The following is a 47,489-nucleotide window of genomic DNA, read 5'->3' on the forward strand; positions in this document are numbered from 1 at the left end:
ACTGTAATTAACTCATAATTTTGCCGGAAATATCATTATACTATGTATTTCTGTAATTAATTCTGTCTGACTACTTATCAACCTACAAGCATTATTGGTATGGTTAGGTAATTATGGCCACATATCCTATGAAAAACAACAAGAATTGCTGCGAGAAATAGGTGGCATTGAAATTGGCATAGGTACTTTACAAGCAACCAACGCGCGGGTAGCTGATGCTGTCAAGCCCGCAGTTGAAGACTTATGGCAATGGGCACCGTTACAACCTAACATCCATGTCGATGAAACCCCGTGGTGTGTCAAGGGCATCAAAGAATGGTTGTGGACAGCCACAGGTCAAGATTTTTGCCTGTTTCATGCTGCCGACACTCGCAGTCGCTCAGAATTAGAAACCATGCTGGGGCATGAATTTGCAGGAGTGTTGAGTTCTGATGATTTTAGCGTATATAACGGTGTTGAGGTGGGAGCGCAACAGAAATGTTTAGCCCATCTACGACGACATTTTAAGAAAGTTCTGCTTCTGGGTCACGGTAACAACACAGTTGTCGCCAAGGAATTCTTGGATTTAATTGATGAGGCATTTCGACAACATCGAAAATGGCGCTCTCACCCCGAAGAAATCGATTATTATGCTTGGGCGAGGGACTTTAAGACCAGACTGGCAGCATTGTTAAATACTTGGCAAGGTCAGGTGGGTCATGCTGCTGGACTGTTACTGCGTTCGTTGCGTGAGAAAGCTCACCAATGGTGGTATTTTTTAGACCACCCATCCATTCCCCCTGACAATAATTTAGCTGAACGCTCTCTACGATTAGCCGTGACTAAACGTAAAGTATCTGGCGGTTCCCGATCGATGTCTCGGTTTGAACAAACTGCTGATTTGTTATCAGTGATTCAGACTTGTCGGTTTCAAGGTAAAAGTGCAATGGCTTTTTTCCGGGATGCTCTATCTGCCCATTCTTGTAACTTTTTGATGCCTTCTCTTGTTCCCCACTTTTAGACCTGAATCCTTACAACTTAACTATACAGAGGCTTTGATTGTTTTCGGAGATGTCTTCTGCCTATTACAATGGGGGCAAGGAGCTTCATCATGTAAGAATCTCAGCTTTAGAATAATTTTATTTTCTTCTTCCGTAAAACTTTCGATGGTTGTATTTGGTAAATTTAGCAACCTATCAAGATGCAAGTCCATGCCTATCACCACGTATTCATTGTATCTCATTATACATTAATCCCCTCAAACCCAGAAGAGCCCATCCCCCGATAAATCATTTCTAAAGAAATACGTTCCAGCGGGACTCCTAATTCATCCGCAATAGCATCTCCTAAATCTATTAAAACCGCATAAAAGAGCCAACTACCCCAGATTTGTAGCTTAATGCCATTTGACGAGCCTGTCCATAAGTAGCTGAAATTTAGTAATCTTTTAACTGTACAAAACGCCTCTTCAATTCGCCAGCGTCTTTGATATAAATCTGCTACTACATAGGGTGGTAATATTTCGGGTTCTCGAACACTTGTTAGATAATAACGCCAGGAATTTTGGGAACGTATTTGTACTAATCTTATCGTCAGAGCTGGTGTTTTTTTTGTGCCTGCACCTATCTTAATTATCTGGTCTTTGAGGTCGTAAGTATTAGTTAATACCTGTTCCACTTGATAAGATGCACCTTTCTTTATCCGAGTAATAAATCCAATCTCTTGCTCGATTAGTTGTGACCAAAAAGCGAAGTGATAGAAGCCTCTATCCAATAACAGCAAGGTTTTGGGCTTAACTGTTTTCAGTAAATCTTCCTCGAACATGAGTATCTGCTTGTTTCGGATTTGTCCAAAACCAAACTTCTTCGGGAAGATGAGTTACTAGGTCTATGATTACTCCAATTTTTCCCGCTAATTGACCAATTGGCACATCTGATAAACTTTCTAGTTTCCGAAATAATGCTTCTAATGTTGAAGCATCAGCTATCCAGATATTTTCAAAGTTTTTTCAAGCAAATTGTGTAAGGATTCAGGTCTGCAAAAGGGGAATAAGCTCAGGCCGAGCCAAGTCACAAGAATGGGCAGAAATAGCATCACGGAAAAAAGCCATTACTGAACGAGCTTGAAAACGACAGGTTTGAATCACACTCAGCAGATTAGCCGTTTCCTCAAATCGTTTTATGGAACGAGAGCCGCCAGAAACTTTCCGTTTCGTGACAGCTAGCTGTAGGGAACGTTCGGCTTTATTATTATCAGGAGGCACCGAGGGGTTATCCAGAAAATACCACCACTGTTTTGCCTTATCCCGTAAGGATTTGAGTAACAAACCTGTGGCATAACCAACTTGGTTCAACCAAGTGGCAAGGGCTTTATTCAATCGTATTTTGAAATCAGTTGCCCAGGAGTCGTAGGTAAGTTGCTCCTTCGTCTTTCGCCAGGACTCATGGGCGATAAAAGCTTCATCAATTAATGACAGAAATATTTGAGCGACTGCTGCATTATTGTTGCCGGGAAGTCCCAGCACTTTCTTGAAATGCCGTCGTAAATGAGCCAGACACTTCTGTTGGGCTGCGATGTTCCCGCCATTATAAACGCTGAAATCATCTGAGCTTAAGACTCCCGCAAATTCTTTGCCCAGCATGGTTTCTAATTCCACCCGCCCCCTGGTATCTGCAGCATGAAATAAACAGAATCCTTCTCCACTAGCCGTCCATAGCCATTCTTTAACCCCCATGACACACTCTTAGGGTTTCATCTACATGAACATTTGATTGCACCCCGGCCCATTCCCACAGCGCATTAATCGCTGGCTTTACTGCTGCTGCTGCTACTCGTTGATTGGTTTTTTGGAGTGTTCCGACTCCCACTTCTATCCTGCCGAGTTCCCACAACAACTCAGTCAGCTTTGCGTAAGAAAGATGCCCATAATTCCCCAGCCAAACTAATAGTGCTTGCAGATTAACGCTCAAGTCTTGCCCTGGAACTATTCCCAAGGGTTGTTCTCCTCTAACTACAGCGCCACATTCGAGGCATTTACACGATTGTGTCTGATATTCGACGACTTCAATTGGTTTTGCTACTAGACTTGCTACTTGCTGTCTGTGGATGTTAATTACTTCACTTAATTCTTGACTACCACAATTAAGACAGATACTGGGTGAGCTAATTTCTGTTCTGTCTACTCGTCCAAACCCTTTTCGGGTTTTTCCCTGATGACCTGGTTGTCCACCGGGCTTCTTTTTCTGGTCTGCTTCTGGTTTGACTGTTGGTTTCTCTGGTTTTTGGAGCAGATCCGTTGATGGAGGTTTTGATGAAGTTTGACTGGTTGTTCGACTTTTTCCCGTAGCAATGGCTAGTTTCTCTTGCAATTCTTCAATAATTTTTTGCAGCCCCAACACCATTTCCACCAGTTCAGCTTGGCTCAACTGCTCGATTTGGGTTTTTTCTTTGTGTCTGGTGGCTGCGGGCTTTTTCATTTGTTTATTTTACCAGATGCCGCCACTGAAGTTTTTTTGACCTGAATCCTTACCAAATTGTACGCTATCTGGTAAAGGTCTCGATTTTCTCAGCATCCATTCTTGGCGAAAATGAGGCAGCAACTCTTTAAATACTTTTTCAAATAAAATTGCTGGAAAACTTAAAAATCTCAGTGATAATGCTTGTTGACTAATCTCTTGTGGCTGACACCATAAAAATCCTTCTCTATTTAATAATCTGGTTAATTCTGTTACTCCTGCTACGTCTCACCATAAGAGACTCAATATTGCTGCTATCATTAATGGTAGTGTTAGAATCCTATCTCTTAAATTTAGTTGGCGATAAAAAGTTTTTTGGGCAGCCATTGCCGGAATTAATAAATCTTCCAGGTGATTCGCGATCGCTTCATTTTCTACTTGGGGACGATTTTTTTTCTTCGCATGGTCTCGGTTGATTCTTTTTGTGCGAATCATAACTGGTTCAATTATGGCTCAACTGCCTGCCAGGTCAATGTTTCATCCTATTTTATCTTTTTTTGTGTACCCCCTTGACAATTTGCACTTTTTCTTAACTTGTCACAAATGACCCGAACCTGATATAACCTCAATATCATCCTTTAATTGTGCAACGCCTCAGCAAGCCCTATCTATGTTCTCACGGGTGTTACCGTCAGAACCCACACCAACAAATTTCGGGCAGAACATCCAGCCCGCCCCACATTCTCCAAAAGCCCCAAAACCATTCACTTCAACCAGGCAGGGTGAGCCATCAAAGCCGCAAAAGGCTGTACTCCCCGCAACTGATTCGACAGCGGCAAATGCCCTCTCGGCGCGCTCAAATCCCAAATAAACTCTTGCGGATACCGCGTCCAATTATTCCCCTTCTTCCAGCCAATTAGCGGCCACAATTTATCCCAATTCTTGCCAGAACTTAGCCAAATTTCCCGCTGCACTGAAAATCCAAATTTGCCTTCGGAATGAACTTTCCACAGGGTATTAATTGTTTGCAAATCCGCCACGGGCAAACTCTCAACTTGCGTAAAATACAGCCACTTTCTCACGGAAGCTGTATCACCCGCCAATTCACAAAGCTTGTCTAAAGTCAAGCGATCGGCTTCTTGAAATTCCTGTAACGCCAATAATTGTTGCAGCGGAGTGTAATCAACGTTAGAGTCCGAGATCAGCGGCACAACCCCAGTCGGAAAATTCGCTTGCAAAAACTCCGCCGCTCTCGGAGAATTAGCACTGTAAAGAATTTGGTAAGCCTTACCCATTACCGCAGTCGGTTCCTCTGACTTGCGCTCTAATAAAAATTCCATCAATACATCCCAACCGGAATCTGCTATTTGTTGTTGTAGCAGTTGCAGTTGAGTTTTTTCCGAACCCGACCTCAACTGAGAGCGGAGTTCGGCTGTATCGGCCGCCGAGTCTAGAGGAGAAGTAGAAATCGAGTCAGTCATGAGAAACTATCAGCTATCAGCTATCAGCTATCAGCGATTAGCTGAAGCCCTGGTTTTCCCCCATTGTACAATGGTACTGACTCCGATTCACTTCTCTGTACTCACATGCCTGCGCGCAACGCCGCCTAGTTTTGCCTCACGCCCCCACCCTCTTCACCAATGGCAGCAATAGCAAATCCGTCTACCATCTGAATTTTACGATTGATGCCATTGGTGAAGAGTTTTTCTTGAACCTAGTCGTCCACGATCGAAACCCATGCAGAGAACGAAGGCGGAAAAAAGTTTATGTCATATTCAGAGTCTTCCCACTCTTTGACCCACAGCGGCACGGCGCCGGGGCGAGGAGTTGCAGAAAAGGTGCGTTCTTTGACTTCGATCGAATGAAATAGCTGTTTTAAAGTATCTCCCCGATCCAAAGCTTCGCTAAGGATGTCGTCCAACTCAGGATCGACCCGTTTGACACGGTTTTTGTCCTCCTCCAGCCACAGAAGTTTCAAAGACTTCAGATCTCTCGGACTGAGGATGCTCTTGTAGTACACGCGCTTGAGGGTCGCTACGGGCTCCAATGAGCGTTCGATCCGGCGAATTTGCTGAACTCGCAGGTAGTGCCATTCTGCTAAACGCTTGCTTTCCGAAGGCGGAAGAGTACCCTTGCCCGCTGCGTGTTTGTAGTCGTATTTAATCAAACTGCAAGCCATATTGGCTAGCAGATGAATTAACTGTTTTTCTTTGGGTGTTGCCTGACGCCGTTCCTGGGTTCTTGTCAATACGCGCTGTCTGCGGGTAGTTTCGAGAGTATTTTCCATTGGGTTTTTACGAGATGAAATACGATTGTGCCAGATCCAAATCCCGAACATCAGAAGGTAAGGAAGTTGATAGGCGGGGAAACTCCACCGACAGACTCGCCTTACCTATTTATTTTCCCATCCACCGTTCTCTGAAACCGATCCCCACCCCTGGGATTAGGTAGACCGATCTTGGGATCGAGTTTTAACTACCTCGATCAGAGGCGGTTGGGACAACAAGCACCACAACTACAACCACAACCGCATCAGAGCGAACGACACAATAGCGCCTATTTCCTGCCTTTACGCGTTTTTACCTCTTCTTGCTCCCCATCCTCATTCGTTCCAGTGTAGTTAAAGTCGGGACGACTCTCCCAAGCCGTCAAACTGCTGGCTGATGAATGTTGTGGGGCGATCGCTAAAGCGCTGGTGCTGCCTGCCTGGAAAAAGCCGAAGCCAGCCGAGGCAATTACCCCTAATACTAAGATGCTGTTTTTCATGTTCGATGACCCTGATTTGCGTAGATTGACACTTTTTGGCTAACCCGATCTGTCAGAAATGGGTTGATGCAATAGCCCACTTGTCTTCTGATAAATCTGCCTGCCATAATCAATTCAGACAGGCACACCCGCTTGCGATCGGAAACGCCGGAAGTGACGTGTTACTAATGTCCACGATCATCCATCAACCCGAATTTTTTGGGTAGTGGAGCGAAAGCCATCAGGGCGTCGATCCATCAGGGAGTTATGCCATCAGGGTGCTAATCCATCGGGTAGTTAAGCCATCAGGGCGCATCTTCTACAATTAGCCACCGACTTAACTTTTATAGTTGAGTAAGTGGTTAGCCTGGTACTGACAAAGCCTTTAAGAATTAAACTTTTTGTGGATGCATCCTGAAAAGTTTGTTCTTAGGAATCCCCGAACGCGAAAGCCCGGGGAATGTCAGCAGCATGGAATTCCATGCAATCTAAGTCAACTAAAAAAACGCAGATTAACGATATCTCCCACTCAAGCAGTCCTCAGCAAAACGCTGGGGTTTTTTATTGGCAGCCATTGCGAGCGCGTTTTTCTCCGGCATCCGGCAAGCGGATTTGAAGGCAGAAGGTTGACGGAGCTCGGGTTAGGAGTTTCCCTGCCCACATCATACCACCGGGTGAAATTTAAAGTATTATTGTAAAAAAATGTGAAAAAAAGGGCGTTTGAGCGTTTTCAATCCGAGGAGAGTGAAAATTCATCTAATTATGTGAACGAGTGTAAAAAATCAAGGGTCGAGGTAGGATTCAGCCGATCGTAGGATTTGGGACGAACGCTTGCAAAGATACGGTAAAGATTGACAAGGAAAAAGCTGAGCTAGTAGACAATAGAGAAAGAGGAACAAAAATTTTCCACCGTAGTAAGGCCGATTCAAAAAAAACAATGCAAATGCAACAGGCCAACTCCCAACTCTAGGCAAACTCCAAACTCTTATTGAATAAGTCATTCCCCAATCTAAAATCTAAAATCTAAAATGCTATAAGCGGGCAATACTTCCAATTTGTAACCTTTCGATCGCACAGCATAGGGGTGTAAAATCTTGATGAATTCCCAGATGACAGCAGAACTCAACTCAACGTACCACTATCAAGTCGGAGGATATTTGCCTGCCGCTGCGCCCACCTATGTCAGGCGATCGGCCGACAGCGAACTCTACGAAGGACTCAAAGCCGGAGATTTCTGCTACGTGTTGAGTGCGCCGCAAATGGGAAAGTCCAGCCTGCTAGTGCAAACGGCCAAAAGATTGCAAGCCGAAGGTACAGTTTTTGCCGCCGTCAACTTGAGAAGCATCAGCAGCCCTGATATCTCCCCCCAAAAGTGGTATGGCGCAATCATGTACCGCATGGCAAGCAGTTTACACATCACAAACAGGTTTGATGCCATCAAGTGGTGGAACGATCGCGAACTGCTATCGCCGGTGCAGCGATTGGAGATATTTCTCGAAAAAGTTTTGCTCAAGTCACTTCAGCAAAATCTGGTAATTTTCATAGATGACATTGACAGCATCAGCAGCCTAAATTTCAATACCAGCGATTTTTTTGCCTTGATCCGAGCTTGTTACTCCAAGCGGGCAGAGCAACCGGAATACGATCGCCTGACTTTTGCTGTTATGGGAGTAGCAGCCCCCTCAGAATTGATCCGAGATCCAAGATGCAACCCTTTTAATATTGGACGGCAGATTCATTTAAGTCGATTCCAACTGCACGAAAGTTTGCCGCTAGCAAAAGGATTGGCTCTCAAAGCTTTTCGCCCCCAAAAAGTGCTCCAAGAAATATTAGCTTGGACGGGTGGCCAACCGTTTTTAACTCAAAAAATTTGCCACTTGGTACTTGAATACGGACTTTTTATTGGCAGAAATGCCGAAGCTCATCAGGTTGAAAAACTGGTCAAACACAGAATTATTAAAAATTGGGAAGAAGAAGACGAACCCCAACATTTAATACCAATTCGCGATCGCATTTTCCATAGCCACTGCGACCTCACGCGGCTGTTAACGCTGTACCAGGAAGCTTTGCAACCGATCAAGGCAACTAAACCGGGGGAATCGCAGGGAGTACCAGCAGATTACTCTCCCGAAAAAATTGAATTGCAACTGTCAGGACTGGTGGTTAAGTCTCACGGTAAATTAATAGTTTCTAACCTAATTTATCAGTCAGTTTTTAATAGATTCTGGGTGGAAAAAGAGCTGGGGAAATTGGCTCCCTACCACTCCGCGCTATCAGCATGGCTGGCTTCAGACCGCGAAGATGAATCGCTGTTATTGACAGGAGAAAGTTTGCAGTCAGCTTTGGATTGGGCTGCGAACAAACAATTAAGCCAAGAACACTATTGGTTCTTGAATCCCGATCGAACTTTTGAGGAAAAACCGACAGTGGTTGTCGCACCAGTTGCAGACAGCAGCATAGACACAGATGCAGACAGCAGCATCCTGACCCCGCCCTCAGATAGTGTTCCAACTGGCAGCAACGAACAGAGATTGTACGATCACATCGTTTCCTGCGTGGAAACAGAATCCCCCGCACAGGTGATCGAGCGGTTCCGAAAGCTATTTATCGACGGCATGGGCTATCCCGATCGAGAGATTGAAGCAACTTTGTACAGTATAGTCTCCGTCAAGCGATTGGATCAGCACTTTAAATATATCCTCCACCGCTGCTGCTACATCCCGATCAACCGCTGGCAATTGCAATCACACAACCAGTTCGCGATCGCCAAGTTGGTAGCTTTATTCAAGCAGGCTTCTCCCCGATTTGGGACGGAATTTTACATAGTCAAGCGCTTGCAAGAACAAATAGCTTTCTTTACTAAAAGTGAAGAATTTCAGACCATAGAGCGCTTAGTAAAAGCCTTAGATAGAGAGGCGGAACCGCAGACACAAGATACAGATTCTCCTTTGGGCGAATTGATATGTCGGTATCCTTATTTGTACGGCTATTCTCTACTGAGCAAGGGCAGCATTGAGGAAGACCAACAAACCATTCAAAAACTGGCATTTCAAAGACAGCGACAATTTGAAACACATTTGTCTCAATATTTAAATTATTTGGTTGAGCCGAGAAATACAGAAATAGGAATTGTGGAGCGGGCAGCTAATCCCACACTTTTGAACGATGCAGAACTGCACTTAGCGGTCAGGGAATTTGCGGGAAAAGTAGCAGGCGATCGCAGCTACAAAGAAGCGGCTCAATTTTTCCTGAGAGATTCCAGACAAACTCCATCTTACGGCTCATTTAAAGTAAATTTATATGAATATTTAATATCGTCGATCGAGCCAGAATACGGCGGGCGTCAATTTAATGACCGTTTGTACAAACAAATCAAAAATACATTGCGAGAAAATGATTCGGTGAAATTCAATAATTTATTGTTAGTTCGGACTTGCCACCAGTTGTTCAACTTCTTAGTAGTGGAAAATTCTCAACATCCCAGCCACTACGTTTTTTACGACTTGGTTTACAATCTTGGCGCCAGCAGGACAATGGGTTTACTGCTGAAAATTGTACTGCTTTCGGGAAAAGTCAAACCAGAGTTGGAAAAGCGATTTTCTATTTTGTTTAATCACTATGAAGGTAAAACTTCTAATGAAATTATGTGGTTTGTCAAATCGTTGGAAAATTTCAATGTGGCTTTGGTTGTGAATTTTGGTAAGACGGATTTGTCTTTGGTTAAACAGCAGCTTATTTTGACTTGAGAATAACAAAATCGCTCGAACTCGAACAGGGTTATATAATAGTATTAATTTAAAAAAATTCAGGAGAAACAAATGAAAGCCTTTGAAGTCACAGGAACGATCGACGAAAAAGGTCAATTAATTCTCGATCGACCTTTAACCGCAGAAACTCCCGGCCGCGTGCGAATCATCGTCCTTTTTCAGGAACCTACAGATGAAGATGAAGACGACCCCGACGATACTCCAGTTGAAGAAGTAAAAGCCAGTCTCAGAAGAGCGTTGCAGCAAGCCAAAGCCGGACAAACCCGACCAATCTCTGAACTGTGGGAGAGAATCGATGCCGAATGAAGCCGAAGCAATCACGATCGGATTTGCGGATGACTTTGAAGCAAATTTGTATGCCCTCGCGAAAAGATATCGCAGTATCCGCAATGATGTCCAGCCCGTAATTGAACAAATACAGGCTGGCAATTTTATTGGCGATCGCATTCCCGGAATGGGCGAAGATTATATCATCTTAAAAGTCCGATTGAAAAACAGCAACATCCAAAAAGGGAAAAGTGCAGGGTATCGCATGATTTATCAGATTGAATCGCCCGTCAGCGTACTTTTGTTAACCATTTACTCAAAATCAGATCGAACAGATATCAGCCTCAACGAAATCCGCAACATCATCGCCGAGTTTGACGAAAACCAATAGCGGTGTATTATTAACTCTATGATTAGCTATCTCAAAGGCACAGTAGCCGATATCGCCAAAGGCAGCAACCGCGTCATCCTGACTCTCGAAGTCAATCAAATCGGCTATGAAATCCAAATTTTGCCCCGCGTGACCGGTCAATTGCCAGCCTCCGGCGAAGTCGCCCAAATTTTTACCCACCAGCAAGTTAAAGAAGACCAAATCGTATTGTACGGTTTTGGCAGCGCGGCCGAACGCGATTTGTTTCGGCAGTTGACGAGTGTCAGCGGTGTCGGTGCTCAACTAGCGATCGCACTTCTCGATACTTTAGGATTACAAGATTTAGTCCAGGCGATCGTCGGCGGTAACACCCGCATCCTCGCCAAAACACCGGGTGTGGGTACAAAAACCGCAGAACGTCTCGCCCTGGAGCTCAAAAGCAAACTCTCCGAATGGCGACAACAAGCAGGTTTGACAACTTCAGTCGCCGCCGGAGTCCCCCCAGCTATTCAAGAAGAAGTTGAGATGATCCTGCTGGCGATGGGATACACTGCGGCTGAAGTCTTGCAAGCGCTGCAAACCCTCAGTCAAGACAGCACTTTGTCCGCCAAAGGTAATGCCGATGATTGGATACGTGAGGCGATCGCCTATTTGAGCCGATAATCCCCTACAACATCCAAAAACCGGGAATAAAAACCAAAATTCGGTCGGGTCAACAAACCCATCCGTGGCAAAAATTTTATCGTTATTATGCTTCGCCTGTGATAACATTGGAGATTGTGACAATCGTACAAAAAAAACTAAAATCAATTCATGGCTCTTACACAACAGCGCAAACAAGAAATCATGGGCGACTTCCAAACCCATGAAACCGATACCGGTTCAGCAGATGTCCAAGTCGCCATGCTGACCGATCGCATCACCAAACTCAGCGCCCACCTGAAAATCAACCAAAAAGACTTCGCCTCCCGGCGCGGTTTGATGATGATGATCAGCCGCCGCAAGCGCCTGCTGGCATACATCCAAAAGCAAAATGCCGATCGCTACAAAGCATTGATTGCCCGCCTAGGCATTCGCGGCTAAACACCAAAGCCAAAATTTGCGACAATATTCTTTAATCTTGGACAAACACCAAGACTTATTGAAAAATGTTCGAGATTTCAGGTTAGAGATAAAATATGTCCTCCGAACCACCCCGCAAGCGCTTGCCCTTTGAACCGGCAACAAATCGTAAAAAAACGCCTAAAAAGCCCCCAGAACCCCAAGCAAGCGTAGCCTTAGAGTCGGATTCTGCCGAAAAGCAGCCGAAAGCTAACAAAACCGGAAAACAGGCGCAATCCATCCCAGAAGCAGTCAGCCAACGCATGATATCTCGGATAGGGGTATTCTGCGGCATACCTACTCTATTGGGAATTTCCACATTTTTTGTCAGCTATTTGGTAGTCAGCAACGGCTTGTTCGATCTGCCCAACACAGCAGTATTGCTGGTAAGCATGGGCTGTTTTGGTCTAGGCGTTCTGGGATTAAGCTACGGAGTCCTCTCAGCTTCCTGGGATGAAGAAGTTTCAGGAAGCACTCTGGGGTGGGAAGAATTTAATACCAATTTTGGACGGATGCGAGAAGCGTGGCGCGCCGCGAAGCCAAAAAGTTAGTCATTAGTCATTAGTTATTAGTTATTAGTCATTAGCTAAAAACTAAGCTGTTAACCATCTAGAGTTTGTATTTGGGGAGGGAATAAGAACCCGCCCCACAAAAATGCTAATAATACTGATATAAATAGATTCTCGATCGCCATTGCATCTATTTTTCTCAGTGCATCAGAGTCATCATCCGTAGTTTAGCCCAACAGAAAAGGCAAAAAAAATATGATTATTGTAATGAAAGCCGGCACTCCAGAAGCCGAGATCGATCGACTAGACGAAGACCTCCGCAGTACCTGGGGTTTGATACCAGAAAAAATAGTCGGCCGTTACAAAGTTGTTATGGGTTTGGTAGGCGACACCGCCGAGCTCGAACCGATGCAACTGCGCGAAATGAGCACCTGGATTGAAGAAGTGCTGCGGGTGGAAAAACCCTACAAACGCGCTTCTCTCGAATATCGCCAAGGAGAACCCAGCGAAGTAGCGGTTGCTACTCCTTTAGGAACTGTAACGATCGGCCTGCATCACCCGATCGCGATCGTAGCAGGCCCTTGCTCGGTCGAAAACGAAGAAATGATTGTCGAAACGGCAATGCGCGTCAAAGCTGCTGGAGCTCATTTTCTCCGTGGTGGCGCCTACAAACCGAGAACTTCTCCCTATGCTTTCCAAGGCCACGGCGAGAGTGCTTTGGGATTGCTAGCTGCAGCCCGGGAAGCTAGCGGTTTGGGAATTATCACAGAAGTTATGGATGCGGCGGACTTAAGTGCGATCGTGGAAGTAGCCGACGTGATCCAAGTCGGGGCGAGAAATATGCAGAATTTCTCACTTTTGAAGAAAGTTGGAGCTCAAGACAAACCTGTTTTGCTGAAGCGCGGCATCTCCGCCACCATTGAAGAATGGTTGATGGCTGCTGAGTATATCATGGCTTCTGGCAATCCGAACGTGATTTTGTGCGAGCGCGGAATTCGCGGGTATGACAGGCAATATACACGCAATACGCTTGATTTGTCGGCGGTGCCAGTATTGCGGACTCTGACTCACTTACCGGTGATGGTTGACCCGAGTCACGGCACCGGTTGGGCGCAGTTTGTACCGTCAATGGCGTTTGCTTCGATCGCCTCTGGTACAGATTCGCTGATGATTGAAGTGCACCCGAATCCGAAAAAAGCTTTGTCTGACGGGCCGCAATCTTTAACACCGGATCAGTTCGACAAGTTGATGGAAGAATTGGCGGTGATTGGTAAAGTCATGGGACGTTGGCCGCAGCCCGTGCCTGTTTTGGCATAAAAACAGGCGAAACGCCTAACCTAAAATGCGATCGCACTTAAATCCCCGATTTCTTAAAGAAGTCGGGGATTTTGTTATTCTGTTTTTGGAATAGAGGCCCAGGGGCGATCGTACTTTTAGGAAAGTTGAGAAATTTTGTATAATTGATATTTGAATTAATTAGCGAGAGGGCTGGGAGTCATGGTAGGCATCGGAACCAAACTCACTTTAGCAGAATTTCTAGCTTTGCCCGACGGAGATGTATATTGTGAGTTTGTAGATGGTGAAGCAGTTCCTAAAGTGTCTCCAAAATTTTTTTCATTCCAGTTTACAGGGAGCTTTCTTTGTGTGACCTGATTCGTGTATGGTGTAAAGGACGCGGGCGAGTGCTTCCAGAATGGGCAATTTTGTTAAAACGTCAGGATAAAGATTGGGCACCTGTTCCCGATTTAACGTACATTTCTTATGAACGTCTGCCGAAAAGTTGGCGGCGAAATGAAGCTTGTCCGGCAATTCCTGAACTGGTGATTGAGATTATCTCGCCGGATCAAAGTATGAAGGAATTTGAAGAGAAGGCGAAAGATTATTTGGCGGCGGGAGTTCCGCGAGTTTGGGTAATCGATCCAGAAGCTATTTTAATTAGAAGTTTTTTGACCGATGGTTTGAGTCAAGTTTATACGGATAATACACCGATTGTGGATGAGTTGCTGCCTGGTTTGGAGTTGACGACTAGACAGATTTTTGAAGAAGCGGAATTGATTGATTGATTGAGGGCGATCGTACTCTGTGCAAGATATCAGTGGTATGGTGCGTGACAACGGGAAAACTTCAAGTCGCGGCGGTGGGACTATTGACTGTCACGCACAGCGACACAACCATAGTATTTACAAGGTACTATGGTTTTTTGGCGCTTACCCGTTACTCATTGAATTAGCGAGCACTTTGATTTAAGATTGTTTCAATTTGATTCTGTACTTGTTCAAGTTCCCGACGTTTGTCAGCCAGCCAAACCTTTTCGGCTTCGCATTCTGCTTGATTTTGGCGATCGCGCTTTTCCTGCTGTTCTAATAAATTATCCCACAGCGAGATCGCTTTTGACATCGCATCGCTATTGGCGTTAGTGCGATCGTTAAACACTGTAATAATTCTTTCTTGTACCTTCTCAAAAATAGACTGGGCAGATTCGTCAAATTTCTCAACGCCTAACTCGCAAACTTTTTGCTTAATCTGATCTTTAACAGCATCGCCATCTAAAAAACTAAAGCCAAAACCGCCACCAGCGCCAGCAGCTAAGCCACCCAAAATAACTCCTATAAAACCAAGTCCTGTAAAAAATAGCAACCCAGCACCTACTAATGCACCGAGACCCAAACCAACGCCTAAGCTTTCATCACTACCGATATTTGGGTTAATTGAGGAAGCAATTCCCCTTCCACTTGCGCCAAATCCGCCTAAGCTACCTGCTGTTGCTAAGTTATTGAATTGAGCGACAAGGCTAGTGCTCAGTTGCTGGTCAAACTGTTGAAATTCTTGCCGTATTGCATCAATATCTTCACCGATTTGGCTGTCTAGCACTCCCATATTTTGTTGTAAAATTGACTGTACTTTTTGATTGCCCCAGTCATCAATTTCTTTGGTGATGTCTCGTACAAATTGATCGGCATAATCTTTAGTCAACTTGTCTTGACTCATGATGTGTCCGTGTTCGGAATTCCAGTAATGACTTTTCGATAGCAAACGTTCTCCCAATCCTTCCACCCATTCATTCCAAGATTCAAGAGCTTCTTCTAAAGATTGCTCCATCAATTCATTAGCTAAAAATCTAATTTTAACCTCGCGACCGCTTACTTCCGCCATTTGTTCAAAAATCTTCGCCTTATCTCCTTGGGAAACTGTCAATTTTCCTTCTAACATTTCCCGCATTTGAATCAATTCATCGCAGCCCGTATTAATAATTTGCTTAATTCCGGCGGCGGACTGCCGAAGTGCGAGCGCTCCCCGTTCAACTGTCAGAAACTTCTCAATCGAATCAGTAAAACCCTGAAAAGATTTTAGATAATCATCATTTTCATTGCCTGCTAAAATCGCTTCCAATGCAGATTGAGCAGAAATAAAATGAATCCGGTTTTCACTAGCCATCAAATTTTGACTCTTAACAATCGTTTCCACCCTTTTTCTTACCTGCTGGCGGCTCTCTTCGCGCCGCAGCAAATCGAAAAAATTAACTACCATAAAAATATTCCCCGCGCCTTCGTTATTGCCATAATTTATTTCTTTATTCAAGTACAAAAGCAGTTCCCGCTCTTTCTCCGTTAAAGCATTTTGAGCATGAGTTAAGAAAATCACTGCATCAGTTGTTTTGAGAACCTGTTGGGTGACTAATGTGCGTTCGGCTTGTTCGTTCAACCCAGGAGAATCAATAATTTCTACCCCATTGCGGCACAACTCTAATTCGGGATGTTCAAAAACGATTTCGGCAATTTCCGACTTGGCAATTTCATCGGCATAAGAACCATAAGCCGCTTCTTCCGAAATCGAAGCTTTTTCTTGATATTGTGCAGGTGAAATTTCTTCCTCCCGTCCATCTTTGTAGCGACAAATAACCCGGCGCTGCGAACCATATTTCAAAATAGTCACATTACCGCTACAGGGAATATCGCGCACTGGTTGGATTTCCTCACCGAGTAAAGCATTTAGTAAGGTTGATTTGCCTTTACTAAATTCGCCGACAACAGCAACGCGAAAACATGGAGATTGCAATCTCTGAGATACTTTGGTTATTTCTTCTGCTAAAGTAGGAGATAGCACGTTGCGATCGATTCCATTTTGCAGAGTTAAACCTAGTTTTTCACAAAGAGCATTCAGTTGTTGCCGATAATCCTGAAATTTTTTCAACTCCTGATATGACGAAACTGATTGCTTTTGATTTTTTTTGTGTTTCGGTTTGGCTGGTAAATGTCCGATAATGTGACTGGCAGCACGGACAAACATAGAATCGAGAGATTGAAATTGCGCTGGATATAGTAACGAGTGGAGTTCTGTTAAAGCTGCTGTATCGCTTATTGCTTGACTGCTAAAACTGGCTTCCAAAACAGTCAAAAATCGCCCAGGGATTCCGAGTTTGTTGGCGACAATCGTCAAATACTCTTTTTCGCGTTTATCTATTGTCCCATCTGCCGCCGACATTTGATACCCAAAACTAATCAGCAGCAGTTTTTCCTCCTCAGAAAAACACGCTGTCAGCGCCAGCAACGCGGTCAATTTCTTGTAAACTTGCTGTTCCCGCACGCTCTTAACCATCGGCATTACCAATGGGCGCAAATTGTTGTTAGCGGGAATAAGCTCCGTAAAAGTTGTCCGCAATCGCTGAGTTTCCTCAGCACTTACCGTACCGTCGGCATGAATGACTCCCAGCAATACCGTCACCAATCCCGCAAGAAAAAGCACGGGCGGAGTAATATCCTCTTTTCGTAGGTTTTGCCCTGTCAGTCGGGAAATAAGCTCAACCGTTTGCGGACTAATTACCGAAGTGTCCATTTGCCGCGCCTTTAGATAATTTTTTTTATTGAAACTATCATAATATATTAGTTATTCTGTGGATTGGTAACACGGTAAAAATTGATGATGAACTTTGTATTTCCCGCAGCGGTACAGGCTGCGATCGAGGCTGGTAAGTACGCACAAGTGTTTACATCTGCTGGAGTGCCGATCGGCATGGCGAGAGATGCAGCGACGGGAGAGTTCGTAGCCCATGCCGTTGGCGCCGCCCTCAACAACAACCCACTATCGCCCTTAGTGTCTCCCATGCAGTTCGTTATGGGCGGCTTGCAAATGCAGCAAATGCACATGGGCTTTCAAGGCGTCCAAGCCACTTTGGGGGTGCTGCAAGCGACAACAGCCGTCATTGGTGTGGGAACTTTCGCCGGGGTAGCCTTGTCAGCGGTGAATTTGCACCAGACATTGAAACTAAAAAAAGCGGTTGAAAAGCTGGAAGTTAAAGTAGAAAATGGTTTCATCAATTTAGAACAACTTTTGAAAGGTCAAGGCGCAGAAATTAAGCAATTAATTTCGGAAGTGGTTGCAGATATAAAATTTGAGAACCATCGCCTAGTCTTAGTGCGGGCTTACGGGTTATTTAATCAAGCAATTCAACGAATGCGATCGGCTTTGCAAATTCAAGACATTAACCGTCGCAATGCTGAAATTGACGCAGCGCGGGGGATGTTGTTTGAAGCTTTAGCAGACTACAGAAATCCGCATTTATTAGAAGAAACTTGTGCGGCGGGACAGTTGCGGCGGTTAGAGTGCAGTTGGGCGATCGAGCAAAGTATTATCGGCACGTATCAGGTGCAAAATGAATTTGGTGCTGCGGGCGATCGGCTTTCTCAACTTCAACAACAAATCCGTCAAGATGGCCTCGATATCATACAATGCTGTGACTCTGACGAAGAGCTTGATTTTCTATTTCCTGAAATCACCCGAATTCACAATCACGATTTAGCCGCCTTAGACATTTGGCTTAATCAGATTGAATGGACTAAAGCTTTGCCCGAAACTGAGCTAAAACAGTTACAGAGTAAAGATTTTACTCATGCAAATTTTTCATCAAGCGGTGATCAAAAATCAGCAACAACAGCTTCAGCAATACCGGATGAACAGTTATTTTATGAAAATTTGCGGCCTAAGTCTCATTTTTATTCTCTTCGGACTCAACTGGAATTAATGCTCGATCCGCAGCAGCGTCAAGAGTATGAAGATTATATCCTTGAGCAAGGGCAAATAGCTGGTCATAAAAGTTTAGTATCGTCGAACTTGGAAAAAGCGTCTGATTTGGCTGTTGCTAATCTGTTTTACTATTTCCGAGTCCGGGATAAATCGGAATACGAATCAGAATTAGATCCTGATGAAACTACAACTGATACCACTACTCCTAACGTTTTTGCTGAATCTTCCCCAAGTGGTAAGGTTAAGCAGCAAATCTATGAAAAAGTCAAAGCCGTTGTTGCCAAGCAACTAGAAGTTGATGCAAGTCAAGTCACCATCAACGCTAATTTTGCCAATGATTTAGGAGCAGATTCTCTCGATGCAGTAGAGCTAATTATGGCAATCGAGGAGGAATTCGACATTGAAATTCCCGATGAAGTTGCCGAGCAAATTAGTACCGTTCAACAGGCTGTTGATTACATTTACAAAAAAGTTGATGTTTAAAAAGCCAAGACAGTAACCAAGTTCAAATTCCTGAAACAACAGAAGCTCAGATTCAAGATGATTCCCAAACTATGAAATAATTTGGGTGGACTTCAGAGTCAGGAATATTTAATTGCGATGATGAATTGGCAGAATTTCAGTTAAGTCTCAATCCTCATAATCAATGACGAAAAGCGATCGCTCACAAACCTAAAATCACACGTAGGGCTACTGCCAGATCATCCATATAATTTTGATCTAAATGACCGATTACCCTAATAACCCTAGATTTGTCTATCACTCGAATCTGTTCGCAAAGTATTACTGAATCTTGATTTAAACCCCCAACTCCAGATGGAACAAATACATGAGAAGGTAAAAGAGCGCGACGAATCTTTGTAGTAAACGGTGCCATAATAGTATGAGGACTTACTGCATTAGCACGATCGATCTGTAAAATGACAACAGGCCTTATACCAGCTTGCTCTGTACCAACTACCGGATTCAAATCGCATAACACGACATCTCCTCTTGTATATGTGGGATTTACTGATGAATATCCTACCATTGAATCTCTCCACGGGCTAACTTTTCTTCGTAGGCTTCTAAATTCTTTAAATAGTCAGAAAAGTCGGATTCACTAAGCTGTGGCAATTCACTGTTGTATTTGAGGAGCAAAAAGTCTATGAAATCATTCACCTCTTGAACAAGTGACTCTGGCAGTTGGCTAATTTTAGCAATAGTTAGATCGTAAACTGTCATGTTTTTACCCTATGTATCTTATTCACTTAACTATAACGCTCTCTATCCAATTACCGTTTAGCCGCGAAACTCAAACAAGCCCAAATATCCTGTTGGGTGAGATAGGGAAAATCATCTAGAATTTCTTGATAAGTCATCCCAGAATCGCACACCCTACTCAAAGACATTCATTAAGCTGTTTCAGATCCCCTTGCGGCTGCACTTGCTTGTGCAAACTAATTTTGTCGCCCACTTCATACCCCGAATTAAAACCCGCCGCGCTGCTGACTTGAGAATCTGTTCTCGTTCTAATTTTAACCCCTCGGCCCTCTAGATAATCCGCGATCGCCCGTTGATTTTTCTCAAACATCGATCGCACTACAATCCCTGGAGTCGCCGCCACATCCCCCGAACCCGGAATCCCCGACTTTTCCATCTCCTGTTTTTGTTCCAACAATCTTTGTCTCAACCTCGTCGCGCATCCAACCCGAAAAGCATTCAGATACGCCAACCCTCTCCCGTTTCCTTTGCGGTATTTAGCCCTTTTTTCAATCGCCGAACTCAAATACTCGTACAGGTGTTTGCAAACAATCAGGTTTGTAGAAGTTCCCACCAAAAACATACTGCCATTATAAGTGTTTCGCATGGCAGTGCAACCGTTAGCGTCGGCAATTCCCGAAAGCAGCATCATTTTCCAAGTCACAAATTTGGATGTTGTTTCAACTGAGTTTTCGTCAATCTCTTCTTGGTGATTTGGCCCTAAATCCGCGAGGCTGAGATTGTACTGTGCCAGTAAAACAGAAGCTTTTTCGGCCGCAGCAGTCGATTCGTTTTCATTGGATGAGGTGGCGAGGGCTAAAAGCTTTTTGATTCTTTCGACAATACTTGTGTCTGGCATTTTTCAATCGGTTTTAGGGTGAGAGTATGCGGTAGCAAGGATTTGGGTGAATTCCTATTTTAGTATAGCTGGGAATGTGCGATGTTTTTTGAGGAGGATTTTTTTGAACCGCAGAGGGCGCAGAGGGCGCAGAGAGAGAAAGAAAGAAGTTTGCAACTGATGCGCGGATTGGTTACTATTCGAGGACTTCCAGGACTGATTTGGGCAACAATTTATCTTTAAACCAGACTACTTTTGCTGGCACATCATTTACATTCACCCCGGCTTTTTCTAAATTCAGCCGTTCGGAAATAGCTAAAATCAAGTTATCGCATTCAGACTTCTGTACTTGTGCAAATTTCTTTTGCAAATACTCCGGCCGCCAATAGCCAACTATTTCTAATAAAAACACTCGCCCGTCGGGATGCACCAACCGAAAGTCGGGAATCATCACACTACCTGGAATCGGAATTAAATCAACTTCTCGCTCTAGTTGCCACTCGGTTTTTGTGGAATTCCATCTTTCAGCAAATGCTGCTTCTAACATACTATCATACGGCTTGCCAGGGGGATAGTGGCTGACTAAACCGCAGTCGGAATTGAGGGTAAATTTACCTATTTTCAAAACGCCGCTAAAAGGATCTTTTGTGTGCAGTGTCGAGTGCATACTCCATTTGGTGACGTGCAGCAGTGCGGGCAGCATTTTCGCCAGGGCTAAGCCGTAGCGGGTACTGGGTTTGAATAAGCTTGTAGGACCGTCTATTGTCAGTGTAAAACCGTGGTCTGCATCGCCTTCGATGTAAGTCATTAATTGAAATAGTTTCAAATAGCGAAATAAGAGTTTGTATTCTCCCGGATCGTTGCGGTGGGCGGTTAATTGGACTTGACTTGCTCGGTAAAATATGCCTTGAACTTGAGAAAGATTGTATTTGTGAAGCAAGTTTTCGGGAGTTGGTGCATTAAACTCAGTGAGGATTTTGTTTTCGTTTAAATCGGCGTATAAACCTGTAGTGATTTCGTGTGGCAAAACTTCTCTGTTTAACTCTTGGCTGAGTTCACTTGCTACTTTTTCCAGGGTTAATTGGGTGGATTGAGGGCTGGGAGTCGATCGCGCGGACAATGCAAAAACCCGCTGTCTCAACTCTGAGGGTTCTAGGGGACTGATGACTTCCAATGTGCAGAAACCGCCTTTCAGCAGGTGCGCTAATCCCCGTTTCAGCCGATAATCCGGGCTGTCGCCTTCTAATTCTAGCAACCGTCCGTCGAGTTCGCCTTGGGTTTTGCCGATCGACTCTTGGAAGCAGTTGATCATTTCTGTAGCTGCTTCTAAGTTTTTAGCATCTATCTTGAGGCGTAGCGGGACGATTGATTCCCCGTTTTGGCGGTGACTTAGTAGATCAGTTGGTAGCATAAGCAGTGAAAACTTTTACTCAATTCTTCGTTCAACAATCACCATAACTCCCCTGAGTTTTCCCTCTTCTGTCAAGCTTTGGGTAGTCCGAATTCGCCGATCGCAACTGACAAGATTTATGGTTTCTACAGCCCTGAGAATGCCAGTTGCTTTGTCCCATACTTGAAAAACGATTAAATTATCTCCAACTTCTGTGGCTAGTGTCTTGTAGTTAGAAAAGATAGAGTCATTACTTTCAATTTCTACTTGCCCTTCACCGACAACATGACCCACAAAGTTTTGTGTTTCACTCTTGCCATTGGCATAAGTTTGAACGTTTGTTTGCCTCCACTGGTTATCAACAATTTTCTGGGTTAACACTGCTGTAAAACGCTGGGTGTCTTGGAAATCAGCATTGAGAATTGTCCAAGTTCCCTCCCAAACTCCTGTATGTTTGGGGAAGACTTTAAAGTTACTTATTTGTGTGATATCGATCATTTTCCGGTACTATGAATTAGTCAATATTGAGATTATACACTAATTAGGCAACCTTCAAGGTTTCTTTAAATCATCATTTTTTACCCACTTTGCTGTGATTCTGCGGCTTTTTAGTCGCCTCTCGGTTGACTCCGTAAATCGATTGTAGATGGTAGTTTTTAAATAGACCTAGGAGTGATTTAATTATATAGCCATCTTTTCGCTAAGACTACTCATCCCGCAACTAATTTATTTAGGCTTGCTACCAGGGAATTTCATCATTGTCTTCTCCCCATTTGGCGGGTGATTCTGCTGCTTTTTTGGTTGTCTCTCGGTTGACTCCGTAAATGGGTGTCGGTTTGACAGTTTCTAATTTATGATATTCGGGCTGCGGCTGTTCAATTGGTGTTTTTGCTTGCGGTTTGTGAGGCTGCATTCCTCCCCGGCGGCGCTGAGAAGTTCTTTCTTCGCTGGTGTCTTCGGTGACGACTTCGTAGAGAATTGCTAACTTATTTACATCGCTGCTTTTGCGGAGAACTCGACCCAATCGCTGAATGTATTCGCGTTCGCTGCCTGTTCCTGACAATATGATAGCAATTCTGGCGTCGGGAACGTCCACTCCTTCGTTGAGGACGTGGGAAGCGACGAGGGTTTTGTATTCGCCGCTGCGAAAGCGATCGAGGATTTCGTGGCGTTCTTTGACTGGGGTTTGATGGGTAATTGTGGGGATGAGAAATTCTTGGGAAATTCGGTAAACTGTGGCGTTGTCGCCGGTGAAAATTAGCGTGCGCTGGGGAGAGTGTTCTGCTAGTATGTTGGCTAAGATTCGCAGTTTTCCTTCGGTACAAAGGGCGATTTCTTTGGCTTGGCGGTGGGCTAGCATGGCGCGCCGTCCCAAGGGCGATCGCGCGCTTGCCATGATAAACTGTTTCCAACCTTCGAGGCTGGATATTCTGATGTTAGACTGTTTTAAGAAGTCGTTGCGAATGTTGATTAATTCGGCGTAGCGATCGCCCTCTTCTTTTGACAGTTTTACCATGATTTGAACTATTTTATGGTCGGCTAAAGCATCGCCTGCCAAATCTTCGGGTCTTTTGCTAAATACTGTCGGGCCGATCAGGAAATGCAAATCGCTGTGGCGGCCGTCGGTGCGATCGGGTGTGGCTGTCAGTCCGAGTCTAAAAGGCGCGATCGCATATTCGGAAATTACTCGATAAAAATCCGTTGGCAAATGGTGGCATTCGTCAAAAACCAGCAAGCCGTATTTATTGCCCAAGGTTTCTGCATGAATACTTGCACTGTCGTAGGTTGCCACTAAAATTGGCGTTTTGTCCCGCGAACCTCCGCCCAACAATCCGATTTCGATGTCGGGAAAAGCTGCTTTTAAATTAGCATACCACTGGTGCATTAAATCAAGAGTTGGTACTACAATTAATGTACTGCGACCAGTGACTTGCATGGCTAATTGTGCCAGATAAGTTTTGCCGGAAGCGGTGGGGAGGACGACTACTCCTTGGCTTCCTGCTTCCTGCCAAGCTAGGAGGGCTTCTTCTTGATGTGGATAAGGCTGCATTTCCACGCTGGGTACGAGTTCGAGTAGTTCGTATCCCCTAGCTTCGTCGGTGAAGTGAATGCACTCGGCTTGGAGGGATTCTACCAGCGGGCGGTAGTGAATCGCCCGAATGCGGAATTTTTCCACGCGATCGTCCCATGTCGCAAAGTCCACCCAGTCTCTGCCTTTGGGCGGCGGGTGCAGCAATAGAGTTCCGCGATCGAATGTTAATGTAGGTATCCGTGCCATTTGTTTTAAGACCCGCTGACTGCAAGCCTGTTAAATTATAAGCGATCAATCAAATATATTGACTCTTCTTGAAATTATCTGTGTTAATCTGCCCTACATCTGCGGTCGATCTATCAATCAAAAAATTATGTAATTCAAGTCTAAATTTAGGAAATTGCGATCGCACTGGATAAAAATTAAACAAATATTCTCCTAGCCCGATTGCCGGATTGCCAAATCTAAAATCTACAATGGTATTGTCCCGCTGGGGATGGTTTTTAGGTTAGATTCGATCTACATATGCCTGAGATTAGAGGTTATAGATGGAAATAGGCGTCCCCAAGGAAATCAAGGATTTGGAGTTTCGAGTCGGGCTCAGCCCCACAAGTGTCCGGGCTTGTTCGGACAAAGGCCACACAGTTTTCGTGGAAACGAATGCTGGTGCTGGGGCCGGTTTTGCGGATGAGGACTACGTTGAAGCAGGGGCTAAGATTGTCTTAAAGGCTTCAGATGTCTGGAAGCGCGAACTAATTGTTAAAGTTAAGGAACCGCTGCCTGCTGAGTATCCGCTGATCCAAAAAGAGCAGTTGCTGTTTACATATTTACACTTGGCAGCCGATCGCACATTAACCGAGCATTTAATCAGCAGCGGAGTCCAGGCTATCGCCTATGAAACAGTCGAACTCCCGGACAGAAAATTGCCGCTGCTGACGCCGATGAGCATTATTGCAGGGCGTTTGGCCGTGCAGTTCGGAGCTCGGTTTCTGGAACGACAGCAAGGTGGCAGGGGCGTGCTTTTGGGCGGTGTACCGGGGGTAAGACCGGGTAAAGTTGTGATTTTGGGCGGCGGCATCGTCGGCACAGAAGCAGCGCGAATTGCCGTAGGAATGGGCGCGAGAGTGCAGATTTTAGACGTAAATATCGATCGCCTAGCCTATTTAGAAACTCTGTTCGGTTCCCGAGTAGAATACCTCTACAGCAGTCCTTTGCAAATTGAAGCAGTTGTTCCCGATGCTGATTTGTTAATCGGTGCGGTTTTGGTTCCGGGGAAAAAAGCTCCGGTGCTAGTTTCTCGCGAATTTGTTGCGAAGATGCACCCCGGTTCTGTGATTGTTGACGTAGCCGTTGACCAAGGCGGCTGCGTGGAAACTTTGCGGGTAACTTCTCACACAAATCCTACTTATGTTGAGGAAGGAGTTGTACATTACGGGGTGCCGAATATGCCCGGTGCTGTACCTTGGACTGCGACTCAAGCTTTGAATAACAGCACTTTGCCTTATGTTTTGCAGTTGGCAAATAACGGGATTAAAGCTTTGGAAATGAATCCGAGTTTGGCGAAGGGATTGAACGTGCAGAATCAGCGATTGGTGCATCCGGCCCTGCGCGAGGTTTTCGCAGATTTGGCCTATTAGATGCCCATTTTTTCAGCAAATTCGGTAGGTGCGTCAAATCAAAGCTTGTGGATTATTAATAACGGGGCGCGATATGACGCACCCTACTCAACTACACAGCGTTTTGCGATGTTTGGCTAACAGTAAATCCTCGAAACTACAGCATTTCTCAACCCGAACTGTAATTGGTGCCAAATATTACTCGCAGTCCAGAAAAAAAATAAATTCCTCAAAACACTTGACAGATTCGCGGAGGTATGGCAGAGTAGTAATTCGTGACCGATGCGGAACTGGCGGAATTGGTAGACGCGCATGATTCAGGTTCATGTGGTGCAAGCCTTCCGGGTTCAAGTCCCGGGTTCCGCATTCCCAAGGCAGAAAAAAGTTTGGGGTTAACCCGATACAGGCAATAACCCCATTCGCTCTGCTGAATTAAACAATGCTGACAAGTATTCAAAACCCCCTAGTTAAAGAAATCCGCAAGCTGCACAGCTCGAAGGGACGCAGGGAACAACAATTATTTTTACTCGAAGGGACGCACTTGCTTGAAGAAGCTTGTGCTGCCAAATACCCGCTAGCAACGGTTTGCTGCACTCCCGAATGGCAGGATCGGCACGGGGAACTTTGGGAGCAAGTTGGTAATTTAGCCGATCGCACAGAATTAGTAAGTGCAAAAGTGTTAGAGTCGATCGCCACTACAGTCCAACCCGACGGCATTGTCGCCACCGCACCCCGCACTGCAACAGAACCGGCAAAATTGTCAACTTTAGGAATAGCCTTAGAAACAATCCAAGATCCCGGCAACTTGGGGGCGATCGTCCGCACGGCTGCGGCTGCTAATGCCGACGGTTTGCTGCTGAGCGCAGACAGCGCCGATTTAGACCATCCCAAAGTGCTGCGCGCCTCCGCAGGAGCTTGGTTTAAGCTGCCAATGGCAGTCAGTCCAGATTTAACCGCCGAAGTCTCCGCGTATAAAAATCGAGGAATGCAAATTTTAGCAACCGTCGCCGGGGCCAGTTTAAGTTATTGGGAAGTAGATTTGCGAGTGCCGACTCTGATAGTTTTGGGCAACGAAGGCTCTGGTTTGTCGGAAGAATTGAGGAGTTTGGCCGATCGACAAATCCAAATTCCCCTAAGTCGTGGCGTAGAATCTTTAAATGTGTCGATCGCCGCAGCCCTCATCTTGTACGAAGCTCAACGGCAAAGAAGTCATTAGTTATTAGTCATTAGTCATTAGTCATTATCTGTTGGGGCGGGTTCATCAATATCTGTAACTTCATATTCAGGGTATTGAAAAGCTGTTGGGCATTTAAATTGTATTTTTTGTATTTTTTACTTGCACTGTGCCAAAAGGAGCAAATCCTCTCCCCCTCTCCCCATTCCCCCCCATCTCCCCCTATACCAATCTACCCCTCTGAGATGTGGCGGATTTTGTTTATATTGATGCAAACTGTAAAGCCAGGAAAGCGGTTACTCTCGTACCAACAGTCCAGGCTGGCATGAAATAAATATGAAGAAGTGTAGCCAAGTGCTCTCACAAATGTTAAGATTCTTAACATAACGTAGTATTGTGCACGCCCCAACCAAAACCTAACCTGAGACGGTGCTGACTGGGAGTAGTAGCTAGCTACCATAAAATTAAGCCTCTTTAAATGGAAGGAAAGCGCAAGTCCCCGCCCGCTTTCCTTCCCAGCTAAAGCTAGGGGTTTGCGACTACCGCAAACCTTTAGAGGCACAGATCCTCAGCGGGAAAAGCTCATGAAAACTCTTAAGTCCTCAGATACAGATTCTGTTCGCGCTTACTTGCGGGAAATCGGCCGCGTTCCCTTGTTGACCCATGAGCAAGAAATACTCTACGGGAAACAGGTACAGCGCTCAACCGCACTGCATCAGGAGAAAAATATTTTAGCCGAAGAGTTAGGCCGCGACCCGACGGCGGCTGAATGGGCACAGGCAGTTGGGCTGTCTGAGGCACAGTTGCAGCGGACGATCGAACACGGGGAAAGGGCAAAGCGCCAAATGGTGGAAGCGAATCTCCGCCTGGTAGTGTCTGTTGCCAAGAAATATATCAAGCGCAACGTAGATTTACTGGATCTAATTCAGGAAGGCACGATCGGGATGCAGCGGGGAGTAGAAAAATTTGACCCGACTAAGGGCTACAGATTTTCTACTTATGCTTATTGGTGGATTCGTCAGGCAATTACTCGGGCGATCGCTGAAAAAGGTCGCACCATCCGCTTGCCGATCCACATTACCGAAAAGCTCAACAAAATTAAAAAAGCTCAGCGCCAACTTGCTCAACAGCTTGGTCGCGCGGCCACGGCTGCTGAATTGGCATCAGAGCTCGAATTGACTCCCAAACAGATTCGCGAATATCTCGATCGCGCGCGCCTGCCACTTTCCCTGGACTTGCGCGTGGGAGACAATCAAGATACAGAGTTGGGCGATTTGTTGGAAGATACGGGTACTACGCCAGAAGATTTTGCCCTGCAATCTTCCCTGCGGACTGACTTAGACCACCTAATGGCGGAACTGACTCAGCAACAGCGAGAAGTGCTCGCCTTGCGGTTCGGTTTAGAAGACGGGCAAACCCTAACTTTGGCAAAAATAGGCGATCGTCTCAACATCAGTCGGGAACGAGTGCGGCAAATAGAACGGGAAGCTTTGACTAAACTCCGCAAACGCAAGCAAGATATCAACGATTATCTAGCCAGCTAGCTAGATTGGGGATTGGCGATCGGGTCTCCCCCCTTGCAATCCCCAATCTAAAATCGTAAAAACCGCCGCTTTTAATTCGGTTGTGCCCACTTCGTTGCTATGACTGTCCTGCTACATTAGTAATTACTTAGTAATAAAGATCAGCAGCGATCGGATAAAGGTTATTTAATTTAACCGCCCGCGTCTAACATAACAAGCTGTCTCTGAAACGGAGGTACTCGTGAGCAACTCATCTAATAAATCCCCAGAATTCTTTGAAGAAGACGGAGAAAATGCCAACTTATTATGGCAATACGTGCAGTCAATGGCTCCCGACACAGTTTCTCAGTTGTCTAAGCCGACTTCTCACGAAGTGTTTCAAGTAATGGAGCGAAATATTGTTGGACTATTGGGGAATTTGCCTTCGGAACACTTCGGGGTGACAGTGACTACCAGTCGCGAACATTTGGGTAGATTGCTCGCCTCAGCTATGATTAGCGGTTATTTTCTCAAAAATGCCGAACAGCGAATGACTTTTGAAAAGTCCATACAAGCCAGTGAGAGACATGGCTCGGACGATTAGTAGATTCTTAACATTTAAGTGATCCAAGTGTCAAGCCCCCCCTCGCAAGATGGGGGCTTAATATTTTAGATTTTAGATTTTAGATTTTAGATTTTAGATTTTAGATTTTAGGTTTTAGATTTTAGATTGTTGATTGTTGATTAAATAGTAATTGAATAATTATTGATATTATTCTTCAATTCCCCATTCCCCATTCCCCATTCCCCATTCCCCATTCATAATCAATATGTCTCTTCCTCCTTTGGCCCACAAAGTTATCGGCGTTGCTGCAATCTGGAACGATCGCCAACAAATTTTGATTGACAAGCGCCGACAACATGGACTACACGGGGGTTTCTGGGAGTTTCCGGGCGGAAAAATAGAGCCTGGGGAAACAATCGAAGCTTGCATAAAACGGGAAATAATGGAGGAGTTGGGGATTGTTGTAGAAGTTGGCGATCGCTTGATTACAATTGACCACGACTACATTAAATTTACAGTTAGACTATACGTGCACCACTGCCGCCACGTCAGCGGGGAACCGCAAACGATCGAATGCGATGAAATTCGCTGGGTGACACTCGACGAAATTGACCAATTTACTTTTCCCAAGGCAAACGCACAGATTATTGCTGCACTGCGGAAAAGTTGAGCTGTAATATCAAACTCGGTTGCTACTGACAAGTGAAAAATCTACAGCTAAGTTTTATTTTTGGACGGGCAGAGTAAAGTGAAAACAACTGCCTCTATCGGGTACAGAGTCTACCCAAATTTGACCGTAGTGGGCGCGGATGATGCCTTGACACAGAGACAGTCCAATGCCGTAACCATCTGTTGATTTATCTCGCTGCAAGCGAAAGCTGTCTTCAAAAATGCTCGCGCAATCTTCTTCAGGAATTCCCGGGCCGCTGTTGCAAATGCTGACTTGAACTTTGTAAGCGGTGCGGTGGAGAATTGAAAGATTAACAGTTCCTCGGTCTGGGGTGTACTTGCTGGCGTTGTCAAGCAGGTTGATCATGACTTGTTTGATGCGATCGGGATCGGCATAAACCAAAGGCAAATCTGCGGGAATGTCTGTTTCTAAGTTCAGACTTTTCGCCTGAAATTTGTCTTGAAATTGCAAGATTACATCTTGACAAATCGCCCCTAGTTCGATTCTTTTTGGTTCAATGTGGAGTTGAGCGTTTGTACCCCGGGCTGCTTGCAGGATATCTGTAATCATACGATCGACAATTTGGATTTGGCGGCGGGCTTGTTTCATCAAATGAGCCGCCAGACTCGGTGTCAAACGCGACTTTTCTCCCTGTTTCACCTTCTGACTAGACTCCAAAGTCTCCAAAGCCAAAGATGCGGCCGTCAAGGGATTGCGCAAGTCGTGAGCTAGCATCGCAATAATCCGGTCTTTCAACTGCAACTGCTCTTGCAGGTGTTCTTTTTCCTGTTTGAGGCGAAAAACTTCATCAGAAAGCTGCACAAGTTCGGCGGCGCAAGCAACGGAATAAAGTGGTTTTGGGTTAGTCAGGCTTTCAGCAAGTGCTGGGGCTGACTGCTGCTGAGCTGCGTATTCTTCTACAGAACGCTTCCAGCGGGGCCACCAGTGTTCGAGTTGGGCGATTAAATTGCTGCCGGCGAGAGTTTGTCGCGGATCTGGATGAATTTTTAGCAGCGAGGGGGTGGCTACAAGTTTAAAGTGTTCGGCTAAATCGGGCTGTTCTCCTACGTCGATGATTTGAAGCTCAAAGTCGCACTCTGCCTTCAAATCCTTTAGGGACTTGCGGATGTGTCTGGTCTGTTCCCGGGAAGAGGAACGCTTGTCTACAAACAGCAAAAGCTGTAAAAGCGGTGCGGAATTTACCGGCTGTTCGGGAGAACAGTCAGTGCCGCTGGTGCCGGGTGTGGGATGGACGCTGTTGAGCTTTTCGATCGGGTGAAAATAATTGAGCATTGCCGAGCCGAGTTATTTCACTTCTACTTTAATTTAATACTTACTTTAGATTTATGCTATTGTCCGATAATTTCATTACAGGCGGGCAGATGATATTTTTGAGATGGAAGAAAAATGAGTCGCTGCGGGTGGTGGTTCAAGTGGCGGCTGCCTTTTTTGTGCTGTGCCTGTTGCTGACGCTGCACCGCTACTACAGCTTTTACGCTACTTACGACCAAGGCATTTTCAATCAACTTTTTTGGAACGGCACTCGGGGTCACTTGTTTGAGAGTTCCCTCTCTTCGGCGTTGTCCACTAATGTGGTTCACCAAAATCAGCTCCCGGAAGTATCTTACTACCGGTTGGGGCAGCATTTCACCCCGGCGCTGATGCTGTGGCTGCCAATTTACTCGCTGTTTCCCTCGCCCGTCACTTTGACGGTGTTGCAGGTGACTTTAATTACGGCGGCCGGAGGAGTGCTCTATGCTCTCGCCAGACACTATCTGGAACCGAGGCTGTCGGCGACAATTGTTGTGAGCTATTACTGCGCTAACGCGGTCATCGGCCCGACTTTGGGCAATTTTCACGATATTTGTCAAATGCCGCTGTATGTCTTTGGCTTGCTGCTGGCGATGGAGAAGCGCTGGTGGCCCTTGTTTGGGATTCTGGCAACTTTAATTTTGGCCGTGCGAGAAGATGGGGGAGTTGTTTTATTTGGCGTCGGAGTTTACCTGATTTTGAGTCGGCGCTACCCTCGGACTGGTTTAGCCGTCTGCATACTCAGTTTTGGTTATATGATCGTCCTAACTAATCTGATTATGCCTTTGTTTTCTGCTGACATATCCCAGCGGTTTATGATGGAGCGCTTCGGTCAATATGCCGATGGAGATGAAGCTTCTACTCTAGAAATTATTTGGGGAATGCTGAGCAATCCCTGGCGGTTGGTGGCTCAGTTATTTACGCCGTTTTTTGGTAAGATTAGATACCTGCTTGGCCAGTGGTTGCCATTAGCTTTGGTTCCTGCTTTCGCGCCTGCATCTTGGATGATAGCTGGATTTCCGCTGCTGAAGCTATTTTTAGCGAAAGGAGAGTCGGTGCTGGCGATTAATATTCGCTATGCGATGACTGTGGTTCCAGGGCTTTTTTACGGGGCTATTCTGTGGTGGGCCCAGCGTCAAAAGGAAGAAGATAGAATGGTGAGAGAGGAAAGAATGTTTTTGCGTTTTCCTTCTGCTTTATTTCCTCTGCCTTCGTCTTCAAAGTTTCGCCGCTTTTGGGCGTTTTGTATCTGTTTGTCGCTATTTTTTACCTTCACTTCTAACCCAAATCGGACTTTTTCTTGGATTTTGCCCGATGCGATCGATCCTTGGGTGCAGGTTCCTCTTGTCAGACAATGGCAGCACGTTTTGCAAGTGCGGCCGCTGTTGGCTCAAATTCCTGCTGATGCTAGCGTGGCAGCGACGAATACTATTGTGCCGATTTTGTCAAGCAGGCGGGAAATTCTCAGGTTTCCGATGTTTGAACTCCGCAATGATGCGGGGAAGGCAGTGAAGATGCAATATGTAATTGCCGATATCTGGCAGTTGCAGCAGTATCAGGCTGCGTTTCGCGGGGAACGGGGACAGTTGCGGGAGATCGTACCGGCGATCGATCGAATGTCCAAATCGGGAGATTACGGCATTGTTGGCTTTGAAGACGGCGCGATTTTGATGCGTCAGGGTGCTGTTTCTAATTCTGCATCTGCTGCTGCTTGGACCCGTTTTCGCGGCGAATTGGAGCCGATTTTGAAGAAACGGTAAGCGGGTAGGCGCGATCGCCATTGCTTCCTTCAGTGGCTCAAATCTTGAGGAAACCTGTTTTTTTCAGGTAATGGCGATCGAGCAATTTCATGCAAAAACCACGTTTAGGCATGATTTTCTGTCTTTGTTGCTGCCAAAAGTCAGGCATTGGGCATCAACTTACGATCGACTCAAATTTGAGGCCGATCATTTTACAATAAATCTGTTAATCCTAAACATTAAGTTATATAAATTATTTGGAGGAAGAAAGATGAAAATTTTGGTATTGGCATGGGAGTTTCCTCCCAGAATCGTAGGCGGTATCGCCCGCCACGTATCGGAACTGTATCCTGAATTGGTAAAGCTGGGTCACGAAATACACTTAATTACAGTAGAGTTCGGCCACGCGCCGATGTACGAAGTGGTGGAAGGAATACGTGTGCATCGGGTGGTGGTGGGGCACGCCAGGGACTTTTTTCACTGGGTGGCGAATCTCAACCAAAGCATGGGCCACCAAGGCGGAAAACTGATGCTGGAGGAAGGCTCCTTTGATATCATCCACGCTCACGATTGGTTGGTGGGAGATGCGGCGATCGCCCTCAAGCATACCTTTAAAGTACCGCTAATTGCCACCATCCACGCCACCGAATACGGGCGTTTCAATGGCATCCACAATGAGGGGCAGCGCTACATTAACACCAAGGAGAACGACCTCGCTTACAACGCTTGGCGGGTAATTGTTTGCAGCGATTATATGCGTCGGGAAGCCGAACGGGTACTATCAACTCCGTGGAACAAAATAGAGGTAATTTACAACGGAATTAGACCAGATAAAAAGCCCAGGTGGCACGAATTTGATGCGATGGATTTCCGCCGCAGGTTTGCTGCTGATGATGAGAAAATTGTCTATTATGTAGGAAGAATTAGCTATGAAAAAGGCATTAATGTATTTTTGCAGGCGGCACCTAAAGTAATTTGGGAAATGGGGGGTAAAGCAAAAATTGTAATTGTTGGTGGTGGCAATACAGACCATCTCAAACATTTAGCTTGGCATTTAGGAATTTGGAATAAGTGTTATTTTACTGGGTTCATGTTTGAGGAACATCTTGACAAATTTCAGACGGTGGCTGACTGCGCGGTTTTTCCCAGTCTTTACGAACCTTTTGGGATTGTTGCCTTAGAAAGCTTTGCTGCAAGAGTGCCTGTGGTGGTTTCGGATGCGGGCGGACTTCCAGAGGTGGTGCAGCACACTAAAACGGGCGTTGTTACTGAGGCAAACAATCGGGATTCTTTGGCCTGGGGAATTTTGGAGGTGCTGAAAAATCCGGGTTACGCGCAGTGGTTGGTTGACAATGCTTATCAGGATTTGGAACGCCGGTTTAGTTGGCCTAAGTTGGCGATAGAAACCGAGTGGGTTTATGAACGGGTGGTGGAGGAAAGGGCTGAGGTTGATTGGTAAGAATGCTGGCTGTTGAGGGTGAGTAGAATATCAAGTTTTTTTGTTGCCAATATTAAGAAATTGTAACACAATGATATAGATACACTCGACCTCAGCTTGAGCGCACTCAGAAGATTTAAAGGGAATTAGCATCTTGAATATTTTTAGGGACATCGATCCCCAACCCAGACGCAGCTTGCTGACTTTATTCACCGCAGGGCTGCTATTCTGGTCAAGTTTGGCTTCGCTGCTGCCAACTTTGCCGCTGTACGTTCAATTTGTGGGCGGCACAAAACAGCAAATTGGCTTTGTGATGGGTGCATTTGCGATCGGACTTTTGCTATCGAGGCCACCGTTGGGTAAAATAGCCGACAGCAGGGGGCGAAAACAAGTTTTGCTGCTAGGCGCGACAGTCGCTGCGATCGCCCCTTTTGGCTACCTGTTAGCTCAATCTATCCCCTTACTGTTACTTATTCGCATTTTTCACGGCATTAGTATCGCCGCTTTTACTACAGCTTACAGCGCTTTGGTAACAGATTTATCGCCGCCAGGAAAGCGGGGCGAATTAATCGGTTACATGAGCTTGGTTAATCCTATTGGTTTAGCAGTTGGGCCTGCTATTGGTGGATTTGTACAAGCTTGGGTTGGTTATACTCCTTTGTTTGCGATGTCGGCGGCTTTCGCTGCAATGGCTGTATTTTTTACCTGCAAAGTTGCGGAACCTAATTTTGCAGATTTAACAAAATCGGACTCGCTATCTGAGGATAAAAAGAGCCAAAAATACTGGCAAATGCTCTGGAATCCTAGAGTGCGGATTCCGGCTTTAGTGTTATTGGTGGTTGGTTTAGTATTTGGAACTTTGAGCACTTTTATGCCTTTGTTTATCCAAGAAACTAAGACTAATTTGAATCCAGGATTATTTTATTCGACGGCGGCTATCGCCAGTTTTGGTATACGGTTGCTCACGGGACGGGCTTCGGACAAATACGGTCGCGGCTTGTTTATTTCTGGTGGCTTAATCTGTTATGCCGTATCTATGTTATTGTTGTATTTTGCTAACAACAGCAGTGCTTTTTTAATAGCAGCTTTGGTTGAAGGTTGCGCGGGTGGTACGGTTTTGCCGATGATGGTAACGCTGATGTCGGACAGGTGCGAACCTTATGAAAGGGGCCGCTTGTTTTCGCTTTGTATTGGCGGATTTGATTTGGGAATTGCGGTTGCGGGACCGACTTTAGGCTTTGTTGCTGAACAAGTTGGTTACAGAAATATGTTTGGTTTTGCGGCTGGCCTCGCTGGCTTGGCTTTGCTGATTTTTATTACTCAGTCTAGCAAGGGCTTATCTAATTCGATGAAATTTGCGATCGGTCGAGGCAAAGATATTTATGCTTTGAATCAGTAGACTTGAATTGCCAAAGTCCTTTTAATCAATTTTTGGGGCGGGCTAGAAGCCCACCCCACCAGAAAAAATGATTTTTGTGGGATGGGGTTTGAGCAGCGTCCTAGATATTTTTGCAAGAGGTCTAGTAAACGCACAAAATTAAAAAAGTTATGAGTTTTAAGTCGTGAATTGAATTAATTTCTTAATTCAAAACTCAAAACTCAAAATTCATAACTTTTAGTAGTGGGCTTGGAGGGATTCGAACCCCCGACCTCATGGTTCGTAGCCATGCACTCTATCCAACTAAGCTACAAGCCCCTGTTGAGTTCAGATTTAATCTAAAATTGATTAAGTTCTTTTCTCACAGAATCTAACATTAACACCATTACCAAAATAATGCAAGACCTTTCCCAAACTTTTTCTAAATTGCCCGATGTGGCACAGCTAACTCACCTCGACAACAGCGGGGAAGCCCAAATGGTGGACGTTTCAGCGAAGGTGCCGACTGTACGGCAAGCTGTGGCTGCTGGTCGGGTGCGGATGTTGCCGGAGACGTTTGCGGCGATTGAAGCGGGGAATGCGCCGAAAGGTGATGTGTTGGGTACTGCAAGGCTGGCTGGAATTATGGCGGCCAAACAGACTGCACATTTGATTCCTCTGTGCCACCCTCTGCCGCTGAGTAGCGTGGAGGTGCAGGTGATGCCGGATGCTGGGTTGCCGGGGTATCAAATTCGGGCGACGGTGAAAATTAAGGCGGAAACAGGGGTGGAAATGGAGGCGCTGACGGCGGTTTCGGTGGCGGCGCTGACTTTGTACGATATGGCTAAAGGATTGGAAAAGTCGATCGCCATTGAATCGATTCGCCTGGTGAGTAAAAGTGGCGGCAAGTCAGGAGATTATGAAAATTTAGAGGCATAAGTTTCCTGCCTTGAGAGGGATGCAGAATTCAAAAAGCTGCACTTAAGATTAAAATAGGCACAGAACTACTAATATCAAGTGAAAAACTATGCCTCCTCGTTGGCCCCGCAAACCCGATCGCAATGATCCAGAGTACCGCCGCTTAGATGACCGGATGAATTTTGCTATCCACGTCGGTCTTTTTTCTGCTACCAATTCAGGTTTGTGGTTTGTTCACAATTTGCAAAAGGCTGATTGGCCTTGGGCAATTTCGGTAACGGGTGGATGGGCTCTAGTAGTTTTGGCCCACGCGATTTACCATTTTGCGATCGCCGATTATTCGCCCCTCACCAAAGATTCTGGCTGAAGGCAGTTGGCGGCGATTTGTTAAGTCTTTTGATTGATAACAAGTAACTTTCGGCTTTTTTGATATGGCTAATACTACACAGGCGATCGAATCCTTAGCAGCCGAAATCGGCGAAAATGTCTACATTGACATTGCCAAATGGCATTTGTATCTGAGAGATGCTCACCTGCATACCGTTGTTGCCGAACAACTTTATTCCATGCTGGAAGATGGCAATTTAGATGCTGACAAAGTTGGACAAGTTTTGCAAGGAATTCCAGTCAAGTTGGGCGGCGGCAAGCGGGAAGTGCCGCTGGCAGATTTAATTCCGATGCAGTGTCAAGTTCAATTGATGGATGTGCTTGAGGAATTTCAGCGGAAGATGTAAAGTAAAGGGCGGGTTTTGTACGCAGATTGTGGGCGTTGTGTCTAGTATTTCGCCTTTAACCCGCCCCGAAAATTTTATTTGCGAAAACGCCCCCGAATGCGATCGACAAACATATCAACTTCCGGCAACTTCATCTGACTGACAAACAGGGCAAAAACTCCTAACCCTACAAAACTTGCCACACTCAACTGCACTAATTGAACGACCAAACCTTCAGTACCCAAAACTCTTTGACAGGCTTGCAGAGTAGCCAAGCTAACGAAAGCAGTTAAACAACTCCCAGAAGTTAACCCCAGAAAAGGTAAACTCCACTCTCCCCAAGGCAGGCCACCCAGCTTTTTATCTAATAAGTACAAAAGCATAATCATCGAAAGAAGATTCACTCCCACCGTCGCCAAAACTAATCCGGGCGCCCCAAAGGCTCCAACCAACAAATAATCCAAAAGAGCGTTTAAAAAGATATTGATAATACTGATGCGAAAAGGGGTTTCCCCGTCTCCCAAAGCGTAAAATACCCGTACCACAACGTCGCGTCCCAAATACACAAACATTCCAATACTGTAAGCCATCAATATCGGCGTAACAAACAGCGAGGCCTCTCTATCAAAAGCATAGCGTTCGTAAACAATGCGGACGATAGGCCCAGCCAGCGTTACCATTAAAGCGCTCATGGGCAGCATCGTAAGGGCGGTCAAAACTAAAGATTGACGAATTCGATCTTTTAATTCCGGCCAATCTCTCGGATCGGTGAGGCGAGAAAATATGGGTAGAAATGGCACTAAAATTACATTAGAAATAATGCCTAAAGGCGTCATAACTAACAAGCCACTGTAACCCATCGCAGAGGCAGCTTGAGGGATGTAGGATGCGAAAAATAGGTCAGTATAAACATTAATTTGCAGCATTCCTGATGATAAGGTAGCAGGAACCATCACCTTAATTACTTCTTGCACTCCGGGGCGTTTAAAATTAAACCGCAAGCGCAATGTTCCCAAGCCTGCGCGCCACTGCGCCGCCAGTTGCACCAACCACTGCAAAACTGCACCCGCTAACGTTCCCCAAGCTAACACTAAGCCACCAATTAGTGCGGATTCTGGCTGAATAATTTTGTCTCCGATTTGCAGTGCGAGAATCCCCAAACCGCCGACAAGTGCAACGCTGGAAAATAAAGGACTAATCGAAGGCAGCCAGTACATATCGGCGGCATTGAGAGTGCCGAAACCAATGCCGATTAAGCCTGAAAGTAATGCCATCGGCGCCATAATCCGAAATTGCTGGACGGCAATTGCTTTAATTTGTAAACCTTCTGCTGTTCTATTTAATCCCGGTGCCACCAAATCGATTAGCGGATCGGCAAAAATAATTAAAGCGATCGTCACCAACAGCAACAAGCCCCCGACTAAGGTGGTGATAGTCTCGACTAAGGGTGCTGCTTCTTTTTTATCCCGGCGGGCTAAAACACTGACGATGGCGCTGTGAAATGGCCCGTTAATCCCTCCGAGCAAAATAAATAAGAAACCAGGGATGACGTAGGCGTAGTTGTAGGCATCGACGGCGACACCGACTCCAAAGGCTGCGGCGATCGCAATTTGGCGCACCAATCCAAAGACTTTGCTAATTAGAGTGGCGACTGCGACAATGCCGGCAATCCCTGCGAGGGAACGAGAGGGCTTCTGTAATTGGGACACAAATGGTTACAAACGCTAATGCTAAAAGGATTCACTTATTTTAATCGCGAACCGGGAGAATCATATCACGAACTCATAAAACTTCTAGGGGGAATTGCGCTTGTACCAATTTTATCGCTATTACTGACTTGCGGAAATTCAATAATCGATTGGGACTATTCGTCCTAACTACAAACCGCCGTTTCGTGCTATGATGCGTCAATCTAAAATCTACAATCTAAAATCTACCATTTAAAAATGATTAAATAAATGAGTTGATAAAAGCAGATAGTTCATAACTTACGATCGATTGTGTTAGCTCCCAGACTTCTTTCAAAAGTGCGGAGCCAGGTATTCCGTTATAGGTAAAATATACAATCGAGAATCTAAAATCTAAAATCTAAAATCGAATGACTGGCTTAATTTACCAATATCCTCCTCTTTTACCCGGAATTCTCATCAAACGTTACAAGCGATTTTTTGCCGAAATTGAACTAGATTCGGGAGAAATAATCACCGCGCACTGTCCGAATACTGGCCCGATGACTGGTGTTTACATTCCGGGCAATCCAGTGCTAGTATCTCCCAGCGACAATCCTAAACGCAAGTTAGCTTATACTTGGGAATTAATTAAAGTTTGCGACACTGTGCCAACTTGGGTGGGAGTTAATACTGGGCTGCCAAATCGAGTAGTTAAATTAGCTTTGGAATTGAAATTGTTTCCAGAGTTGGGCAATTACAGTTTAATTCAACCGGAGGTTGTCTACGGCACTGATAAAAAAAGTAGAGTGGATTTTTGGCTAACTGGTGAGGAAAAACCGATTTTTCTGGAAGTGAAAAATACAACTTGGGTAAAAGAGGAGTTGGCTCTATTTCCCGATACAGTGACAGAGAGGGGACAGAAACATTTGAGAGAATTGATAGAAGTGGTGCGGCAGGGTTCGAGGGCTGTAATGCTGTATTTTATTAATCGCGGGGATTGTACTGATTTTGCTCCGGGGGATAGTGCCGATCGCATTTACGGAGAATTGTTCAGACAGGCGATCGGTGAAGGTGTAGAGATTTTGCCCTGTCGCTTTGACGTGACGCCAAAAGGCATTCGCTATTTGGGGTTAGCAAAACTGGATCTACTAACCCTAAATGATTAGTTTAAATTGCCTGCATTTCTCGATCGATCTCGACACTAGCCACGCCCGGTACGCTCTTTATTCCTTCTAGCTTCGACTGAGAAACTTCTCCAGTAACGATACCAATCACAGGCAGCACCTCATCCACTTTCATTCCCGCCGATTCTAAGGCAGTGACAACCGATTGAATTACCGATATGTTTTGGTCGTCAACAGCCACTATGATGCGCTGTACTTGTTCGTCAGACATATTTAGCATCCTTTGGAGTACATCCATTGCGCTATTGTAAATTGTCTTCTGTTAGATCCCCGCAGGCTTAAAGTGCTGCGGAGACTTGGGTATTCTGCATTACGGAGCTTGTACTAAACCGCTTCCAACACGAGTATTTGGCAACGGTAGCGCCATAGCATAGGCAGTCAGCAATTGCCAAAGTTCAGCACCTCGTTTACCAGTCGATTCGGCATACAAGGCCGCGAGCCCAGCCACGTGCGGTGTAGCCATGCTAGTGCCATTGTAAGCAGCATAACGCCCTTTATTCATAGGCACTGATGAGTATACTTTCACTCCTGGAGCGGCGATATCGACTTTAGTTCCTTGAATGAGGTCAGAGGTAGCCGAGAAGTCAGGCACTTGGACGCAGTTATCAACGGCTGCAACAGCCATAATCGAGGGACTATTCGCTGGTTGTCCAACGGTTTTGGTTGGTCCGTGATTGCCGGTGGCCGCCACGATCAGACACCCATTTTGCAGTGCCCGACGACCGACAGTTTCGTAGGCCGTAGAGGGCTTTGGATTGGTGTTTCCTAATGACATCGAGATCACTTGACACCCATTGGCGATCGCCCATTCCATCCCAGCCAGAATCCAGCCACTAGCGCCACTACCGGCATTACTCAACACTTTACCGACATAAATGGTCGATTCGTAAGCGATCCCGTACCTGCGGCCGTTAAGATCCTTGAACCCGCAGGCTGTCCCGATGCAGTGCGTGCCATGACGGTTGCCATCTTGTACGTCCTCCCCTGGTACGAAGGACTGCGATACGATCGATCGACCTGCGAAGTCGGGATGTTGGAGATCCATCCCCGTATCCAGCACAGCAACTTTGATTCCACTACCAGTCAACAGAGAGTCGATCGCCTTCGTTGCCTTCAAACCCCAAGTAGACTCGCTATCATCGGAAAAACATTCTTGTTTCTCGATTTCTGCTGCTTCTGTAGTAGTGGCTTTGTCGTACAGGTTATTCACCGCATCGCGATAACCCCGCAAATAGTCTGCCGACAACCCATCACCAATGGCGTAGAAAGTGCGCTCCGGTTCGATCGCCAGAATAGCCGAATCCTCTCCCGCTGAGGTCATGATGCTGCTGAAAGCCACTTCGTCTAACGAGACGACGGCCACGCCGAGAGTAGGAAACACCGCTCCCCCTGCTGCTTCAATTTGGCTCAAGTCTAGAGCAGAGTCCGGGAAATCGGCAGCATTTGCCAGTCCTCTGATGCCAGTTTGGTCGTTCAGAAGATCTAACCCTTCTATCACCGCATCATCGCGGAAAGTAATAATGTAACGCCCTGTTGTTTCATCAGCTTGGGCAGTTTCTGGGATGGGAAAACTAGGTTGTTCAGACATAAATACCTCTTATTGAGTGTTATTAGAAATCCATGACAGTTTTTCTGACATGAATCTCTACTTTTTTTGATGCTGACTCGACTTATTTAGGACTTACGCAAAAGAGCAATTTTTACATTATTTGTGGGGTAAGGTGCGGTGTGCTGCGCCCTACAGATACACTTTGTGCGTAAGTCCTGTGCTGTTTACTCGGCTAATTTGCTAATTTGATGGTAAAGTTCGTCATCTAACCGTCCTTCTCCTGTCTGGATTAGCCATTTTTCTAAAGTACGGTTTTTATCGGTAAATTGTTGGGATTTACCATTGCCTCTAGCCACGATCAATCCATTAGAAATCACAATTTCCCGATCGCCCTCTACCTCTTCACCACTTTCTCGGACAATCAAACCACGATACCCCAATCCTTCATTAACAGCTCCTTCTCCTTGATGTGTAGACAATGATTGAAGCCGTTGTGTAAACTGCTGAGATTCTTGCACTGTCAATTCCCAATGTGGGTTTGGCCTGCCACTAAACATATCCACTTCTACTTGCATCTTTTTGTCTCCTAAAGCTGTGACCGAACATCCAAGCAAAGTCACCAAAAACATTAAAAAACCCAAGCCAATTATCCTTTCTAGATATGTTGTGAATGAATAAGCCCGTTGCATGGTCTTCTTCTCCAGTGTGGGGAACCCACATTCCGCAGTGCTATATAGCAATCCTAAATCATTTGTAAATTTCTTACTCCCTCCTCTTGGTAAAGGGAGGGTTGGGGTGGGGTAAAAAATTTATCACTCCTGCAAGGATTGCTATAGATTCTATTTAATCTTTTGGCTCTTACAAGTGTAAAAGTAGCCACAAAATATGGTGTAAGGCCCACGGTTACAGGTAGCTGGGTTAGTGATGACTACGCCGCTGTTATCTGTATTCCGAGCCGCTGTCGAACCCGGTTTGTGACCCCAAAATCCTTCTCGCATTTTGCGATACCAGTGGAAATCAACAAAGCCCGGACCAGGGGCAATAACCAGTGCTACTAAATAGCGAGGGGCTTGTGAGGCGGGGAAACAATCGTAGCGTTTGTGCAATCCATCGCACAGAGAAGCTTTGGTAACTTCCACGCAATTAATTGCAGTGTACTGATGTCCGCATCCTTTTCCTGGTTGGGCAAAAGTATCTGTGCGCTTATTGCTCGCATAGTTATAGCAGTTGTTGTTCTGCCGGATTACGGGGTTGTTGTTCCAGAAGCCGGGGTTATAGGGCGAAGTATCATAAAAGCAGGTAGCAGCCACTTCACTTGAGGTGTCTACCGCCATGTTTGGTAAGTCTTCAACATCAGATACTGAAAGTCTGCTGCTGGTTTCCAGTTGTTGTCGCAGAAAATTCTGCAACATTTCATCTAAAGGTAGTTCTTCTCCGAAAGCCGATGCTTCTGGACGTGATTCTGCACTGCTCATTAAGCCGATCAAACGCTCAGCAATCTCGTTTGCTTTATCGCTAGCGGCACTCGCACCCGCAGCCATATACATACTAGCGGGTAGTTCAAAGTCTTGGGCAAGCTCGTCAGAGAGGGGTTCAATGGTGAAACCGCGAAACCCTAATCCAGCATCAGCAGAAGCTGCTTCGGCTACCATGCTACGATTTTTAGCAATCTCTTTGAGCGTAGTTCGAGCTTCTTCCTCGTCTGTAATAATCCACTCTGGAGCGGGTCTTCCGGAAAATATATCGGCAGTAATCCGTAACATACTTAACCTCTTTTTTGAGTAGTTTTCAGCAAACAAACTCTACCTTAAAGTTGTTTAATAGCTAGAGAAGACAACCTTGGTCGTGAGTGTTATGTAAGCTGAGTTTCAAAACTGCATAACAGCTTTTGATCTAATACTCCTCAAAACAAACTTGGAGAGCAATACGACGATCCGCGTATAGGATTATGAAGATATTGCAACCAATTCTGCTTTGAATAATTCCAACTTTTACCGAGCAATCATCACAGCATTCGTCCGACTTTGTAGGCTTAGTTTTCTGTAAATATGCTTGATATGTTCGCGAAGCAAAATTAGTTTTTTTATTAGATAAAAAGTTACAAATTTACAGTTGATAGTGAAGTTTTTAGGAGGGCTGTTTACACCCCACCCTAAAAAAAATCCACCATGAAAGCTGGTTTCAAACCCCTAAATTTTGATCGAGAAGTGATTTACGGTTGGGTGGGAGCGGTTTTTTTATATTGTCAATTATTTGCAGGTATTGTTTGTGAACCCGCCCTACAAAAATTATGTCTATTTAGCAATGCTCCCTCACTGACTTAATTTACAAATATCCTCCTCTTTTACCCGGAATTCTCATCAAGCGGTACAAGATTTTATTAATCGCGGAGATTGTACTGATTTTGCTCCGGGGATAGTGCCGATCGCCTTTACGGAGAATTGTTCAGACAGGCGATCGGTGAAGGTGTAGAGATTTTGCCCTGTCGCTTTGATGTGACGCCAAAAGGCATTCGCTATTTGGGGTTAGCAAAACTGGATATTTGAGATTTGGTGCGCTTCATGGGGGCAAACTCAGTCAAACGGGTCAAGCCGACTAAATGCTACTCACCCCCCAACTAGCTGCGGCTTAGCCCCAGATGCGTAAGCCATGAAACTGTCAGAAGTGTTGCTATTCGGAGACTTGAACAGTGACTTGAAATTCCTCAATGGTTGATTCCTCACCAACCCACTCACGCAAGTTTTTTAGTTGTAATTTTACTCGACCGGGATTGTTTGCTTGAAAGGTGAACACGCGCTGCCCGCCACCACCCATCCCAAGATTACTACCCAGATTCATGTCGTCACTTTTTAATTGTAAAACTTCTGTATCTAAGGCGGACAGAGACCAGCGGTAGCCTGTTGTTGAATTTTCGTCTAAACGAAGTGTGAGCGTCTGTCCGCGCTTGAGGTTTAAAACTGTGCCACTATCGGCTTGAGATAAAGTTAATTCAGACATAGATTGTGAGGTAAAAGGTGATGAAGGTGGCTGTATATATTGCTGTTTCAGGTGTGCGGTCGGCAGTGGAGGAAATGTTGTGCGAGTCCGTGAAGCAAGGTTAGGGAAAAGGGGAGTAAAAGATACTAAATAGGTCGAAATGATTAGGTATAAAAACATAATTTATGTACAAAAGAAACAGCCATCGCCAAGTTTAGTCGCGCTAGAATCGCAATTTGCTGGTGGGCGGTTGACGGTTGGATGGTAAAGCTTAAAGTTGAACCATCAACCGCCAACAGACTCGATGCAAAATCTTTGAGTGCAGGGTGACATAAACTTGGAGAGTCGGCGACAATCAAGCTTTACCAAACGTAAAGGGTGGATACTTTGTTGTCGGCTTCTTCATAGTATTGGACGGGTTTAGCTAACACTTTAGCATGGGCTGCGATGACGTTGAAGGCAACGATCGCAGAGTCAGAATTATCGGCAAATTTCCGCCAACCAATCTGATCCACATACATATAAGCGTTACGAGTTGAGCTGTTTGTCCACAGTCCCAGTACCTTTTTATCAGTTTGCCAAGCTGTGTTGCCTTGACTAACAGCATTTTGAGCGGGGGGATCGAAGGTGGGACGCTCTTCTTGACTTGCGGTTTGCTTCGCAGCTTGAACGGGAGGTTCTTGGGTGGGGTAGGCTTCCATTTTTATCTCCTTAGTATTGGGGTTGAAGGGTTGTGCGATCGCCTGACAAGGCAGACAAACTTCATCAGGTGAACCGGCTGGATTGCTGGAATAAGTCATGGTCGTTCCTTAATCTCTAGAAGCGTATCGTTAATTGTTGGACTTGGGATTTTGGACGATCGTCTCAAGTCCGCTGTTTTTTACCAGGCGTAAATTTCTTTGATGATCCCGTTTTCTTGATAGAGGCTGACTGGACGATCGGCCGCTTTAGACGCAGCAAGCTGAATCAACATATCGATGTTTGTTTCATCGCTAGCATCAGAGAGTTTTCTCCAGCCGATGCCTTCGCTGACATAGACATAAGCATTGCGATCGGCATTATTTGTCCAGAGTCCGAGAATTTTCACATTTGACAACCAGCCGGTTTCAACAATGCCATCCACCGCGAACATACTGGAGTCAATCCCGCACTGCCCGTAAGCGATGCGGAAAAAGCCATTCTCACCAAAGTTCTGTCCCCAGCTATTTTTGGCAATCCAATAGCCTTCGGTGTCGTTGTAACCCACGATCGAGACACAGTGACCACCCTCAACCTTGCCGCTAACCTGGCGATAAATGCCGCTTTTGTAAGCGAAGAAATCTGTGTAGACAGTGAAGCAAGCTACCAACGCGCCGCGAGTGGAAAGCCATTCCTTCATATCTGCGATCGATTTAATCTCATGCCACCCGCTAATTTTAACGGCGCTACTTTGCCAGTTACTTGCGAGGTTGCTGCAATTTTGATCGGCTGCGGTGTAAGGGTAAGAAGCTTCGATGGCGAGTCCTGTTTTCGCTGAATCCATTGAGGGTGGCACCCACCAACCGTTCCCGCAGTTACGTCCTAGGGCGCGGGCATAGCAGTAGAACAAGTGAGCTTCGGATAAATCGATCGCCAGCGCCGGATTGTTGCGAATGCGGCGAATGGTGGTTTCGATCGTTGCCACAGTGCCAAACGCAACACAAGAACCGCAAGAACCTTGATCTTTGACTGCTGTCACAAATCCACCTGTCCGCATATCGAAGCTGGCGGGATAGCCTGCTGTCTCGCCTTTAATCTGTGCCGACTTAAAGACTTCCTGATTGATCTTGGCGATTTGCTCTTGTTCTTCAAAGGACGGTTCGTTAGGCCCAGGCGTATAACCGAGCCGCAGTTGCTTTTCGGCATCTGAAAGCTGAGTCATGCTCGTTTCGCCAGCTTGCCAGGAGGCACCGGCTAGCTCGATTGCTGCTTGCAATTTAATGGAATCCATGTCATCTCCTTAAAACATAAAGTAGGTTTGACTCAAACTAAAATCGCTCGTGAGTTTGCGTATTTTTTGCTCTTTTTTTGAGCTGCGATCGAACGCTGGATAACAGCGTTTGATCCAATAGTCTTCCAAATAAACTTGGGGAACAATACGACGATCCGCGTATAGAATTATGAAGATATTGCAACAAATTCTGCTTTGAATAACCCCAACTTTTCCAGAGCAACCATCACAGCAGCCGTCCGGGTTTGTACGCTTAGTTTCCCGTAAAGATGTTCCAGATGTTTTCGCACTGTTCCTTCACTGCAACCGATCGCTTTAGCTATTCCTGCATTACTTTTATCTTTGGCAATCCAGAATAAAACCTCCGCCTCGCGTTTGGTGAGTCCTAGCAATTCCAGAGCAGAAATAGAGAAAGATTGCAGTTCTTCTTCCTCCAACAGCAAGACATATTGCTCTTTGATGGGATCGGGAATCAGTCGGACGATCAACTGTTTTCCTGCTTGTTGAATGTGCAAGGGCAAACAGCGAGAGGGAACATTGTGGTTGAATGCGATTCGCGCAATCTGCTCCTGGAACCAATGTTGTAAGGATTCTGGCAATGAGTAGGGAATGTGGTGTAAAAAATACTGGCTTAAAAGTTCTTCTGCCCGTTGAGTCATGAATTGCACTTCGCCTGCAATCTCCACAACTATCGCCCCTACGCGATCCAAAATTTGCTTGACTAATCCCTTAATGAAATTATCTGGCTGCTTGTCTGTCCGATCGCTCTCGACTTTGATAATACAATCTTGGTAGAAAATTTCGTAACTTTCGGCCTCAGCTTTTGGTGCTTGGAGTCGATCAAAATCTTGAGATGTCAAAATAACTGCGCGCTGACGCCTGTGTTTCTGTGAATTCATGGGAAATATCTCCATTGGCATATACGGTGAACATGGCGAAAGTAGATACCCTTGCGGTACGGGTATCTCGCTCATTTCACTGTTGTTGAGGTCTACAACTGTAGAAATGCACTCTGAGATTTTTTGAGAGTCCCTGATTTAAGTTGCTTTTCTTAAGTAATTACTAACTAATAACAGTCACTAGCTATTAGTTACAAGTCACATAATCGAGTGACTTGCATAATTTTATTTTGTGTGTTAATGTCTGTATGTTTTATTGTAAAGATAAAAAAATAACTCAAAAAAAAGTGTCAATCCATAAATAACTTGCCATAAGAACGTCGCGGCGAATTAGATAATCAAATATACTAATGGGTGATGTAAAGTTCGTCAAACATCGGCGAGCATCCTGGCTTTTCTGAGAATAAATGTAAGTACGGTTTCCTGTCGAGAAATAATGTCGGCTGTATAGCCTTTCTCACAAAGATGAGGTATGATGTTACTGACACTCATTCATGAGGGTCAAACAGAGAACACACGATCG

At 45.4% G+C, this 47,489-nt stretch carries 42 protein-coding genes, 2 tRNA genes and 5 pseudogenes; 24 read left to right on the top strand and 25 right to left on the bottom strand.

Translation table 11 applies throughout. The features are described 5' to 3' along the window. Positions 1 to 76 precede the first annotated feature (76 nt). Positions 77 to 1,000: pseudogene (gene tnpC, locus QUA33_RS18480) on the top strand (IS66 family transposase); the annotation flags it as partial. 254 nt (positions 1,001 to 1,254) lie between these two features. Here the strand turns inward: tnpC (QUA33_RS18480) and QUA33_RS18485 are convergent. The 6 genes and pseudogenes from QUA33_RS18485 to QUA33_RS18510 all read right to left on the bottom strand — a co-directional run. Then, positions 1,255 to 1,981: pseudogene (locus QUA33_RS18485) on the bottom strand (IS4 family transposase); the annotation flags it as partial. 27 nt (positions 1,982 to 2,008) lie between these two features. Then, a pseudogene (gene tnpC, locus QUA33_RS18490) lies at positions 2,009 to 3,455 on the bottom strand (IS66 family transposase). 54 nt (positions 3,456 to 3,509) lie between these two features. Continuing rightward, positions 3,510 to 3,929, bottom strand: a pseudogene (locus QUA33_RS18495) (hypothetical protein); the annotation flags it as partial. A gap of 269 nt (positions 3,930 to 4,198) precedes the next feature. After that, positions 4,199 to 4,915 (bottom strand): GUN4 N-terminal ARM-like repeat domain-containing protein, encoded by a 717-nt coding sequence (locus tag QUA33_RS18500; protein WP_333150102.1) that lies wholly within the window; start codon positions 4,913 to 4,915, stop codon positions 4,199 to 4,201. A gap of 233 nt (positions 4,916 to 5,148) precedes the next feature. After that, on the bottom strand, positions 5,149 to 5,721 hold the full coding sequence (locus tag QUA33_RS18505; RefSeq protein WP_333066315.1) for a hypothetical protein: 573 nt from the start codon (positions 5,719 to 5,721) through the stop codon (positions 5,149 to 5,151). A 269-nt stretch (positions 5,722 to 5,990) separates the two neighbouring features. Then, the gene (locus QUA33_RS18510; protein ID WP_333066317.1) at positions 5,991 to 6,200 is read right to left on the bottom strand and encodes a hypothetical protein; all 210 of its coding nucleotides are present in this window, start codon (positions 6,198 to 6,200) and stop codon (positions 5,991 to 5,993) included. A 1,088-nt stretch (positions 6,201 to 7,288) separates the two neighbouring features. Between QUA33_RS18510 and QUA33_RS18515 the strand changes: the two genes are divergently transcribed. The 8 genes from QUA33_RS18515 (at position 7,289) to QUA33_RS18550 (ending at position 14,256) form a co-directional block, all read left to right on the top strand. Next, positions 7,289 to 9,925, top strand: coding sequence for an AAA-like domain-containing protein (locus QUA33_RS18515; RefSeq protein ID WP_333150104.1), 2,637 nt, complete (start codon positions 7,289 to 7,291; stop codon positions 9,923 to 9,925). A 72-nt stretch (positions 9,926 to 9,997) separates the two neighbouring features. Then, positions 9,998 to 10,252: a type II toxin-antitoxin system RelN family antitoxin gene (locus QUA33_RS18520; protein ID WP_333150106.1), complete on the top strand. Its 255-nt coding sequence runs from the start codon at positions 9,998 to 10,000 to the stop codon at positions 10,250 to 10,252. Next, complete coding sequence (locus tag QUA33_RS18525; protein WP_333150107.1) at positions 10,242 to 10,604, top strand: type II toxin-antitoxin system RelE/ParE family toxin; 363 nt, start codon at positions 10,242 to 10,244, stop codon at positions 10,602 to 10,604. Before QUA33_RS18520 ends, QUA33_RS18525 begins: the two co-directional genes overlap by 11 nt. A gap of 18 nt (positions 10,605 to 10,622) precedes the next feature. Further along, a complete protein-coding gene (gene ruvA, locus QUA33_RS18530) occupies positions 10,623 to 11,246 on the top strand; it encodes a Holliday junction branch migration protein RuvA (RefSeq protein WP_015174486.1) in 624 nt (207 codons plus the stop codon). A gap of 150 nt (positions 11,247 to 11,396) precedes the next feature. After that, entirely contained in the window at positions 11,397 to 11,666 is a 270-nt protein-coding gene (rpsO, locus tag QUA33_RS18535; protein WP_015174482.1) for a 30S ribosomal protein S15, read from the top strand. A 95-nt stretch (positions 11,667 to 11,761) separates the two neighbouring features. Further along, complete coding sequence (locus QUA33_RS18540; protein ID WP_333150109.1) at positions 11,762 to 12,235, top strand: PAM68 family protein; 474 nt, start codon at positions 11,762 to 11,764, stop codon at positions 12,233 to 12,235. A gap of 213 nt (positions 12,236 to 12,448) precedes the next feature. Then, positions 12,449 to 13,510 carry a 3-deoxy-7-phosphoheptulonate synthase gene (gene aroF, locus QUA33_RS18545; protein ID WP_333150111.1) on the top strand — a complete coding sequence of 354 codons (1,062 nt, stop codon included), beginning with the start codon at positions 12,449 to 12,451 and terminating at the stop codon, positions 13,508 to 13,510. A 365-nt stretch (positions 13,511 to 13,875) separates the two neighbouring features. Then, on the top strand, positions 13,876 to 14,256 hold the full coding sequence (locus QUA33_RS18550; protein ID WP_333150113.1) for a Uma2 family endonuclease: 381 nt from the start codon (positions 13,876 to 13,878) through the stop codon (positions 14,254 to 14,256). Positions 14,257 to 14,419: 163 nt separating this feature from the next. Here the strand turns inward: QUA33_RS18550 and QUA33_RS18555 are convergent, their stop codons facing one another. Beyond that, complete coding sequence (locus QUA33_RS18555) at positions 14,420 to 17,026, bottom strand: dynamin family protein (protein WP_333150115.1); 2,607 nt, start codon at positions 17,024 to 17,026, stop codon at positions 14,420 to 14,422. Positions 17,027 to 18,466: 1,440 nt separating this feature from the next. On the opposite strand from QUA33_RS18555, the gene acpP reads away from it, so the two are divergent. Continuing rightward, positions 18,467 to 18,697: an acyl carrier protein gene (acpP, locus tag QUA33_RS18560; protein WP_333150155.1), complete on the top strand. Its 231-nt coding sequence runs from the start codon at positions 18,467 to 18,469 to the stop codon at positions 18,695 to 18,697. 181 nt (positions 18,698 to 18,878) lie between these two features. On the opposite strand, the gene QUA33_RS18565 is transcribed toward acpP, so the two are convergent. From QUA33_RS18565 to QUA33_RS18595, 7 genes are all read right to left on the bottom strand, one after another. Then, the gene (locus tag QUA33_RS18565; RefSeq protein WP_333150117.1) at positions 18,879 to 19,244 is read right to left on the bottom strand and encodes a type II toxin-antitoxin system PemK/MazF family toxin; all 366 of its coding nucleotides are present in this window, start codon (positions 19,242 to 19,244) and stop codon (positions 18,879 to 18,881) included. Then, on the bottom strand, positions 19,238 to 19,438 hold the full coding sequence (locus QUA33_RS18570) for a DUF2281 domain-containing protein (protein WP_333150119.1): 201 nt from the start codon (positions 19,436 to 19,438) through the stop codon (positions 19,238 to 19,240). The genes QUA33_RS18565 and QUA33_RS18570 overlap by 7 nt, the downstream gene beginning before the upstream one ends. Positions 19,439 to 19,488: 50 nt before the next feature. Further along, positions 19,489 to 19,605: a DUF433 domain-containing protein gene (locus QUA33_RS18575; RefSeq protein WP_445243262.1), complete on the bottom strand. Its 117-nt coding sequence runs from the start codon at positions 19,603 to 19,605 to the stop codon at positions 19,489 to 19,491. Then, positions 19,596 to 20,315, bottom strand: coding sequence for a DUF2786 domain-containing protein (locus tag QUA33_RS18580; protein ID WP_333150120.1), 720 nt, complete (start codon positions 20,313 to 20,315; stop codon positions 19,596 to 19,598). Before QUA33_RS18580 ends, QUA33_RS18575 begins: the two co-directional genes overlap by 10 nt. Positions 20,316 to 20,490: 175 nt before the next feature. Beyond that, positions 20,491 to 21,705, bottom strand: coding sequence for a DUF790 family protein (locus QUA33_RS18585; protein WP_333150122.1), 1,215 nt, complete (start codon positions 21,703 to 21,705; stop codon positions 20,491 to 20,493). A gap of 15 nt (positions 21,706 to 21,720) precedes the next feature. Further along, entirely contained in the window at positions 21,721 to 22,182 is a 462-nt protein-coding gene (locus QUA33_RS18590; RefSeq protein WP_333150124.1) for a DUF3598 family protein, read from the bottom strand. A 241-nt stretch (positions 22,183 to 22,423) separates the two neighbouring features. Next, positions 22,424 to 23,962: a DEAD/DEAH box helicase family protein gene (locus QUA33_RS18595; RefSeq protein WP_333150125.1), complete on the bottom strand. Its 1,539-nt coding sequence runs from the start codon at positions 23,960 to 23,962 to the stop codon at positions 22,424 to 22,426. Positions 23,963 to 24,264: 302 nt separating this feature from the next. Here QUA33_RS18595 and ald point away from each other — a divergent pair, with 302 nt between their 5' ends. From ald to mutT, 6 genes are all read left to right on the top strand, one after another. Continuing rightward, positions 24,265 to 25,353 (top strand): alanine dehydrogenase, encoded by a 1,089-nt coding sequence (ald, locus tag QUA33_RS18600; protein WP_333150127.1) that lies wholly within the window; start codon positions 24,265 to 24,267, stop codon positions 25,351 to 25,353. A gap of 263 nt (positions 25,354 to 25,616) precedes the next feature. After that, a tRNA-Leu gene (locus tag QUA33_RS18605) sits at positions 25,617 to 25,698 on the top strand. 73 nt (positions 25,699 to 25,771) lie between these two features. Then, positions 25,772 to 26,548: an RNA methyltransferase gene (locus tag QUA33_RS18610; protein ID WP_333077675.1), complete on the top strand. Its 777-nt coding sequence runs from the start codon at positions 25,772 to 25,774 to the stop codon at positions 26,546 to 26,548. A 542-nt stretch (positions 26,549 to 27,090) separates the two neighbouring features. After that, on the top strand, positions 27,091 to 28,050 hold the full coding sequence (locus tag QUA33_RS18615; protein WP_190661889.1) for an RNA polymerase sigma factor, RpoD/SigA family: 960 nt from the start codon (positions 27,091 to 27,093) through the stop codon (positions 28,048 to 28,050). Between the two features lie 220 nt (positions 28,051 to 28,270). Beyond that, a complete protein-coding gene (locus QUA33_RS18620; protein WP_172187001.1) occupies positions 28,271 to 28,612 on the top strand; it encodes a DUF760 domain-containing protein in 342 nt (113 codons plus the stop codon). A 226-nt stretch (positions 28,613 to 28,838) separates the two neighbouring features. Then, positions 28,839 to 29,243, top strand: a complete 405-nt coding sequence (gene mutT / locus QUA33_RS18625) for an 8-oxo-dGTP diphosphatase MutT (protein ID WP_333150129.1) — start codon at positions 28,839 to 28,841, stop codon at positions 29,241 to 29,243. A gap of 54 nt (positions 29,244 to 29,297) precedes the next feature. On the opposite strand, the gene QUA33_RS18630 is transcribed toward mutT, so the two are convergent. After that, on the bottom strand, positions 29,298 to 30,536 hold the full coding sequence (locus QUA33_RS18630) for a histidine kinase (protein ID WP_333150131.1): 1,239 nt from the start codon (positions 30,534 to 30,536) through the stop codon (positions 29,298 to 29,300). 53 nt (positions 30,537 to 30,589) lie between these two features. Here QUA33_RS18630 and QUA33_RS18635 point away from each other — a divergent pair, with 53 nt between their 5' ends. The 3 genes from QUA33_RS18635 (at position 30,590) to QUA33_RS18645 (ending at position 35,130) form a co-directional block, all read left to right on the top strand. After that, the gene (locus QUA33_RS18635) at positions 30,590 to 32,314 is read left to right on the top strand and encodes a DUF2079 domain-containing protein (protein WP_333097350.1); all 1,725 of its coding nucleotides are present in this window, start codon (positions 30,590 to 30,592) and stop codon (positions 32,312 to 32,314) included. Positions 32,315 to 32,564: 250 nt separating this feature from the next. Then, complete coding sequence (locus tag QUA33_RS18640; RefSeq protein WP_333097351.1) at positions 32,565 to 33,752, top strand: glycosyltransferase family 4 protein; 1,188 nt, start codon at positions 32,565 to 32,567, stop codon at positions 33,750 to 33,752. Positions 33,753 to 33,885: 133 nt separating this feature from the next. Further along, positions 33,886 to 35,130: an MFS transporter gene (locus QUA33_RS18645; protein ID WP_333150134.1), complete on the top strand. Its 1,245-nt coding sequence runs from the start codon at positions 33,886 to 33,888 to the stop codon at positions 35,128 to 35,130. Positions 35,131 to 35,353: 223 nt separating this feature from the next. Here QUA33_RS18645 and QUA33_RS18650 read toward each other — a convergent pair. Then, positions 35,354 to 35,427 (bottom strand) — tRNA-Arg (locus QUA33_RS18650). A 78-nt stretch (positions 35,428 to 35,505) separates the two neighbouring features. On the opposite strand from QUA33_RS18650, the gene moaC reads away from it, so the two are divergent. The 3 genes from moaC to QUA33_RS18665 all read left to right on the top strand — a co-directional run bounded on the left by moaC (position 35,506) and on the right by QUA33_RS18665 (position 36,740). After that, positions 35,506 to 36,027 carry a cyclic pyranopterin monophosphate synthase MoaC gene (gene moaC / locus QUA33_RS18655; protein ID WP_333150136.1) on the top strand — a complete coding sequence of 174 codons (522 nt, stop codon included), beginning with the start codon at positions 35,506 to 35,508 and terminating at the stop codon, positions 36,025 to 36,027. A gap of 88 nt (positions 36,028 to 36,115) precedes the next feature. Next, positions 36,116 to 36,373: a 2TM domain-containing protein gene (locus tag QUA33_RS18660; RefSeq protein ID WP_006633890.1), complete on the top strand. Its 258-nt coding sequence runs from the start codon at positions 36,116 to 36,118 to the stop codon at positions 36,371 to 36,373. Between the two features lie 64 nt (positions 36,374 to 36,437). After that, entirely contained in the window at positions 36,438 to 36,740 is a 303-nt protein-coding gene (locus tag QUA33_RS18665) for a DUF3181 family protein (RefSeq protein WP_333037589.1), read from the top strand. Between the two features lie 74 nt (positions 36,741 to 36,814). On the opposite strand, the gene murJ is transcribed toward QUA33_RS18665, so the two are convergent. Beyond that, complete coding sequence (gene murJ, locus QUA33_RS18670) at positions 36,815 to 38,428, bottom strand: murein biosynthesis integral membrane protein MurJ (RefSeq protein ID WP_333150138.1); 1,614 nt, start codon at positions 38,426 to 38,428, stop codon at positions 36,815 to 36,817. A gap of 389 nt (positions 38,429 to 38,817) precedes the next feature. Here murJ and sfsA point away from each other — a divergent pair, with 389 nt between their 5' ends. Next, positions 38,818 to 39,555 carry a DNA/RNA nuclease SfsA gene (gene sfsA / locus QUA33_RS18675; protein ID WP_333150140.1) on the top strand — a complete coding sequence of 246 codons (738 nt, stop codon included), beginning with the start codon at positions 38,818 to 38,820 and terminating at the stop codon, positions 39,553 to 39,555. Between the two features lies 1 nt (position 39,556). On the opposite strand, the gene QUA33_RS18680 is transcribed toward sfsA, so the two are convergent. From QUA33_RS18680 to QUA33_RS18695, 4 genes are all read right to left on the bottom strand, one after another. After that, positions 39,557 to 39,784 carry a hypothetical protein gene (locus QUA33_RS18680; RefSeq protein WP_333150142.1) on the bottom strand — a complete coding sequence of 76 codons (228 nt, stop codon included), beginning with the start codon at positions 39,782 to 39,784 and terminating at the stop codon, positions 39,557 to 39,559. Between the two features lie 99 nt (positions 39,785 to 39,883). Continuing rightward, positions 39,884 to 41,161 (bottom strand): S8 family serine peptidase, encoded by a 1,278-nt coding sequence (locus tag QUA33_RS18685; RefSeq protein ID WP_333150144.1) that lies wholly within the window; start codon positions 41,159 to 41,161, stop codon positions 39,884 to 39,886. Positions 41,162 to 41,346: 185 nt separating this feature from the next. Continuing rightward, entirely contained in the window at positions 41,347 to 41,811 is a 465-nt protein-coding gene (locus QUA33_RS18690; protein ID WP_333150146.1) for a hypothetical protein, read from the bottom strand. Positions 41,812 to 41,961: 150 nt separating this feature from the next. After that, a complete protein-coding gene (locus tag QUA33_RS18695) occupies positions 41,962 to 42,885 on the bottom strand; it encodes a hypothetical protein (protein WP_333150148.1) in 924 nt (307 codons plus the stop codon). A gap of 613 nt (positions 42,886 to 43,498) precedes the next feature. Between QUA33_RS18695 and QUA33_RS18700 the strand changes: the two are divergent. Next, positions 43,499 to 43,668, top strand: a pseudogene (locus QUA33_RS18700) (DNA/RNA nuclease SfsA); the annotation flags it as partial. Between the two features lie 124 nt (positions 43,669 to 43,792). Here the strand turns inward: QUA33_RS18700 and QUA33_RS18705 are convergent. From QUA33_RS18705 to QUA33_RS18720, 4 genes are all read right to left on the bottom strand, one after another. After that, the gene (locus tag QUA33_RS18705) at positions 43,793 to 44,119 is read right to left on the bottom strand and encodes a protease inhibitor I42 family protein (RefSeq protein ID WP_333150150.1); all 327 of its coding nucleotides are present in this window, start codon (positions 44,117 to 44,119) and stop codon (positions 43,793 to 43,795) included. Positions 44,120 to 44,460: 341 nt separating this feature from the next. Further along, positions 44,461 to 44,898 carry a hypothetical protein gene (locus QUA33_RS18710; RefSeq protein ID WP_333066353.1) on the bottom strand — a complete coding sequence of 146 codons (438 nt, stop codon included), beginning with the start codon at positions 44,896 to 44,898 and terminating at the stop codon, positions 44,461 to 44,463. Between the two features lie 80 nt (positions 44,899 to 44,978). Continuing rightward, positions 44,979 to 46,067: a C1 family peptidase gene (locus tag QUA33_RS18715; protein ID WP_333150152.1), complete on the bottom strand. Its 1,089-nt coding sequence runs from the start codon at positions 46,065 to 46,067 to the stop codon at positions 44,979 to 44,981. A gap of 167 nt (positions 46,068 to 46,234) precedes the next feature. Continuing rightward, the gene (locus tag QUA33_RS18720; RefSeq protein ID WP_333150154.1) at positions 46,235 to 46,966 is read right to left on the bottom strand and encodes a helix-turn-helix transcriptional regulator; all 732 of its coding nucleotides are present in this window, start codon (positions 46,964 to 46,966) and stop codon (positions 46,235 to 46,237) included. Positions 46,967 to 47,489: the final 523 nt, after the last annotated feature.

The organism is Microcoleus sp. Pol14D4, assembly GCF_036701245.1.
Classification (GTDB): Bacteria; Cyanobacteriota; Cyanobacteriia; order Cyanobacteriales; family Microcoleaceae; genus Microcoleus.

Excerpts from the sequence above, each read along its gene's own strand:
- QUA33_RS18500 (WP_333150102.1), bottom strand. The coding sequence starts at position 4,915 with ATGACTGACTCGATTTCTACTTCTCCTCTAGACTCGGCGGCCGATACA.
- QUA33_RS18505 (WP_333066315.1), bottom strand. The coding sequence starts at position 5,721 with ATGGAAAATACTCTCGAAACTACCCGCAGACAGCGCGTATTGACAAGA.
- QUA33_RS18510 (WP_333066317.1), bottom strand. The coding sequence starts at position 6,200 with ATGAAAAACAGCATCTTAGTATTAGGGGTAATTGCCTCGGCTGGCTTC.
- QUA33_RS18515 (WP_333150104.1), top strand. The coding sequence starts at position 7,289 with ATGACAGCAGAACTCAACTCAACGTACCACTATCAAGTCGGAGGATAT.
- QUA33_RS18520 (WP_333150106.1), top strand. The coding sequence starts at position 9,998 with ATGAAAGCCTTTGAAGTCACAGGAACGATCGACGAAAAAGGTCAATTA.
- QUA33_RS18525 (WP_333150107.1), top strand. The coding sequence starts at position 10,242 with ATGCCGAATGAAGCCGAAGCAATCACGATCGGATTTGCGGATGACTTT.
- ruvA (WP_015174486.1), top strand. The coding sequence starts at position 10,623 with ATGATTAGCTATCTCAAAGGCACAGTAGCCGATATCGCCAAAGGCAGC.
- rpsO (WP_015174482.1), top strand. The coding sequence starts at position 11,397 with ATGGCTCTTACACAACAGCGCAAACAAGAAATCATGGGCGACTTCCAA.
- QUA33_RS18540 (WP_333150109.1), top strand. The coding sequence starts at position 11,762 with ATGTCCTCCGAACCACCCCGCAAGCGCTTGCCCTTTGAACCGGCAACA.
- aroF (WP_333150111.1), top strand. The coding sequence starts at position 12,449 with ATGATTATTGTAATGAAAGCCGGCACTCCAGAAGCCGAGATCGATCGA.
- QUA33_RS18555 (WP_333150115.1), bottom strand. The coding sequence starts at position 17,026 with ATGGACACTTCGGTAATTAGTCCGCAAACGGTTGAGCTTATTTCCCGA.
- QUA33_RS18565 (WP_333150117.1), bottom strand. The coding sequence starts at position 19,244 with ATGGTAGGATATTCATCAGTAAATCCCACATATACAAGAGGAGATGTC.
- QUA33_RS18570 (WP_333150119.1), bottom strand. The coding sequence starts at position 19,438 with ATGACAGTTTACGATCTAACTATTGCTAAAATTAGCCAACTGCCAGAG.
- QUA33_RS18575 (WP_445243262.1), bottom strand. The coding sequence starts at position 19,605 with ATGTCTTTGAGTAGGGTGTGCGATTCTGGGATGACTTATCAAGAAATT.
- QUA33_RS18580 (WP_333150120.1), bottom strand. The coding sequence starts at position 20,315 with ATGCCAGACACAAGTATTGTCGAAAGAATCAAAAAGCTTTTAGCCCTC.
- QUA33_RS18585 (WP_333150122.1), bottom strand. The coding sequence starts at position 21,705 with ATGCTACCAACTGATCTACTAAGTCACCGCCAAAACGGGGAATCAATC.
- QUA33_RS18590 (WP_333150124.1), bottom strand. The coding sequence starts at position 22,182 with ATGATCGATATCACACAAATAAGTAACTTTAAAGTCTTCCCCAAACAT.
- QUA33_RS18595 (WP_333150125.1), bottom strand. The coding sequence starts at position 23,962 with ATGGCACGGATACCTACATTAACATTCGATCGCGGAACTCTATTGCTG.
- ald (WP_333150127.1), top strand. The coding sequence starts at position 24,265 with ATGGAAATAGGCGTCCCCAAGGAAATCAAGGATTTGGAGTTTCGAGTC.
- QUA33_RS18610 (WP_333077675.1), top strand. The coding sequence starts at position 25,772 with ATGCTGACAAGTATTCAAAACCCCCTAGTTAAAGAAATCCGCAAGCTG.
- QUA33_RS18615 (WP_190661889.1), top strand. The coding sequence starts at position 27,091 with ATGAAAACTCTTAAGTCCTCAGATACAGATTCTGTTCGCGCTTACTTG.
- mutT (WP_333150129.1), top strand. The coding sequence starts at position 28,839 with ATGTCTCTTCCTCCTTTGGCCCACAAAGTTATCGGCGTTGCTGCAATC.
- QUA33_RS18630 (WP_333150131.1), bottom strand. The coding sequence starts at position 30,536 with ATGCTCAATTATTTTCACCCGATCGAAAAGCTCAACAGCGTCCATCCC.
- QUA33_RS18635 (WP_333097350.1), top strand. The coding sequence starts at position 30,590 with ATGCTATTGTCCGATAATTTCATTACAGGCGGGCAGATGATATTTTTG.
- QUA33_RS18640 (WP_333097351.1), top strand. The coding sequence starts at position 32,565 with ATGAAAATTTTGGTATTGGCATGGGAGTTTCCTCCCAGAATCGTAGGC.
- moaC (WP_333150136.1), top strand. The coding sequence starts at position 35,506 with ATGCAAGACCTTTCCCAAACTTTTTCTAAATTGCCCGATGTGGCACAG.
- QUA33_RS18660 (WP_006633890.1), top strand. The coding sequence starts at position 36,116 with ATGCCTCCTCGTTGGCCCCGCAAACCCGATCGCAATGATCCAGAGTAC.
- QUA33_RS18665 (WP_333037589.1), top strand. The coding sequence starts at position 36,438 with ATGGCTAATACTACACAGGCGATCGAATCCTTAGCAGCCGAAATCGGC.
- sfsA (WP_333150140.1), top strand. The coding sequence starts at position 38,818 with ATGACTGGCTTAATTTACCAATATCCTCCTCTTTTACCCGGAATTCTC.
- QUA33_RS18680 (WP_333150142.1), bottom strand. The coding sequence starts at position 39,784 with ATGTCTGACGAACAAGTACAGCGCATCATAGTGGCTGTTGACGACCAA.
- QUA33_RS18685 (WP_333150144.1), bottom strand. The coding sequence starts at position 41,161 with ATGTCTGAACAACCTAGTTTTCCCATCCCAGAAACTGCCCAAGCTGAT.
- QUA33_RS18690 (WP_333150146.1), bottom strand. The coding sequence starts at position 41,811 with ATGCAACGGGCTTATTCATTCACAACATATCTAGAAAGGATAATTGGC.
- QUA33_RS18695 (WP_333150148.1), bottom strand. The coding sequence starts at position 42,885 with ATGTTACGGATTACTGCCGATATATTTTCCGGAAGACCCGCTCCAGAG.
- QUA33_RS18705 (WP_333150150.1), bottom strand. The coding sequence starts at position 44,119 with ATGTCTGAATTAACTTTATCTCAAGCCGATAGTGGCACAGTTTTAAAC.
- QUA33_RS18710 (WP_333066353.1), bottom strand. The coding sequence starts at position 44,898 with ATGACTTATTCCAGCAATCCAGCCGGTTCACCTGATGAAGTTTGTCTG.
- QUA33_RS18715 (WP_333150152.1), bottom strand. The coding sequence starts at position 46,067 with ATGGATTCCATTAAATTGCAAGCAGCAATCGAGCTAGCCGGTGCCTCC.
- QUA33_RS18720 (WP_333150154.1), bottom strand. The coding sequence starts at position 46,966 with ATGAATTCACAGAAACACAGGCGTCAGCGCGCAGTTATTTTGACATCT.